The sequence below is a fragment of the Pseudomonas sp. YNh genome (assembly GCF_037993085.1).
In the GTDB taxonomy this organism is placed as follows: domain Bacteria; phylum Pseudomonadota; class Gammaproteobacteria; order Pseudomonadales; family Pseudomonadaceae; genus Aquipseudomonas; species Aquipseudomonas putida.
This window is the reverse complement of sequence record NZ_JBBMRJ010000014.1, coordinates 1-57,671: the sequence shown is the minus strand read 5'-3', so window position 1 is coordinate 57,671 and position 57,671 is coordinate 1. Positions and strand designations below refer to the sequence as shown.

Here is a 57,671-nt window from a genome sequence, read left to right as displayed (position 1 = left end):
CCGCAAGCTGCGCGACATCGGCGTGCGCGTGCTGCGCGCCGACGACCGCCCCGGCCCGCTTACCCTCGACGAATACTGCGCGCGCCCGCATGTGATGGTGTCGTTCTCCGGCGACATGAGCGGCAACATCGACCTGGACCTGGCGCGCATCGGCCGTTGCCGCAAGGTGGTGCTGGCGGTGCCGCAGTTCGGCAGCCTGCGCGCCCTGCTGCGCAACACCGAGCTGATTGCCACCGTGCCGGACTACGCCGCCTGCGCCCTGGCCGACGACGGTAGCCTGCGCGCCGACCCGGCGCCGTTCGACATCACCGAGGCCGAACTGTCGATGGTCTGGAGCGGCGCCCAGGACAACGACCCGGCCGAGCGCTGGCTACGCGAACGCATCCTGCAGTTCATGGCCCGGTAGCTAATCACTCACTTCTTGCGCTGCATCCACGCCGCGCCCAGCCCACTGAGGCAGATCACCGAAATACCCACCAGGCTCAGGGTATCCGGCACCTGCCTGTAGATAATTACCCCCAGCAGCCCGGCAAACACGATCTGGCAATAGCTGAACGGCGCCAGCAACGCCGGGGCTGCATGGCGGAAAGCCTGGGTCAGCAGCAGGTGTGCAGTCATGCCAAAGCCACCCAGCGCCAGCATCAGCAGCGCATGGTCCCAACGCGGCGTCTCCCAGAAGAACGGCACCAGCGCACTCATCGCCAAGGTGTTGCACAGCCCTGCATAGAAGTTGCTGGTGGTCGGGCTGTCATGGGCTGCGAGGATGCGCGTCAGCAACTGATAGAAGCAGAAGCCCAGCGCAGAGCCGAACGGGTACAGGATTGCCGGGGTGAACATCGCTCCACCCGGGTGCACCACCACCAGCACGCCGATAAAGCCCATCACCACCGCCACCCACTGCCCCACCGTCACCCGTTCTTTCAACAAAGGTGCCGATAACGCGGTGACCAGCACCGGGGCAAGAAAGTTGACCGCAGTGGCCTCGGCCAGCGGCAGGTATTGCAGGCCAGTGGTAAACAGCAGGCTGGTGCTCAGCAGGCTCAAGGCCCGCAGCGTCTGCAACACCGGGCGGCGCGTACGCAGCACGTTAAGGCCTGACTTGGGCAGGAAGATGCCGGCCATCAGCAGCGTATGCACCACGTACCGGGCCCACACCACCATGACGATCGGGTACAGGCCGCCGAGGAATTTGGACAAGGCATCGTGGCTGGCAAACAGCAACGTCGCCACCACCACCAAGGCGATGCCGCGCAGGGGTTGGTTGACGCCGGACAGCGGTGTACTGGAACTCATGGCTCTCTCGATGACGGCGCGCCAGCAGGCAAGCCCAGGGAAGGCCGCACAGGCGTGGCCTGGCGGATGCGACTGCTCGAATTCTAGAAGAGATGCCGCAGCATAAGGAAGTTCATTTGCCGCTTGTCCACGCCGGCTGCAATTACTGTTCGCTGATCGACCACTTTGTGCCTTGAACGCATGGCCCGCGCCTCGCTGATCACCCACCATCGAGTGCGAACCCTGCACACCCTACAAGGAATTTACATGCAAAGGCTCACCACCCGTAGCGGTCTGGACCTGCCAGCAATCGGCCTGGGCACCTGGCCAATGACCGGCACCGAATGTACCCAGGCCGTGCACCAGGCGCTGGACGTGGGTTACCGGCACATCGACACTGCCACCGCCTACGAAAACGAAGCGGCCGTTGGCCAGGCCCTGCGCGACAGCGACGTGCCACGCGAGCAGATCCACCTCACCACCAAGGTGTGGTGGGACCGCCTGGAGCCCAAGGCCATGCGCCAGTCGCTGGAAGACAGCCTGCGCGCCCTGGGCACCGAGCAGGTCGACCTGTTCCACATTCACTGGCCCGGCAAGGACTGGGACCTGGCACGCAGCATCGACACCTTGGTAGCGCTGCGTGACGAGGGCAAGGCGCGCCACATTGGTGTGGCCAACTTCCCGCTGGGCCTGCTGCGCCAGGTGGTGGAAATCCTGGGGGCGCCGTTGTCGGCGATCCAGGTGGAATACCACGTGCTGCTCGGCCAGCAACCGCTGCTGGACTATGCCCGCCACCATGACCTGTTGCTTACCGCCTACACCCCGCTGGCCCGCGGCCAGGCGGCGGCGCAGCCGGTGATCCAGGCGATTGCCCGCAAGCACGGCGTGCTGCCCAGCCAGGTGGCGCTGAAGTGGTTGCTGGACCAGGACGGTGTGGCGGCGATTCCAAAGGCCAGTAGCCGCGAGAACCAGCTGGCCAACCTGGCAGCATTGAACGTGCAACTGGACGACGAGGATCGCGCGGCGATTGCCCAGTTGCCGAAAGATCAGCGGGTGGTGAGCCCGCCGTTTGCGCCAGACTGGAATAGCTGAAATTCGTAAGCGCGACACGGACCTTGTGGGAGCGGGCGTGCCCGCGAAGAAGCCAACTCGGTGGCTGGCACCGGCTGCGCCGGTGTTCGCAGGCATGCCCGCTCCCACAAGGATTGCACAAGCTCTTAAAATTTGAGCAAGACAATTACCCCCACAATGGGCTGCGTGAGCCGTCAGCCTGGCGTAATGACCTGCTTCAACCGCTCACTTGCCGGTGCCGGCCGCCCGTACAGGTAGCCCTGGAAATGCGAGCACCCTTCCGCCGCCAGCCGGCGCATCTGCTCTTCCGACTCCACCCCCTCGGCCGTGGTCTTGATCATCAGGCTGTTGGACAGGTCGGTAATGGCACGGATGATCGACATCGCCTCACGGCTTTCGCACATGTCATGCACGAACGACTTGTCGATCTTGATCCGGTCGAACGGGAACGACCGCAGGTAGCCGAGCGATGAATAGCCGGTGCCGAAATCGTCCAGCGAAATGGACACGCCCAGGTCTTTCAGCGCGCGCAAGGTGCGCACGTTTTCCTCGCTGTTACCCAGCAGCACCGACTCGGTGATTTCCAGTTCCAGGCGCTGCGCCGGCAGGCCCGAGTCGGCCAGGGCCAAGGCCACAACCTGCACCAGGTTGGCATTCTTGAACTGCACCGGCGACAGGTTGACCGACACCGTCTGCTCGCTGTCCCAGCTGGCCGCTTCCTGGCAGGCCAGGTTCAAGGCCCGGGTGCCCAGCTCATGAATCAACCCGGTTTCCTCGGCAATGGGGATGAAGTCCATGGGCATCACCATGCCACGGCTCGGGTGCTCCCAGCGCAGCAAAGCCTCGTAGCCAGTGATGCAATGGGTCTGCTGGTCGACCACCGGTTGGTAGTGCAGTTGCAGCTGGCCCAGGTGCAGCGCAGTACGCAGGTCGGTTTCCACCAGGCGGCGCTGGCGGGCTGCAACGTCCAGTTCCACCTCGAAGCACTCGTAGCGGTTTCGCCCGTTGCGCTTGGCCTCGTACAGCGCCATGTCGGCATAGCCGAGCAACTGCTCGGCCTGGTCATTGTCATCGGGGGCAATGGCAACGCCGATGCTCACCCCCACCGTGAACTGGTGGCCTTCGATCTGGAACGGCGGGCAAATGGCATTGATCAGGCGCTGCGCGGTGTTGCACGCGGCATCGCGGCCATCAAGCCCGGTCAGCACCACGGCAAACTCGTCACCGCCCAGGCGGGCCAGGGTGTCGTGTTCACGCAGCTCACGGCGCAGGCGCTTACCCAACTCACGCAACAACTTGTCGCCGAAGGCATGGCCCAGGGAATCGTTGATGTTCTTGAAGTTGTCCAGGTCCAGGCACAGTGCAGCGGTCAGCTTGGCGTTCTCGCTGCCACGCACCAGCGCTTGGCGCAGGCGTTCGTTGAACAGCGTGCGGTTGGGCAGCCCGGTGAGCGCGTCATGGTGCGCCATGTGGTGGATCTGCGCGTGAGCGGCCAGTTCCTCGGTGGCATCTTCGGCAACAAACAGCACGTAATCAGCCTGGCCTTCGCGGTTCTGGCTGAGCAAGGTACGGCTGCGCAGGGTACGCGGGCCACGGGCGGTGTCGACCCGGGTCTCGGCAGCATGGCCCTTGGTGCTACGGGCACCACGGGCCAGTTGCTGCTCAAGGTAGTCGGCAGCCGCCGGGCTCAGGCACTCGCCAGGCAGTTGGCCGATCATGCTGCGCTCTGGCCCGCCGAACAGGCGCTCGGCCTGCTGGTTGGCCAGCAGGATACGCTGGCTTTCCAGGTCCTGGACGATGACGCTGGCGGGGATATTGGCAATGACCGAATCCAGGAACTGCGAAAGCTTGGCCATTTCCTGGCTGTACTGCTCGGCCAGTTCCTTGGCCTGCAGCAGCTCCAGCTCCTGACGGCGGCGTTCGGAAATGTCGCGGGTAACCTTGGCAAACCCCACCAGTTGGCCGGCATCGTCGTACACGGCGTCGATCACCACATGGGCGTGGAAGGCCGAGCCATCCTTGCGCAGGCGTGAACCGATCTCTTCAAAGCGCCCGGTGCTGCGCGCCTGCTCCAGGTTATGCGCGGGCAACCCGGCGGCGCGCTCGGCATCGGTGTAGAACAGAGAGTAATGCTGGCCGACGATTTCCTCGGCGTGGTACCCCTTGGCACGCTGAGCGCCGGGGTTCCAGTTGGCGACGACACCTTCGGGGGTGAGCATGTAGATGGCATAGTCCACCACACTCTGAATCAATAGCCGGTACATGATGTCGGGGCTTGCGACTAACGACATGAACTTTACCTGAACCTTCGAAGCGCATGAAAAGGGACCCCGGCAAGCAGTGGCCGGGTTTTTGAAAGCGTTGATGGCATTATGCCGCTCATGACGATTTTGTGAAGTAGCTCACAAAAATGTCGCTATTCCTCTTCAAGGACGAACGAAGGCGGGCAAGCCCTCAATGGCGGGCGCCGCTTACCAGGAAACTGAGCAGGTCCGGTTCATCAGCCAGGGCAATGGCCTGCGCCGGGCGCGACAGGTTCGCCAGCACGGCCTTGCAGAACGCCACGGCCGGGGCATCATGTGCGTAGCACCGCAGCAACCAGTCGCCCTCGCCGCCCAGCAGCTGCAACGCCACCGCCTGGCCGATGCCCTGGCGGCGGTACTTTTTCAGGATGAACAGGTCAGCCAGTTCCAGCGCTTCGATGCCCGGCAATTCGCTGCGTTCCACCAGTACGAAGCCGGCGATGAAGCCGTCCGCCAGCACCAGGTAGGCGCCCCAGCCGTCGTCCTGCCAGTAGCGGTGCAGGTGCTCGTCGTGGATATAGAAGCGGCCGTCCACTTCGACGTCCTCCTGCTCCCAGTCGGAGGACTCGTAGGAATAGAACTGGTAGAGGTTGCGGATCAGCGGGGCCTGGTCAGCGGTGGTTGGCAGCAGCGCAATGGGCAGCATGGGGTGGGGCTCAGGCAAAAGGTCGATTCTAGATCACCGGGCCTAACAGCAAAAAGCCCGGGCCCTCCCCGCACGGAAAGGCCCAGGCAAAAACACAGCGAAAAATGGTCAGCATTTTGGGGGCGCTGTGCGCCCCTTTCGCGGCCTTGTGCCGCGAACGGGCTGCACAGCAGCCTCAACGGTTTCAGCCTTCCTGCAACGCACGCGGCCGGTGGCTGCGTGCCTCGGCCTCCACCGCCGTGGCCCCCTGCAGGTGGAAGTCGAACGCCAGTTCGGCAAAACGCGCGCCTTGAACGCCGCGGTCACGCGCCGCCGCAGCATCCTCGACAAAACGCAGCTCGCCGATCAGCCCGTCACGGGTGGCGTAGGCAAAGTCGTCCCACAGGTACTTGTCACCCTCGAAGTTGATCTGCGTGGTCAGATGGCGGTGCCCGGGTGCCGAGATGAAGAAGTGCACATGCGCCGGGCGCTGGCCATGACGCCCGAGCAAGTCCAGGCATTCCTGGGTCGGGCCCTGCGGGTCGCAGCCATACCCCGATGGCACGATGGAGCGCGCACGGTAGCGGCCCTCGGCATCGGTGATGATGCGGCGGCGCAGGTTGTACTCGGACTGGGTCGAGTCGAAGTACGAATAAGTACCTTGGGTGTTGGCGTGCCAGAGGTCGACGGTGGCGCCGGCCAGCGGCTTGCCTTCGGCGTCGAACACCTGGCCTTTCAGGAACATCACCACCCCTGGGTCGGTGCCGTCGTCCATGCGCGCTTCGCCTTGTACCAGCGGCGCCCCGGCGACATACAGCGGGCCTTCGATGGTACGCGGGGTGCCGCCACCCAGGCCGGCTTCGGCATCCTTGGCGTCCTGCAGCAGGTCGAGGAAGTGCTCGATGCCCAGGCCTGCAGCCAGCAGGCCGGCTTCGTTACGGCCACCCAGGCGGTTGAGATAATCAATGGCGTGCCAGAACTCGTCTTCGGTGATTTCCAGGTCTTCGACCAGGCGCGCGGTGTCTTGCAGCACACGCAGGATGATCTGCTTGAAGCGTGGGTTGCCTTCGGCGTGGTCCAGGCCCGCCACTTTATTGAAGAAGGCTTGAATGTCGGCAGTGTGGGAAATTTTCACGGTCATCGGGCGTACCTCATATTGTTCTTGTCAGGTAGACAGGTGCGTATCAGCGGTCGTCGCTGTGGATCGACGAGGGATGCCGGCACAGGCCGTCGACCTCGATGTCCATGTACGGGAACAACGGCAGTTGCATCAGGGTGTCGTGCAACGCCTCGACGCTGGGCACATCGAACACGCTGTAGTTTGCGTAGTGCCCGGCAATGCGCCACAGGTGGCGCCAAGTCCCTTCACGTTGCAGGCGCTGGGCCAGTTCCTTTTCATCGGCCTTGAGCTGGGTAGCCTTGGCCGGGTCCATGTCCACCGGCAGTTTCACGGTCATCTTCACGTGGAACAGCATGATTATCTCCTTGTTTGCTGATCAGCGACGGGCGAAGCGCGCCAGGCGCTGTTCGTCCAGGGTCAGGCCCAGGCCTGGGGTACGGGGAATGTGCAGCTGGAAGTCGCGATATTGCGGCGGCTCGTTGACGATTTCTTCGGTCAGCAGCAGCGGGCCGAACAGCTCGGTGCCCCAGGTCAGTTGGCGCAAGGTAAGGAAGGCGTGGGCCGAGGCCAGGGTGCCGATCGAGCCCTCGAGCATGGTGCCGCCATACAGGCCGATACCGGCGGCCTCGGCGATTTGCGCAGTGCGCAGCACAGCACGCGGGCCGCCGTTCTTGGCGATTTTCAGGGCAAAGATGCTGGCGGCGCCGTCGGCGGCCAGGCTGAAGGCATCCTCGACGCTTTCGATGGACTCATCGGCCATGATCGGTGCAGGGCTGCGCTGGTTCAGGCGCACCTGGCCACCGCGGTTGATACGCGAAATCGGTTGCTCGATCAGGTCGATGCCGTTGTCGCCAAGCACCTGGCAAGCGCGGATGGCCTGGGATTCGTCCCAGTACTGATTCACGTCCACTCGCACACTGGCGCTGTCGCCCAGTTCGCGTTTTATCGTCACCACGTGTTTGAGGTCCTGCTCCACCGGGTTGGCGCCAATCTTCAGCTTGAACACCCGGTGACGGCGAATTTCCAGCATGTGTCGGGCTTCGGCGATATCATGGGCCGTGTCGCCACTGGCCAGGGTCCAGGCCACTTCCAGGCTGTCGCGCACGCGGCCGCCCAGCAGTTCGCTGACCGGCAGGCCCAGGCGTTTGCCCTGGGCGTCGAGCAAGGCGCTTTCGATACCCGACTTGGCAAAAGTGTTGCCCTTGGCCAGCTTGTCAAGCTTGAGCATGGCGGCGTTGATGTTGTCCGCCGCCAGGCCGATCAGTGCCGGGGCCAGGTGGGCGTCGATGTTGGCCTTGATGCCCTCGGGGCTTTCGTAGCCATAGGCCAGGCCACCGATGGTGGTGGCCTCACCGATACCTTCCACGCCATCGCTGCAACGCACACGCAATACCACCAGGGTCTGCTGCTGCATGGTGTGCATTGCCAGCTTGTGCGGGCGAATGGTCGGCAGGTCGACGATAATTGCATCAATACGTTCAATCAGCGCGCTTGTCATTGTTGCCAGGTCCCGTCAGGTCGGGCTGCCAGTTGCAGGCCCGAATGGTGCATTTACTTGATTGTTCAAGGATTGCGCGAGACCCTGATGACCGTCCAATATCAAATGAATCTCCCACCATACCCTGGAGGTCTGATGGAGCTGCGCCACCTGCGTTACTTCAAGGTCTTGGCCGAGACCCTGAACTTCACCCGCGCCGCCGAGCTGCTGCACATTGCCCAACCGCCCCTGAGCCGGCAGATCAGCCAGCTGGAGGACGAGCTCGGCACCTTGCTGATAGCGCGCGAACGCCCTCTGCGGCTGACCGAGGCCGGCCGCTTCTTCTATGAGCAGACCTGCACCGTACTGCAGCAACTGCAGAACATCAGCGACAACACCCGCCGCATTGGCCAGGGCCAGCGCCAGTGGCTGGGCATCGGCTTTGCCCCCTCGACCCTGTACAACGTGCTGCCAGAGCTGATCCGCGAGCTGCGCCAGGACAGCGAGCTGGAACTGGGGCTGAGCGAGATGACCACGCTGCAGCAGGTGGAAGCGCTGAAGAGCGGGCGCATCGACATCGCCTTCGGGCGCATTCGCATCGAGGACGCGGCCATTGCGCAACAGGTCCTGCGTGAAGACCCGCTGGTGGCCGTGCTGCCCAAGGGCCACCCGCTGGCGGGCAGCCCGCTCAGCCTCGCCCAGCTGGCTGGCGAGGCGTTCATCCTCTACCCGGCCAACCCCCGGCCCAGTTATGCCGACCACGTGCTTGCGCTGTTCGCCCAGCACGGCATGAGCATCCGCGTCAGCCAGTGGGCCAACGAACTGCAGACGGCCATCGGCCTGGTGGCCGTCGGCGTGGGGGTAACCCTGGTGCCAGCATCGGTACAACAGCAGCACCGCACCGATATCGAGTATGTCGGCTTGCTTGATAGCAGCGCCGTCAGCCCGATCATACTTAGCCGGCGCAAGGGTGACGTGAGCCCGATCGTGCAGCGGTGCCTGGGGTTGATCGCCCTGCAGATCGGGTGAGTAAAACCAGAAGCCACGCGGGACCTGTGGGAGCGGCTTTAGCCGCGAACACCGGCGCAGCCGGTGCCATGCACCGCGTTGGGGCCTTCGCGGGTGAACCCGCTCCCACAGGGATATGTCATCCGCTCAGGGGTGTGCTGCGCGGCGGCGGTAGGCCAGCAGCAGGAACACGAACCACAACGGCATCACGCACAGCGCCAACCGGGTATCCGGCTGCAGCGCCAGCAGCACCAGCACAAAGCCGAGAAAACCCAGGGTGGTGATGGCCATCGGCACCCCGCCCGGCAACTTGAACGCCGAGGCATCGTGCGCAGACGGGTTGCGTTTGCGATAGGCAAGGTACGCCGCAAGGATCATCGACCAGGTAAAGATCACCAGGATTGCCGAAACGGTGGAAATCAGCGTGAACACCGTCATCACCTCCGGGATGATGAACAGCAGGCTCAACCCGATCAGCATGCATACGCCGGAAAACACCAGGCTATACACCGGCACGCTCAGTGCCGAAAGCCTGGCGAACAGGGCCGGCGCGTTACGCCGCTCGGCCAGCCCGAACAGCATCCGGCAGCCCGAGTAGACACCACTGTTGGCCGAAGAGGCTGCCGAGGTCAGTACCACGAAGTTGATCATGCCGGCCGCCGCGGGGAAGCCGGCCAGCAGGAACAGCTCGACGAAGGGGCTGCGGTTGGCCGGCACCTCGGCCCACGACACCACGCTGATGATGCACACCAGCGCCAGGATGTAGAACAGCAGAATGCGCAAGGGGATGGTGTTTATGGCCTTGGGCAGCGAGCGGTGCGGATTCTTTGCCTCGGCGGCGGTGGTGCCGATCAGTTCGGTGCCGGCAAAGGAAAACACGGCAATCTGGAAGCCCGCAAAGAAACCGCTGATGCCATGGGGCAGCACCGCACCCGGCGCGACCACGTTGGACAGCGAAGCAACCACGCCATTAGGTGAGGTGTATGAGGTCGCGATCATCACCGCCGCCGTGATGATCAACAGCACGATGGCGACGATCTTGATGATGCCGAACCAGAACTCCACCTCGCCAAAAATCCGCACCGCCAGCATGTTCAGCCCCAGCAGCACGAACAGGGTGAAGAACGCGGGTACCCAGGCCGGTGCATCGGGGTACCAGTACTGGAAGAACCCGGCCACCACGACCACGTCGCCGACCACCGCCACGCTCCAGCTCAGCCAGTACGACCAGCTCAGCACAAAGCCGGCGCGCGGCCCCAGGTAATGGGCAACGATGTCGGCGAACGACTTGAAGCGCAGGTCGGACAACAGCAACTCGCCCATGGCGCGCATGACGAAGAACACGAAAAACCCGAGGATGGCGTACACCACCAAAATCGAGGTGCCGGACAGCGCGATCACCTTGCCGGAGCCCATGAACAGGCCGGTGCCGATGGCGCCGCCTATGGAAATCAGCTGAATGTGGCGGTTTTCCAGCGTGCGTTGCAGGTGCCCTTCACGGTCGGGCGTTACCGGTTTGCTTTGCTCAAGGCTTGCGGGCATGTCTTGCATGGCGACCTCTTGTTATTGTTGGCCTGTCACATGTCGCGGTGCCGTGGCAAAGCCCTTTACAGGCTTCGCCACGGCTTGTTACGCGGGTTAGCGCGCGCTTTCGAACCCTTGCAGGGTGTTCACGGCATTGATGCCGATTTCGTCGACCATGTAGCCGCCTTCCATCACGAACAGGGTCGGGATACCCGCACTGGCGATCTCGGCGCCCATGCGCAGGAAGTCTTCGCTGGTGAGCTTGAAGTGGCTGATCGGGTCATCCTCGAAGGTGTCGACCCCCAGCGACACAACCAGAAACTGCGGCCTGTGCGCGACGATGCGCTTGAGTGCATCCTGCAAAGCCGGCTGGTACTGGGCCCAGCGTGTGCCCTTGCCCATCGGGTAGTTGGCGTTGAAACCCTCGCCAGCGCCTGCGCCTTGTTCATGGGCGTAGCCGGAAAAGTACGGGTAGGACACGTGCGGGTCGCCATGCAGGGAGGCGAAGAAGACATCGGGGCGATCGTAAAAGATGTTCTGTGTGCCGTTGCCGTGGTGGAAGTCCACATCCAGCACGGCAACGCGTTTGGCGCCTTGACTGAGGCAGCGCTCGGCTGCGATGGCGGCGTTGTTCAGGTAGCAGTAGCCGCCCATGTATTCCCGTGCTGCATGGTGCCCCGGTGGGCGGCACAGGGCGAAGGCGCTGTCGGCACCGTCGATGATGCGCTGCATGCCGGTCAAGGCAACGTTGGCGCTGCTGCGCACCGCCTCCCAGGTGCCGGCGGTGATCGGGGCCCCCGCGTCCATGGCATAGAAGCCCAGCTTGCCGTCGATGAAGCCGGGCTCACGGTCAATGGCCAGGTCGCGCACTGGCCACACCAGCGGCAGCGCATCATGGGTTTTGCCGGTGTCGGCCCATTCCGACCAGGCGCTTTCCAGGAAGCTTACATAGCGCTCGCTGTGCGCCGCCACGTAGCAGCCACGGTCGAAGGCCTGTTCGGCAATGACATCGCCAAGGCCGGTGCTGTGCACCCGGGCCAGCACGGTGTCGGCACGCTGGGGGTTTTCGAACGATGGCGTAATGGCGCCGTCCTTGAGTTCCGAGCCATGGTGCAAGCGGTGGTTGTTGCTAAATACTGTCAGCACACGAATGTCCTTTTCCAAGGGGTTACCGGATAACCAATTTTCGCGACAGAGCGGTGAAAATGCTTTGCTTTATGCTCAATCAAACCGGATGCTTGAGCAAAGTATTCACAAGGTTGGTTACCTATGAGCAAAGCCTTTGCTATTGAACAACTGGACGACACCGACCGCGAGCTGCTGCGCCTTCTGCAGGAGGACGGCACCCTGTCGAGCGCTGCGCTGGGCGAGCGTTTGTCGATGACCGTGACGCCCTGCTGGCGCAGGCGCAAACGGCTGGAGGAGCTGGGCATCATCAAGGATTACCAGGCCAACCTCGACCGCAGGAAGCTGGGCTACGACGTGATGGCGTTTGCCCAGGTGCGCTTTGGCAACCATTCGGCCAACGCACCGGATGAGTTCGAGCAGGTGATCCTGAAGCTGCCGCAGGTGCTGTCCTGCCACAAGGTGACCGGCGAGGCTGACTATGTGCTGACGGTGTTGGCAAATGACCTGGAAAGTTATGGGCGATTCGTGGAAGAGGTGTTGCGTCGTCAGCCAGGCATTGCCTCGATCCAGTCGAGCCTGGCGCTGCGCGAAGTGAAGGCGGTTTCCCGAATACCCGTGCCCTGAAGGCCTTTACCCAACCTGCTTTTGACTTTTGTGGGAGCGGCCTACTCCGGCAAGCTGTACCGCTCGGCAAAGTACTGGCGGAAAAAGTCCACCGCCACCCGCACCTTGGCCGAGCTGGCCAGCGGCGAGGTGTACACCGCCCAGATGTCCGCCGGCTGGTGATAAGCCTCCAACACCTGCACCAGGCGCCCGTCCTGCAAGCTGTCGTGCACGTCCCACCATGAACGCAGTAGTATCCCGCGCCCGTCCAGGCACCACTGGTGCGCCACTTCGCCATGGTTGGTCGACAGCCCGCCGGTCACCCGCACGCTTTCTTCACCCAGCGGCCCCATCAGTTGCCACACGCCGAACGGGTGGTCGCGCTCCTTGATCACCAGGCAGTCGTGGCTGCCCAGGTCGCCCAGCACCTTGGGCGTGCCGCGCCGCGCCAGGTACGCCGGGGCGGCGCACAGTACCCGGCGGTTGCGGGCCAGCGGCTTGGCGATCAGGTTGGGGGCAATGGCGTTGCCCACGCGGATGTCCAGGTCGACACCTTCGGCAATCAGGTCCACCAGGCGGTCGTGCACATCCAGGCGAATGTCCAGCCGCGGGTAGCGCTCGGCCAACTCCGACAGAGCCGGCGCCACGAAGCGCCGACCCAGCCCCAGGCTGCTGGCAATGCGCAACTGCCCGGTCGGCTCGCGGTGCTGGGCACTGATGTCATCGCCCATGCGCTGCACGGCGTCGAATATCTGCAAGGCCCATTGATACACCCGCTCGCCCTCCTCGCTCACCGTCACCCGCCGGGTGGTGCGGTGCAACAGGCGCACTTCCAGGGTTTGCTCAAGCATGCGAATGCGCTTGCTGATGTATGCCGCCGACATGCCCAGCTCGTCGGCAACGGCCGCGAAGCTGGCGCGCTTGGCCACTTGCAGGAAGATATTGAGGTCGTCGAGGCTGGGCAGATTGTTCACGTATCGTGTTCCAAGAATCAATGATTGGCCAGATTATCTCCAGGCCAAGCCCTTATAGCATGGCCAGCACCTGTTCCCTAGACAACGAGTGCACCCCATGAGCAAGACCTTCAGAATCGCGGCAATCCCAGGCGACGGCATCGGCAACGAAGTACTGCCTGAAGGCATTCGGGTGGTCGAGGCCGCTGCGCGCAAGCATGGCCTGGACATCAGCTTCGAGTTCTTCGAGTGGGCCAGCTGCGACTACTACCTGGCCCACGGCAAGATGATGCCGGACGACTGGTTCGAACAGCTCAAAGGTTTCGACGCCCTGTACTTTGGTGCCGTGGGCTGGCCAGACAAAGTGCCGGACCACATCTCGCTGTGGGGTTCGCTGCTCAAGTTCCGCCGCGACTTCGACCAGTACGTGAACATTCGCCCGGTGCGCCTGTTCCCCGGCGTACCCTGCCCGCTGGCTGGTCGTGAACCCGGCGACATCGACTTCGTGGTCATCCGCGAAAACACCGAAGGCGAGTACTCGTCGCTGGGCGGGCGCATGTTCGAAGGCACCGAGAACGAGTTCGTGCTGCAGGAATCGGTGTTCACCCGCCGTGGCGTCGACCGCATTCTCAAGTACGCTTTCGAAGTGGCCCAGACCCGCGAGCGCAAGCACGTCACCTCGGCCACCAAGTCCAACGGCATGGCCGTGAGCATGCCGTACTGGGACGAACGCACCGCCGCAATGGCAGCCAATTATCCGGAAATCAGCTGGGACAAGCAGCACATTGATATCCTCTGCGCCCGCTTCGTACTGCAACCAGACCGCTTCGATGTGGTCGTGGCCTCGAACCTGTTCGGCGACATCCTGTCCGACCTCGGCCCGGCCTGCGCCGGCACCATCGGCATCGCGCCATCGGCCAACCTGAACCCCGAGCGCAAGTTCCCGTCGCTGTTCGAGCCGGTGCACGGCTCGGCCCCGGACATCTACGGCAAGAACATCGCCAACCCGATCGCGATGATCTGGTCCGGTGCGCTGATGCTCGATTTCCTCGGCAACGAAGGCACAGATCCACGCTACCGCGCTGCCCATGATGACATCCTCAAAGCCATCGAGCAGGTCATCGCCGCCGGTGACGTAACCCGCGACATGGGTGGCCAGCAGTCTACCCAGCAAGTGGGCCAGGCCATCACCGCGCTGATCGAAGCCTGATGTACCCTGGGCCGATTGTCAGAAGTGTCTGACAATCGGCCCTTTGCCTCTTGCGAGCGGCGTGGATTGTATGCAAAATCTGTTAACCATTAGATATTAGTTAACTTATAGTTAACAACCAAGGAAGCAGTGGTACCGCAACACCCCGGATGCCTGCCGGGTATAACAAGTACGCCAACGTCCAGGAGACGATGATGTCGCACAAGAATAAAAAGATTGATGTGTTCCTGATTACCGTGAGCCTGATCGCCGTACTGCTCACCGTGATCGGCCTTGCAGCCTTCCCCGCCCAGGCTGAAAGCGCCGCCAACCAGTTGTTCGAGCTGTCCACCCGCACCTTCGGTACCAGCGTGCAGGTGCTGGTGTTTGGCAGTACCCTGGCCGTGCTGTACCTGGCCTTCAGCAAGTACGGCAACATCCGCCTGGGCAGTGGCAAGCCTGAATACGCCACCGCCACCTGGGTGTTCATGTTCATCTGTGCCGGCATGGGTTCGTCGACCCTCTACTGGGGCGTGATGGAATGGGCCTACTACTACCAGACCCCGGGCCTGAACATCGCCGCGGCCACCCCCAAGGCACTCGAGTACAGCGTGGGCTACTCGTTCTTCCATTGGGGTATCAGCGCCTGGTCGATCTACGCCCTGGCCTCGCTGGCCATGGCCTACCACTTCCATGTACGCAAGAAGAGCGGCCTGAACCTGGCTTCGGTTATCGAAGCGGTGACAGGTTTCAAGGCCACCGGGCCGGTGGGCCGTACCGTCGACCTGATCTTCCTGCTGACCATGATGGGCGCACTGACCGTGTCGCTGGCCCTCACCGCCTCTACCCTGACGCGCGGCCTGCATGACCTGACCGGCACCCCGGATACGTTCACCGTGCAATTGATGGTGATCGGCGGCGTGGCGGTGATGTTCTCGCTCAGCTCCTACATCGGAATCGATGGTGGCCTGCAGCGCCTGAGCAAGATGGTGTGCATCGGCGCGCTGGTGTTTGCCGCGGTTGTGCTGTTGGTGGGCCCGACCCAGTTCACCCTCAACAACACTGCCAACTCGATTGGCCTGATGATCCAGAACTACGTGCACATGAGCCTGTTCACCGACCCGGCGGGCGACGGTGCCTTTACCCGCAACTGGACGGTGTTCTACTGGCTGTGGTGGGTGTCGTACGCCCCGGGCGTGGCCATGTTCGTCACCCGCGTTTCGCGCGGCCGGCAGATCAAGGAAGTGGTCCTGGCCCTGCTGCTGGGGGGCAGCTTCGGTTGCTGGTTCTTCTTCGGCGCGCTGGAAAGCTACAGCATGCACCAGTTCATCACCGGCGCCGTGGATGTGCCGAAAATGCTCGCCGAACAAGGCGGCGAATCGGCCGTGACACACCTGCTGCTGGCCTTGCCGTGGGGCCAGGTGTTCCTCGGTGTGTACCTGTTCATCATGGCCATCTTCTGTGCTTCGCACATGGACGCCGCGGCTTATGCGGTGGCTGCCACCAGCACCCGCAACCTGCGTGAAGGTGACGACCCGACACCCACCCACCGCCTGTTCTGGTGCGTGGTGCTGACCCTGGTGCCACTGGCCATGCTGTTCGCCAAGGCCTCGCTGTCGACCATGAAGACCGCCGTGGTGCTCACCGCAATCCCGTTCATGGTGATTCTGCTGGTGAAGATCTATGGCTTCTTCAAGTGGATGATCGCCGACTACGGCCAGGTACCGGCCCACGTCATCGAAGAAGAGGCTGCACGGATGGCCGGTGAGCAACCTGCCGACCATGCCCCGCGCAGCGCTGCTGCCGTGCATTGATTCAACCAGAGGGGTCGTACTGCGGCCCCTCTGAAAGGCTGCAAATTTTTTTGCCTGACCTGTTAACCAACAGGTACGCGTTAACCAACAACTATAAACCGAGCTTGTGAGAAACCTGTCATGAACGACTTCAAACGCCTGCCCGCCGATTTCTGTGCGAACGCCGACGAGGCCTTCACCATCCCGGCCAATTTCTACACCAAGGCCGCGGTGTTCGAACACGAGAAAGAAGCCATCTTCGCCCGCAGCTGGATCTGCGTGGGCCACCGCAGCGAAGTGGCAGACAACAATGCCTACATCACCCGCGACGTGATTGGCGAAAGCATCATCGTCGTCCGTGGCCGTGACAGCGTGCTGCGTGCGTTCTACAACGTCTGCCCGCACCGTGGCCACCAGCTGCTCAGCGGCAGCGGCAAAGCCAAGAACGTCATCACCTGCCCGTACCACGCCTGGACCTTCAAGCTCGACGGCGAACTGGCCCACGCCCGCAACTGCGACAACGTGGTCAATTTCGATAAAGAGAACTCCACCCTGGTGCAGCTGCGCGTCGAGGAATACGCCGGCTTCATCTTCATCAACATGGACATGGATGCGGGCTCCGTCGAAGACCAGCTGCCAGGCATGCAAGCACGCATGCGCGAAGCCTGCGCGGTAATCGACGACCTGCACCTGGCGGCGCGCTTCGTCAGCGACACCCCGGCCAACTGGAAGTCGATCGTCGACAACTACCTGGAGTGCTACCACTGCGCCCCGGCCCACCCAGGCTTCTCCGACTCGGTCGACGTCGGCCAGTACAGCCACACCATGCACGGTAACTGGACCCTGCAATATGGTCTGGCCAAGCCTTCGGAGCAGTCGTTCAAGTTCGACGAAAACGTGAAAGACCCGTCGTTCGCCGGTTTCTGGGCCTGGCCGTGCACCATGTTCAACGTGCCGCCAGGGGCCAACTTCATGACCGTGATCTACGAGTTCCCGGTCGATGCCGAAACCACCCTGCAGCACTACGACATCTACTTCCTCAACAAGGACATCACCGAGGAGCAGCAGAAGCTGATCGACTGGTACCGCGAAGTGTTCCGCCCAGAAGACCTGCGCCTGGTCGAGAGCGTGCAGAAGGGCCTGAAGTCGCGTGGTTACCGTGGCCAGGGCCGGATCATGGCCGACCGCGAGCGCAGTGGCATGAGCGAACACGGCATTGCCCACTTCCACAACCTGATCGCCGTGGCCCACCTCGACGATTGATGGCAACCGCTCCACGTTTATTTGCACGTAAAGGTGCGCGGCAGGGCCTGCCGTGCACCCAGGCAGTCGAGGTGAACCATGGCCAACACTTATGAAATGTTCAGCGTACGCGTAACCGACGTGGAACACGCTACGCCGCTGATCAAGCGCTTTACCCTGGCCCGCGAAGACGGCGCGGCGATGCCCGCCTTCACCGGCGGCAGCCACGTCATCGTGCAGATGCAAGGCGCTGACGGCAGCCAGTTCAGCAACGCCTATTCGTTGATGAGCGACCCGCGCGACACCCGCAGCTACCAGATCGGCGTACGCCTGGAAGAGCAGTCCAAGGGTGGTTCGGCGTTCATGCACCAGCAGGTGGAAGTCGGCACCCGCCTGACCATCTCCTCGCCCAACAACCTGTTCGCCCTCGACCCTTCGGCTGGCCGCCACGTCCTGATTGCCGGCGGCATCGGCATTACCCCGTTCCTGGCGCAACTGCATGAGCTGGAAGCTGGCAGCGCCGATTACGAGCTGCACTATGCCTTCCGCGCGCCTGAGCACGGCGCGTTCCAGGACCAGTTGGCCAACGGCCCGCACGCCGCCAACACGCGGTTCTACATCGACAGCCTCGACCGCAAGCTTGATCTGGCCGCCCTGTGCGCGGGGCTGGACGAGCAGGCGCACTTGTACGTGTGCGGCCCCAAACCGCTGATCGACGCGGTCATCGCCTGCGCCGCCAAGGCCGGCATTGCCGAGCAGCGCGTGCATTGGGAACAGTTTGCCGCCACCCCGGTCACCGGCAGTGCTTTTACCGTAGTGCTGGCGCAATCGGGCGTGGAACTGCAGGTGGAAGAAGGCATGACCATTCTGCAGGCCATCGAGAAGTCCAAGGCTGCCAAGGTCGAGTGCCTGTGCCGAGAAGGCGTGTGCGGTACGTGCGAGACGGCCATCCTTGAGGGTGAAGCCGAGCATTACGACCAGTACCTGAGCGATGAAGAGAAAGCGGCGCAGCAGAGCATCATGCTGTGCGTTTCCCGCGCCCGTACGGCGCGGCTGGTGCTGGACCTTTAACAACCGCCCGGCTGATGTTGCCTGTACTGGCCTCATCGCCGGCAAGCCAGCTCCCACATGGACCGCATCGTCCTGTACCTGTGGGAGCTGGCTTGCCGGCGATGAGGCCAGTGCAGGCAAGACAACGTCATTCCCCCAGAAGAGGCAGCGTGAGGACCCGTCAACCAAAAGTTGACAGCTTGGGTATACTGGCAGGCTCTTGGCCCAGATCAGGACACCCTGCCGATGTTGGAAAACAGCTTCGCCTTCCGCCTCAAGGAACTGCTCGAGCATCACAAGCTGACCCTGCAAGCCGTGGGCACGGCGTTGGGCATTTCGCGCACCGCCGTGCACAAGTGGACCCGCGGCGGCGAGATCGACTACGACAACCTGCGCAAGCTGGCCGACTTTCTCAAGGTCAACTGGATCTGGCTGCGCTATGGCGACGAAGCACTGCAGAACATCCAGCAACCGCAGGTGGTCGAGCTGCCGATGACCGACGTGCGCCGGCGCCTGACCGCGGAGATCATGGAAAGCGAAACGCGCATGAAGCTGGCCCAGGAAGGCGCGCGCATCGTCACCTGGGAATGGAACCTGATCAGCGACGAAGTCACCTACTCGCCCAACGTCGAGCAGGTCTATGGCTGGCCGGTCCACCACAACGAAGACTTCTGGAAGCACCTGCCCAACGAAGACGTGCAGCGCATGCAGGTGATGTACGCCGACGCGGTGGCCGACGGCAGTGGCTGTGAATGCGACTTCCGCATCACCCGCCCGGACGGTGAAGTCCGCTGGATTTCTTCCCGCGCCACAGTGGTGCGCGACAGCGCCGGGCGCTCGGTAAAGATGGTTGGCATCAGCATGGACAACACCGAACGCCAGGTGGCCCAGCAGGCCCTTAGCCAGAGCGAGGAGCGCTTCCGGGCGATCTTCGAGCTGGCCTGGGGTGCCCTGGCCTACATCGACCCGGACGGCACCTGGCAGCGGGTGAACAACAGCCTGTGCGAGTTGCTGGGCTACAGCGCCGATGAACTCTACGGCATGACCTTCCAGCAGATCACCCACGCCGACGACCTGGCGCAGAACCTGCAGCTGCTGCAACGCATGCTGGCCGGCGAAACCGAGCGCTACGAAGTGGAAAAACGCGTGCGCCACAAGAACGGCGAGTACATCTGGGTACGCGCCCGCACCTCGCTGCAGCGCCGGGACAACGGCGAACCGGAACACCTGATCAGCGTGTTCGAAGACATCAGCGCCGAGCGCCAGGAGCATGAACGGCTACAGGCGCACATTGCCGCCCTGGAAGCCCGCCTGGCGGCTTCGTGAACTACCCGAAATTTCAAAACTGACGCGATTGCTGTGGGAGCGGGCATGCCCGCTCCCACAGGGACCGCAAAAACTTCTAGATTTTCAGCTGATCGCCGCGCAGCCAGTCGATAAACCGTGCAAACAACTCGGACTGCGAGTTGATCTCCAGCTTCAGGTACAGGTTCTTGCGGTGCATGCGCACCGTCTCCGGTGAGATGCCCAGCTCCAGCGCGGTCGACTTCACCGAGTGCCCGCGCAGGATCATGTGTGCCACCTCCCGCTCACGGTCGGTCAGCACCTGGCAACCAAAGCTGTCGAACGCTGCCTGCAGGCTGCCGTGTTCGGCCGATGCTGCGCCGGGCTCCAGGTTATGCCGGGCATAACGCCCCAACAGTTCCCGCACCATGGGCTCCAGCGCCCGCAGCAGGTCGACCTGCCCGGCACTCAGAGGCGTGCCGCTGCAACCCTGGAACAGGCTCAGCGACAACTTGCGGCCAGCGCTGAGGTCGACGATGTAATAGCTGTCTTCGCTGCAACCGGTGCCCAGGTAATAGGCCTTGTAGTAGTCGCTGTCGAAGAAGTTGTCGGGGGCGATTTCCTGCAGGTGGTAAAAGCCTTCGGCCAAGCCGCTTTGCACGGCCAGGCAGAATGGGTCGAGCAGGTAGCCAGCACTGAAATAACGCTCAAGCACCGCAGCACGGTGCAGCTCGGGAATGCCTTGCTGGTACAGCAGCTGCGGCGCCCGCCCCTGGCACTCAAGGCTGATCATCATCGATTCAACCTGCACCAGTTGGCCGATGGCAGCGGCCACATACTCCAGCGCCTCGGGCGTATCGCTATTGGCCAGCGCACGCTGCAGCGCCGCATGCCATTGCTGCAGCGCGCCCATTGTCAGGGTAAGCGGGGTGTCGGGAGTGGCCTGGGTCATGCCCGGCAGTCTAGCCTGCCAGGCACGCCCCCGCACAGCCCTTTGCGCCAGGTTCATCGGCCTTGGTACAGGCCAAGCGCAGTCAGTTCGCGCGCGGTTTCGAGGATGCACTGGCGCAAGGTCTCGACGATCTCGTCCACCTGCGCATGGGTGACGATCAGCGGTGGCGACATCACGTTCAGGTGCATGATCGGGCGCACCAGCAATCCGCGGGCCTGGGCCTTGCTGTGGATGCGCTCACCGATGTTCACCTCATCCGGGAACAGCGCCTTGCTGGCCTTGTCGGCCACGAACTCAACGCAGGCCATCAGCTTCATGCAACGCACATCACCCACCAGCGGCAACTCGCGCAGGCTTTGCAGGCGCTGCTCCAGGTAGCCACCCACTTCCTTGACGTGATCGAGCAGTTGCTCGCGCTCGATGATTTCGATGTTCTTCAGCGCCGCTGTACAGCACACCGGGTGACCACTGTAGGTAAAGCCATGGGTGAAGCAGCGGCCCTTGCCCGGCTCGGCAATCACTTCCCAGATACGCTCGGAGAAGATACACGCGCCCAGCGGCAGGTAGGCCGAGGTCAGGCCCTTGGCGGTGGTGATGATGTCGGGGGTAACGCCAAACAGTTCTTCGCTGGCGAAGAAGGTGCCCAGGCGCCCGAACGAGGTCACCACTTCGTCGGCGACGAACAGGATGTCGTAGGTCTGGCACAGCTGCCACATGCGCTGGAAGTAGCCCTCGGGCGGAATGATCACCCCGCCCGAGCCCATGATCGGCTCGGCGAAGAACGCCGCCACATTGTCGGCCCCCAGCGACAGGATCTTGTCCTCGAACTCGGCCACCAGATAGTCGAGGAATTCGGCCTCGTCCATGTCGTGCGGGGCACGGTACGGGTTGGGGTTGGAGACGTGGTGGATCAGGTCGTGGTGATAGTCGAACTCCGGCACCCGGTCGGCGGCCTTATTGCCGATCGACATGGTCAGGGTGGTAGAGCCGTGGTAGGCGTTGTAGCGGGCAATGATGTGCTTCTTGTGTGGCTTGCCGCGGCAGTTCTGGTAGTACTGGATCAGCCGGTAGGCGGTGTCGACAGCGGTCGAGCCGCCGGTGGTGAGGAGCACATGGTTCAGGTCGCCCGGCGCCAGCTGCGCAAGCTTCTGGCACAGTTCGATGGCCACGTCGTTGGCCATGTCGGAGAACGGGTTGGAATACGCCAGCTGGCGCACCTGGTCGGCGATGGCCAGAGCCATTTCCTCGCGGCCCAGGCCGATGTTGGTGCACCACATGCCGCCGACGGCATCGAGGAAGCGGTTGCCGTGGGTGTCACGAATGTAGGCGCCCTCGCCGGCCACGATGTTCAGCGCGCCTTGCTCGCGGTGCTCGTCGAACACATGGTAGCCGTGCATGTAGTGGGCCTTGTCGGCCTCCACCAGCGGGTCGTGGGCGATAGCGAATGCTTTGCTTGGGGTGGCCATGGGCAGCTCCTTGGCGAGAATTTTGGGCAGTGTTCAGAAACCGGTCTTGACGGTGCTCCAGACCCGGGTGATGGCGCGCATGTCCTTGGGGCTCTGGGTTTTCTGCGCGAACAGGCGCTCACGGGTTTGTGCGTCGGGGTAGATGGCCGGGTCCTGGCGGATATCGTCACGCACCAGCGCGGTGGCGGCGGCGTTGCTGTTGGCGTAGTGGATGTAGTCAGTGACCTTGGCCATGGTCTGCGGCTGCAGCAGAAACTCGATGAAGCGGTGGGCGTTGGCCGCGTGCGGCGCATCCTTGGGGATGTACAGGTTGTCGAACCAGATCAGCGAACCTTCCTGGGGGATGAAGAACGACAGCTTGATGTCCTTCTTCGCTTCCACCGCACGGGCCTGGGCGGTGGCGTAGTCACCGGACCAGGTCAGCGCCAGGCAGACATCGCCGTTGGGCAGGCTGGTGAGGTAGTTGACCGAGTCGAACTTGCGAATGTAGGGGCGGATGCCCAGCAGCAGTTGTTCGGCTGCCTTGAGGTCGGCGGCCGACGCGCTGCGCGGGTCCTTGCCCAGGTACTGCAGGGCCAGCGGGATGACCTCGGTGGGCGCGTCCATCAGGGTGACGCCGCAGTCGGCGAAGCGCGAGACGATCTTGGGGTCGAACAGCATGGCCAGCGAACCGATCGGCGCGTCGGGCATGCGCGCGGTGATCTTGTCGACGTTGTAGGTGACCCCCGAGCTGCCCCAGGTATAGGGCGCCGAGTACTTCAGGCCAGGGTCGTAGCCCTGCAGGTTGTTGACCACCTGCTGATCGAGGTTTTGCCAGCTGGGCAGTTGCTGCTTGTCCAGTGCCTGGAACACGCCGGCGCTGATCAGCGGGGGGACCAGCGAGGCGTTGAGCATGACCAGGTCGTAGCCGGAACGGCCGGTGAGCAGTTTGGTCTGCACGGTTTCGTAGCCATCAAAGGTGTCGTAGATGACCTTGATACCGGTGGCCTTCTCGAAGTCGGCCAGGGTGGTTTCACCGATGTAGTCGGTCCAGTTGTACAGCCGTAGCGTGTTGGCGCTGTCCACCTCTGCCGCCTGGGCCAGGCTGGCACCAGACGCCAGCAGCAGACCACCAATCACCTTCAGTACCTTGCGCATGGCAACTCCATCGTGTGAGTGCTCCGAGATCGAGCCGATGGGTTCACTATCGAGGGATTTGCCGAGGGGCAACATACCCCGAATGTGTGGGTGGTCGTTTTTGAGCAGGTAAGTCTTGTAACAAAGTAACTGGCCTCATCGCCGGCAAGCCAGCTCCCACAGGGAAACCACAGTCCTGAGGCCTCGTGGTTTTCCTGTGGGAGCTGGCCTGCCGGCGATAAGGCCAGTGCGGGCGATCACACCAGTGGGTACAACGCCTCATCGAACTGGGTCAGGCGGGGGAACACCAATGGCTGGTCGTCCGCAAGCTGCTCCAGGCGCTGCCGGTATTGCTGCAAAAAATCTTGCCGCGCCTCGGCGCTGATGTAAGGCACATGCCAGGCCACAAACGGCGGCAGCACCTCGAAACCGACATAGGCGAGCGTACCCCGCAGTATCGGCCGCAGCATGTCTTCCAGCGGGCCATGAATCGCCCCCTCGCCAAACATGTGCTCACGCCCGCCCAAGGTCACGGTCACCAGCGCCTTCTTGCCCGCCAACCCGCCCTGGTCGTAGAAACGCTTGCCGCCATAGCACACCCCCGACACCAGCACCCGGTCGATCCAGCCCTTGAGCATGGCCGGGGCCGAGAACCAGAAGATCGGGAAGTTCAACACCAGCAGATCGGCCCACAACAGCTTGTCCAGCTCCTGCTGGATGTCCGCGGCAATGGCACCACGCTTGACCCCCTGGCGTTGCTCCAGGGCATACACCAGGTACTCGGGGTTCTCCCGCTGGGTAAAATCATCGGCGCTGGCCACCGGGTTCCAGCCCATGGCGTACAGGTCGCTGACCTGCACCTGGTGGCCCTGGGCGCGGAAGGTTTCCACGGCCTGGTCCCGCAGGGCAGCGGTGAACGATTGCGGCTCGGGGTGAGCGTGGACGATCAGTACATTCACAAACATTCTCCTTACACAAAACAGGTTGTCTTGCAGCGGTGGCTCAGCACTGTACGGCTTTCACCTCGACGAACTCCGCCAGGCCCTCTTCGCCCCACTCGCGGCCGTTGCCCGACTGCTTGTAGCCACCGAACGGCGCCTGGTAGTTGAACCCGCCACCGTTGATGAAGCACTGTCCGGCCCGTATCTGCCGCGCCAGCGCAAGGCCATGCTCGCGGCTGCCCGCCCACACTGCGCTGGACAGGCCGAACGGCGAGTCATTGGCCAGCGCCAGCGCCTGGGCCTCGTCGGCGTAGGGGATCAGGCACAGCACCGGGCCGAAGATTTCTTCCTGGGCAATGCGCATGCGGTTGTCGACGTCGGCGAACAACGTGGGCGCCACGTAGAACCCGCGCTCCAAGCCGCCGTGATCGCCACCGCACAACAAGCGTGCGCCCTCCTCCTGGCCCTGGCGAATGTAGTCGAGCACCGTGCGCCGCTGGCCTGCCGAACACATCGGCCCGAGGAAACTGGCCGGGTCACGCGGGTCGCCCATGACCAGCGCGCGGGTTTCGGCCTCGGCGATTTCCAGCGCCTCGGCGTAGCGGCTGGCCGGCAACAGCATGCGGGTCAGTGCCGTGCAGGTCTGCCCCGAGTTGATCATCACGTCCTGCACGCCGTGGCGCACCGCAGCGTGCAGGTCGGCATCGGCGGTAATCAGCAACGGTGATTTGCCACCCAGCTCCAGGCACACCCGCTTCACCGTCGGCGCGGCCGCTTGTGCCACCCGCACCCCGGCACCGGTTGAGCCGGTGAACGACACCATGTCCACCTGCGGGTGCCGGGCGAGGGCTTCACCGACTTTGGCACCTGGGCCGCTGACCAGATTGAACACCCCTGCCGGCAGGCCGATGGCGTCGATCATCTCGGCCAGCATAAAAGCGTGCAGCGGCGTTTCCTGGCTGGGTTTGACCACCACCGTGCACCCGGCAGCCAGGGCCGGCGCCAGCTTGCCGATCATCTGGTGCAGCGGGTAGTTCCACGGGTTGATGAATGCGCACACGCCAACGGCCTCGCGGTACACCAGCGAATTGCCGATTTCGCGCACCTCATCCATCAGCCCGGCCAGTTCGGCGTACTGCGCAAGGCCCACAATCGGGCCTTCGACCTGCACCGCCTGGCACCACTGCACCGGCATGCCCAGCTCGTCGGTAATAACCTCGGCCATTTGCGCCGCACGGTTTTTCAGCTGTGCGGCCAATGCCCGGATGTACCCGGCGCGCACGCTGGACGGCGTGCGCGACCAGCCATCGAAGGACCGCCGCGCCGCCATCACCGCCCGCTCGACATCGGCCTCGGCGCCCAAAGGTACCCGGCCAGTGGCCTGTTCGGTGGCCGGGTCGATCACTTCAGCCATGCCCTGCCCGCTCGGCACCTGCCAGGCGCCATCGATGTACAGCCGCGCATACTCACGCATGGCCGTACTCCCGTTTCAGCTCGTCGGCACAGCGGGCAATGCGCTGGCAGGCATCGACCAGCGCCGCATCGCCCAGCACCAGGCCCAGGCGGATATGCCCGGCAGCGCTGGGGCCGAACGCTTCGCCGGCGAGCACCGACACGCCCTGGCGGTCCAGCAGGCGGTCGGCAAAGGCCTGGGCACTTACGCCGGTCTCACGGATATCAACCATCACGAACATGCCACCATCGGGCTTCAGTGCCTTCAGGCCCGGGCAGCCGGCCAGCTGTTCGCACACCAGGTCACGGCGCTGGCGGTAGGCCTCGCGCATGGCGGCCAGCTCGGGCAACGGCTGCTCCAGCGCCACCACGGCGGCGTCCTGAATGAAATCGGGCGAGCCATACAACATGCACAGGGCGAGGTTTTCCAGGTGGGCGGCCAGCTCGGCCGAACCCACTACCCAGCCCACCCGCCAGCCGGTCATGGCATGGGACTTCGACAAGCTGTTGAGGGTGGCGGTGCGTTCGGCCATGCCCGGCAGGCTGGCAGGGCTGACATGCTCGCCCTCGTACAGCAATTCGCTGTACACCTCGTCAGAGATCAGCCACAGGTCGTGGGCGATGCACAGTTCGGCCAGTGCTTCCCAGGTAGTACGGGGCAGGCTTGCCCCCGACGGGTTATGCGGGCTGTTCAAGGCCAGCGCGCGGGTGCGCGGGGTGATGCGCTCGGCCACGTCTTGCGGGCATACCCGAAAGCCGTTTTCCGGCTTGACCGGCACCGGCACCACCTTGGCACCACAGGCACCGAACACCGCCTCATAGGTCACATACATCGGTTCGGCTACAAGCACCTCGTCGCCTGGGTCCAGTACGCACTGGGCCACGCAGTACAGCGCGCACTGGGCCCCTGCCAGCACCGTCACCTGGTCGGCGTCGACGGCCTGGCCGCTACGCAGCTGGTGGCGCCTGGCGATGGCCTGGCGCAGGGCCAGCTTGCCGCGTACATCGGCGTAATGGGTGTGACCCGCCCGCAGGCTGTCGATGGCCGCCTCGACAATCGGCGCGGGGGTGTCGAAGTCCGGGTCCCCCACCGACAGCAGCAGGATGTCCTTGCCCTCGGCCTGCAGCGCCAGGGCGCGGTAGTGGATGTCCCAGGCCGCAGCACCGTCGCCGGCAATGCGTTGGGTAAGCTTGGCGTAACGCATGGCAATCTCCCTTCTTTGGCGGTTTCAGTCGACGAGGATCTTCGGGTTGGAACTGCCCCACACGGTGTACAGGTCGGCCAGCAGCGCGCCGTTGATTTCTTCCATCTCGGCCTGGGTGATTTCGCCCCCGGCCTGCTTGCCGAACAGCACCACTTCGTTGCCACCCTTCACGTCCGGGAAATCGGTGACATCGACCATCAGCGTGTTCATCGACACCTTGCCCACCACCGGTATGCGGTGGCCGTTGATCAGCACATGGCCCTTGTTGGTGAACACCCGGCGATAGCCATCGGAATAGCCGACGGTGATGTTGGCCAGGCGCGAATCACGGGCCAGGGTGAAGGTGCGGTCGTAGCCGACGGTGTTGCCGGCCGGGTAACTGTGCACCGCCGCCACGTGGGACTTGAACTGCATGGCGCGTTGGTACTCGGTGCGCGCCGGTACGGTGTCACCGAACAGCGCGCCACCGGTGCGTACCATGTCCAGGCGCGCCTCCGGCACCTCCAGCGTAGCGAACGAGTTGGCGGCGTGCAGCGTGAGCTTGCTGCGGTCGAGCTTCGCGTGCTTGATCAACCAGTCGGTCTGCTCGTTGAAGGCCGCCAGGCCCTTGCGCACATCGTCCTTGTCTTCCACGGCGAAGTGGGTCATCAGCGCGACCAGTTTGAGGTGCTTCTGGTCGGTGATCTGCAGCGCTTCGCCACGGCCGGACCAGGTGGCCATCTCCACCCCGTTGCGGCTCATGCCGCTGGAGTTGAGCGCCATGTGAATGCGCAAGGTCTTGCCATGGCGCGCGGCGACGGCATCGACCTGGCGGGCAAATTCGGCGCTGCCCACCAGCTCTTCCATGTCGTACTGCAAGGCATCTTCCAGCTCGCTGAGGCTGGCCAGGCGTACCCGCACCAGTTGCCCGGTGAAGCCACTGGCGCGGACCACGCGGGCCTCCTCGTTGCTGGCCACCGCCACGCAGGGTACGCCCTGGGCGATGATCGATGGCATTACCAGGCCGATACCGTGGCCATAGGCATCGGCCTTGAGCACGGCGCACAGCTTGGACTTGCCGGCCAGCTCGGCCTGCAGGGTGCGGATGTTGTGCTGCAGGGCGCTGGCGCTGACTTCGACCCAGGCGTTGCTGTTTTGCACGGTCAGGGCGTTTGTACCGTTGTCCATCGACAGCGGGGGGGCGGCATACAGTGGGGCTTGGCCGGTGATCAGCAGGGCCAGGGATGCGGCCAGAAGTGTACGGCGAAATGGCATGTAGGTTTCTCTTGTTCTTTTGGTTTGTGCGCGCCTTAACAGACGCAGGTGTGTTTGAGTTCGATGAAGGTCACGCCGGGTGTGGCGAAACCGCTGGCCAGGTCGGCCTGCAGCGCGTCCAGGTCACGCGGCTGGCGCACCGCGCAACCAAAGGCACGGGCCAGGCCGATGAAGTCCGGGTTACGCGGCAGCACGCCGACGGGCTCGATGTTCAGGCCGAGCATGTCATCGCGGATCTGCCCGAGGGCATCGTTGTTCCACAGCAGCACCACCAACGGCCGGTCCAGTTCCTCTACAGCCGTGGCCAGCTCCTGGGCGGTATAAAGGAAACCGCCGTCGCCTACCAGCACCAGGCCTGGGCGATGGTCGGTGGCAAGCATGCCGCCGATACCGGCCGGCAGGCCGTAGCCGAGTGTGCCGTAGCCGGTAGGATGCAGCCAGCTGCGCGGCGCCCGGCTGGCGAAGGCGTAGTTGCCGGTGTAGGCCAGTTGGGTCATGTCGCTGCTGATGAACGCATTGTCGGGCAGCACGGCGGCAATGCGGTCCAGAATCGCCTGATGGGTGGCCTGCAACGGTGCATGCCCATTACGAATGGCCTGGCGCAGGTTGCTCACCGCTTCGCTGGCCTGGGCCGGGTCTCGATCGAGTGCTGGCAGGTGTTCGAGCAAGCCGGCCAGGGTTTGCCGGGCATCACCTTGCAAGGCAATGGCACAGGGGTAGAAGTCGTTGAACTTGCGCGAGTCGATGTCCACGCGCAGCAGCTCGCCAGTGATCGGCAGGCGCTCGCGCCAGAAGTCGGTATCGGCCATTTCGGTGCCCACGGCAAGCACCACATCAGCCTCGCTGATCAGCCGCCAGCCAGGTTCCACGCACAGGCTGGAACCGGCATTCAGGGGCGCCTGCGGCGGCAGCAGGCCCTTGCCGGCCACGCTGGTGAATACCGGTGCCGCCAGCCGGGTGCTCAACTGCGCCAGTTGCTCGGCCGCGTGCAGCGCACCGCCACCCGCGATGATCATCGGCCGCTTGGCCGCTGCCAGCTTCAGGGCAGCCTGGTCGAGGGTTTCGCGGCACGGCTGGCCACGCTCGGGGCGGCGCGCCACCTCATCGCTCCAGTCACGGCTGACGGGTGCGGCCAGCACGTCCAGCGGTACCGAAATGTGCACCGGGCGCGGCCGTTCACTGTCGAACACGGCCCAGGCACGGGCGATCAGCTCGGGCAGGTCATCGCCGCGCAACGCCACGGCCGAAAACGCGGTGATCGGCGCAGTCATGGCGCGCTGGTCCTGGGTTTCATGCAGGCAGCCCCAGCCTTTGCCCAGGCTGGCGGTATGGTTGACGCTGGAAATCACCAGCATCGGGATGGAGTCAGCATAGGCCTGGCCGATGGCGGTGGCGGCGTTTGTCACCCCCGGGCCGGTGATGACAAAGCACACCCCCGGCTTGCCGCTCACCCGCGCATAGCCGTCAGCCATGAAGCCTGCGCCCTGCTCGTGGCGGGTCAGCACATGGCGGATACCACTCCCCGGCAGGCCGCGGTACAGCTCCAGGGTGTGCACCCCGGGGATGCCGAACACGGTTTGCACGCCGTAGTTGGCCAACAGGCGCACCAGCGCCTGGCCGGCAGTCAGGGTAAGGTCATTCATGTCGTTCTCCTTGCGCCTGGCCGAGGCGGATCAGCGCGTCGACCGCGGTGGTGCCGTGGGCACCGACCATCAATGGGTTCACATCCAGCTCCAACAGCTGCCCGGCGTTTTCGCAGGCGTAATCGGCCACCGCACGGATAGCTGCGACCAGTGCGTCGAGGTCGGCGGCCGGGCGGCCACGGAAGCCTTGCAGCAGGCTGGCACTGCGCAGGTTCAGCAGTGCGGCGCGGATGGCGCTGTCGGTGGTGGGCAACAACAGGCTGACACTGTCCTTGAGCAGTTCGACCAGCACGCCGCCGGCACCGATCACCAAGGCCAGGGCAAAGTCGTGTTCACGTTTGATGCCCACTATCAGCTCGGCCAGCGGGGGCTCGGCCATGGGTTCGAGCAGTACCTGATCGAACGCGACGTGCGGGGCGTAGGCAGCGATGCGCTGGCGCATCTGCACCAGTGCGGCTTCCAGGGCGGCGGCATCACGCAGGTTCAACGCCACCGCACCGGCCTCGGTCTTGTGCGGCAGCTGTTCGCTGACCGCCTTCAGTACCAGCGGGTAACCCACGCAGGCGGCGTCTGCCACGGCGCGCTCGGGCGTACTCAGCACGCCCGCTGGCACCGGCAAACCGAAGGCGCGCAGGGCGTGCTTGGCTTGCCATTCGTCCAGCAACCGGCTTTCGCCCGTGAGGGCTTGGGGGCACAGCGGTACCCGTGCGGCCTCGCCTTGCTCCAGCAACCGCCGGCGGTTGCGCTGGTAGGCGACAATGCGGCCCCAGGCCGCCAGGCCGTCTTCCACGCCCTGCAGCGCAGCAATGCCCCGGGCATGCAGGCGCTCACGCGCACTGGCGGGCAGAAGCTCCGGAAAAGCGGAGGTGACAAAACCGATCTTGCCGTGACGCTCCAGCGCGTCGCAGTACAGCGCCAGCAGCAGGTCGCACTCCTTGCGTTCGCCAGTGAAGGCCGCCGGGTAGTCCAGCACCAGCATGGCGGCATCAGCTGCCCCGCTCAGGGTGCTGTCAAGCATGCGTTGCAGGGCCGCTTCATCGCCCCAGATGGCAGTAGTGAAATCCAGCGGGTTGACCAGGTTGGCATAGGCCGGCAGCACTTCGGCCAACTGCGCCACCTGCCCTTGTCCCAGTTTCGGCAGACTCAACTGGTTGCGTTCGGCATAGTCGGCGATCAGGCCAGCATCGCCGCCTGAGCAGGCCAGCGCGATCAGTTCCCCATTTGCCGGCAAGCGCCCGCAAGCGGCGGCCTTGAGCGTTTCGACAAAGCTCACCGGGCCGCTGACGCGGATCACGCCCAGGCGCTGGAACAGGCTGTCGTACAAGGCATCGGAGCCGGACAACGAGCTGGTGTGGCTCAGCGCCAGTTCAGCGCCGATCTGCGACACGCCCGTCTTCAGGGCAATGACCGGTGTACCCTGCTGCAATGCCTTGTAGGCTGCGCGTGCAAAGCCCGGCACGTTCTTCAAGCCTTCCAGGTGCAGCCCGATGGCCGTTACCCGTGGGTCGTCGAGCAGCACGTCCATCAGCTCGGCCACGCCCAATTGCGCCTGGTTGCCGACCGAGGCCATATAGGCCACCGGCAGCGAGCGGTCGCTCATGGACAGGTTGTAGGCGAAGTTGCCGCTCTGGGTCAGGATCGCCACGCCCTTCTCCACCCGCTTGCCGCCATGGGCCACCGGCCACAGGGCGGCACCGTGCAGGTAATCGAGCAGGCCATAGCAGTTGGGGCCGAGCAGGGCCATGTTGCCGGCCGCAGCGAGCAGGCGCTGCTGCAACTGGCGGCCCTCTTCGCCGCTTTCGGCAAAGCCGGAGGCATAGCAGATGGCACCACCGGCGCCACGCGCGGCCAGCTCGGCAACGCACTGCAAGGTCAGCTCACGGTGGGTGGCGATGAACACCGCGTCCGGGGGGTAAGGCAAGTCGGCCACGCGGGCAACGCAAGGGATACCTTCCAGGCTTTCATGCTGCGGGTTGACCAGCCACAGCTCGCCGCCGTAGCCACCTTCGGCGCAGCGCTTGAGCGCCCGCGCCATGCTGCGCCCACCAACGAAGGCCAGGTGCCGGGGCGCCAGCAGGCGCTTGAGGTTGTCACGAATCGATTGCGACATGGGTGTTCTCCTGGCGCTCAGCGCAGCAGCGGGCGCAGCAGTTCGCGGGCGATGATGTGCCGCTGGATTTCCGAGGTGCCCTCCCAGATACGCTCGATACGCGCGTTGCGCCAGATGCGCTCGACCGGCCCTTCGTCCATCAGGCCCATGCCGCCGAAGATCTGCACGGCTTCGTCGGCCACCTTGCCCAGCACTTCGCTGGCAAACAGCTTGGCCATGCCGGCTTCACCGTCGGTCATGCTGCCCTGGTCCATCTTCCAGGCCGTGTGCAGCGTGAGCATTTCGGCGGCGCGAATCTGTGTGGCCATGTCGGCCAGCTTGAACGACACGCCCTGGTAGCTGCCGATGGCCTGGCCGAACTGCTTGCGGTCGGCGGCCCACTGCAGCGACAGGTCGAGGGCGCGCTGGGCTTGGCCCACGCAGTTGGCCGCGACCATCACCCGGCCGGCGGTAAGCCAGGCGTTGGCCACTTCCCAGCCCTTGCCGACTTCGCCCAGCACCTTGCTGGCCGGCACCCGGCAGTCGTCGAAGAACAGCTCGTAGGTGTGGTAGCCACGGTTGCTCACGCACTTGGGGCCGCGGCGGATGGTCATGCCCGGTGTGCCGCGGTCCACCAGCAGCGCCGTGACCGCATTGCGCTTGCGCCCGTTGTGCTCGTAAGTGTCGGTGACCGCGAAGACAATCGCGAAATCGGCGTGGCCGGCGTGGCTGATGAAGTGCTTGCTGCCGTTGATGACAAAGTCATCGCCCTGGCGCACGGCGCGAGTCTTGATGGCGTTGGCATCGGAACCGGCACCCGGTTCGGTGAGGGCGAAGCAGTCGGTTTTCTCGCCCTGCACACAAGGCAGCAGGTAGTCGTTGATCTGCTCGTCCTTGCAGGCCATGAGGATTTTCGACGGGCGTGCGACAAACACGTGCAGCGCCCAGGACACCTTGGACAGCTCACGTTCGATCAGCGCCTGGGACAGGTAGTCCAGGCCACCGCCGCCGACTTCCTCAGGCATGTTGAAGGCATAGAACCCGGCGGCGATGGCCTTGCCACGGATGTGCGCAGCCAGCTCTGGCGACACGGCATCGGCGCGGTCCACCGCTTCCTCATGGGGCAGCAACTCTTTGGCAACAAAGCTGCGTACCGCTTCCACCAACATTTCTTGTTCTTGGGTCAGTTGGAAATTCATCTGCGAAGGTCCTGGTCAGGGTCGGTATCGGGTTACTGGCCGGTGAAACGGGGGGCGCGGCGTTCAACCGAGGCTTGCAGCGCCTCGGCGCCATCCTGGCTGCGGCCGCACAGCAGGCCGGCGTGGCGCTCGGCCTCCAGCTGCTCGGCCAAGGTGCGGCGGGCGCCGTCGCGGATCAGCTGCTTGGTCTGCGCATAGGCGAACGTCGGGCCATTGGCCAGGCGCCAGGCCAGCTCGGCCGCCACGGCGGGCAGTTGCTCGTCGGCGCAGACTTCGCTGACCAGCCCGGCCGCCAAGGCACGCTCGGCGCCCCACAGTTCATCGAGGAACAACAAGCGCTTGGCCTGCTCGCTGCCGATCAGCCGTGGCAAGTGCCAGCTGGCGCCGGCATCGGGGCTGTAGCCCATGCTGGTGTAACCAGCCTTGAAGCGCGCAGAAGCGGCGGCGATACGCAGGTCGCAGCACAGGCTGAGGTCCATGCCCCCGCCCACGGCGGTGCCGTTGATGGCGGCGAGGGTGGGCTTGTCGAGGCTGTGCAGCCGCAACATCAGGGCGTGGGCGGTTTCGGTCCAGCCGTAGCTTTCCAGGGTGCCCGCGGCTTCGGCGGCAGCCCATTCGGCCAGGTCGGCGCCTGCGCAGAAGCTGCGGCCGCTGCCGGTAAGCACCACCACGCGTACGGCCGGGTCGCTGTTGTGGCTTTCGAGCAAGGCGTGCAGTTGCTTAAGGGTGGGAATGTCCAGCGCGTTGCGTTGCTCGGGGCGGTTGAGGGTGATCCAGGCAACGCCGGCTTCGACTTTGCTCAACAGTGACGACGACGGGGTGGTCATGGGGGGCCTCGGTGTTGTTGTGATGGTTTTGGGAGGGCTTGATGAGGGAGATACTAAACGAGTGTTCAACAAGGCGGGATGGGCTGTTACAACTTCGCACAACTCGGTTTTTGCTGTTACGCGGGTTTCTTTTGGCATTGCATTTTCGTTGCCTGTGAGATCGAGCGCCGCGCGGGCGGCGCTCGATCTCACAGACAATAAAAATGCTTCGCCGAACACTTACAACCAACGACCCACGGCATCAAACGCCAGGCGCGCTCGGCTCAAAGGCACCCTGCCGGCGGCGATTGACGAAGAAGTACGCCGCGTAGCACAGGGCAATAAAGCCAAAGCCCCAGTACAGCGACGGCCGCTGGGTTTCATCCAGTGCCAGGAACACAAACAGCGAGCTGCACAGGGTGATGCACAGCAGCGGCACCAGTGGGTACAGCGGCGCCCTGTACTTCAGGTCCTGCAGTTGCCCACCTTCACGCAGGTAGGCCTTGCGGAAGCGGTACTGCGCCAGGGCGATGACGATCCAGGTCACGGTGCCGGACATGCCGCTCACCGCCATCAGCACCATGAACAGGGTGTCGGCGGCAATGAAGCTGGTCATAAGCGACACCAAGGCAAAGCACAGGGTGATGCTCAGCGCCCGCAGCGGTACGCCGCGCTTGCTCAGCGGCGCCAGGCTTTTCGGCGCCATGCCGCTCTTGGACATCGCCCACAGAATGCGCGTAGACGCATACAGCCCAGAGTTGCCCACCGACAGGATGGCGGTGAGGATGACGAAGTTCATCACGTCGGCAGCAAAGGGAATGCCGACCATGTCGAACACCTGCACGAAGGGGCTTTCCATCAGGCCGGCCTGCTCGAACGGCACAATGGCCGACAGCACGGCAATCGCCAGCACGTAGAAAATCAGCACACGGAACACCACATTGCGCACCGCCCGCGGGATGCTCTTTTCCGGGTGCTCGGTTTCACCGGCCGCCACGCCCATGATTTCACAGCCCTGGAACGCATAGACCACGGTCATCATTACCGCGAACACCGCCGACAGGCCATGGGGGAACAGCGACTCGCCCACCAGGTTGTCCAGCATCGGCGCCGGTGCCCCGCTGCTCAGCGGGATGGCGCCAAAAATCACCAGCAGGCCAATGATGATAAAACCAAGGATGGTCGCCACCTTGATGCCCGAGAACCAGTACTCGGCCTCGCCAAAAGCGCGAGTGGCCAGGGCGTTGAGGCCGAACAGCACGACCACGAACAGTGCCGACCAGTACCAGATCGGCACCTCGGGGAACCAGCGGGTCATCAGCATGCCGGCAGCGGTGAACTCCAGGCCCACGGTAGTGGCCCAGCTCATCCAGTACACCCAGCCGATCATGAAGCCGGTGGCCGGGCCGATGAACTTCGTGGCGTGGGCCTGGAACGAGCCGGACACCGGCATCTGCACCGACAGTTCACCCAGGCAGACCATCACCAGGTACATCAGCAAGCCGGCCACCAGGTACGCCAGGATCGCGCCCACCGGCCCGCCCTGGTTGATGGTCACGCCCGAACCCATGAACAGGCCGGTGCCGATCACCCCGCCCAGCGACAGCATGAAGATGTGCCGGCTTTTCAGGGCGCGGGTGAGCTGGATTTTTTCGTGGTTGTCAGTCATGGCGCACCTCGCCATTGCGGCAGGTGCGGGGGGCGGTACGAAAGAGGGGCTGAGCGCTACGGCATGTCATTATTCTTGTCTCCAATAAGCCTCATGGACCGCGTGCAACACGGTTGCCATGGATTATTGGAAACGGATGTAAGGTGCCGTTGTACGAACGGATCGAAGATGTAAAAAGTCGTAAGTTTTTTGTACGTCAGCTCTGGATCAACTGTTCCAGGGTCGCACGGGCCTGGCCGAGCTGGTTTGCCAGTGGCTCGGCAAGTGCGTTCAGCGCCTGCCCGTCATGCTGGCGGGCTGCGTCTTCCAGGCGTCGCAACAGCGCAGCAAGGCCAGAAAAACCCAGGGAATCGCAACTGCCGGCCAGGCGATGGGCCAGGTGCAGCACTTCGGTAAAGTCCTGGGCCGGCAGCGCCTCGGCCAACCCCGTGGCGTGCTGCTCCAGTGACTGGTGCAACACCTTCAGCAGGCCTTGCAGCTTCTGCTCGCCCAGCAGCGAGCGGTGGGTGGCCAGCAGCGACCAGTCCATGTTCGCGTCAATACCGGCCTCTTCAGTCGGCTTCGCGTCGGCCAGCGCCTGGCGCAGGTTGGCCAGCCGCAGAGGCTTGGCCAGCACACCTTGCATGCCGGCTTCCAGGTAACCCGACACTTGCCCCGGTTGCACGCCAGCAGTCAGCGCCACTATCCGGCTGTAGTGGTTTGGCCCGGGGGTGGCCCGAAGCTGCCGGCAAAGTTCCACCCCGCTCATGCCGGGCAGGTGAACGTCGAGCAGGATCAGGTCGAAGCGCCGCTGAGCGCACAGCTGCAGGGCCTGCCCGGCATCCTCGGCAAAGCTCACCCGGTGGCCATCGCGCACCAGCAGGCTGCCCGCCACCTCACGGTTCAGCGCGACGTCCTCGACCACCAGGATATCCAGGCTGGCGCTGACCGAGTGGGCCGGGGTATTGGCCGCAACGGGCTGCCCAAGGGCGATGTCGAGTTCGAACCAGAAGCAGCTGCCCTGCCCTTGCACACTGTCCAGGCCAATGCAGCCCCCCAGCTTTTCCACCAGGTGCTTGCAGATCGCCAGGCCCAGACCGGTGCCGCCGTAGCGGCGGGCCACGGCTTCGCTGGCCTGGACGAAGCGGTCGAAGATTTTTGCCTGTACAGCCGGCTCGATGCCGATGCCATTGTCACTGACAGACAGCCGCAGGCGCTGCGTGGTCGCATCGCTGGCCAGCACCTGTACCTTGAGCCGCACCTGGCCGTGCTCGGTGAATTTGATGGCATTGGCCAGCAGGTTGCTGAGCACCTGACGCAGGTACTGCTCGGCGCCGTGCTGGTAACCGGCCAACTGCTCATCAACCTCCAGATGCAGTGTGTCGCCGTTGTCCGCAGCCATGGGTTCGAGCAGCGCCAGCACTTCCTGGCACAATTGGCGCAGCGAAAAGCCGACCAGCTCGGCGCGGCTCTCCCCTTCTTCGAGCCGGGCGAAGTACAGCACTTCGTTGAGAATTGCCAACAGCCCCTCGCCGGCCTTGTACAAGGCTTCCAGGCGCTGACGGTCGGCTGCATCCAGCCGGCCACCGCGTAGCAGCTCGGCCATGCCCAGGATACCGTTGAGCGGGGTGCGCAGCTCGTGGCTCATGGTTGCCAGAAAGCGCGACTTGGCCAGGTTGGCGGCCTCGGCGTCATCCTTGGCCCGGGCCAGGCTGGCGGTACGTCGCTCGACCATGGCCTGCAGTTCGTCGCGCTTGTCTTGCAACGCCAGGCGGTCGCGCTCGCGGCGTTCAATGTCGCTGAGAATGGCGCGGCGCATATCGTCCAGGGCATTGGCCACCGTGTCGATTTCGTCAGGGCGCGATGAACGGCGGCGCCCCAGGCGCAACGGTTCCTGCCATTGGCCGGCGCCAATACGCCGGGCGAACTCGGCCATCACTTGCAGATGGCGGGTGACCAGGCGATAGAACAGCCCCGACAGCGCCACTGCAAGGCCGCACAGGAACACCCCCATCCACAGCAGGCTGGCAAGGCCGGTGGCATACAACCGATGGTGCACCGCCCCCAGGTCGATACTCACTTCCAGCTCACCCAGGTGCCTGGCGGGGCCCGAGGGGGGCTGATAATCCAGGGGGAAGCGCTCGATGCGCAGCGGCCCCTTGGGTTCGGCCTCCCCTCGCAGCAGTTGAAAATCGTCGCTAACCAAGCGCACCCGGGCCACGTCGGAAAAATCCACCAGGCCGCGCAATTGCGTATCGAGCTGCGCCTCGTCGAGGTCCCACAGGCTGCGCTCCAGGCTGGCGAGGTAGCCGGCGCGGATCAACGCCATGCGTGCCTCGATGTCGCGCATCTCGCGGCGGTATTCGAAATACAGCTGCACGCTACTGGCCAGAACGGTAAAGCACAGGCTGAACAACAGGATGAACCGAAGCAGGCGGCGCAGCAGGCCATCGGTGTGCAGGCGAATCATCGGGCATCCGCCGGCAGGTTGATCATGTCGCGGTAGGTGACCTCGCTCTGCTCCAGCCAGCGCGTGATCTCGCCAGCCTGGTTCATGCGCCGCAACTGCGCGTCGATTTCATCCATGTGCTGGCTCAGGGGTGATTGCCGCGACACGGCAACGCGCAGGTAGTCCACGCTCAGCGCGCTGGGCAATACGCGGATGTCCTGCGCGCCTGGCAGGTGCTCGATGAACAGTTGACCGGTGCGCCGCTCCTGGATCACATAGTCGATGCGCCCGCGGATCAGCTTGCCGAAGTTCTGCTGGCTGGAAGACACCCGCTCGATGTTCTGATGCCGGGCGACGAAGCGGTCGAATTCGGCGCCGTAGCTTTCGCCGTACAACAGGCCGCCGCGGTAACCGGCCAGGTCCTCCAGCTGCTGAAACTGCACTGGCCGTTTGCGGTTGTAGAACACAGCCACTTCCTCGCGCACTACCGGCTCCGTGGAAAAATGCATGCGCTGGTCACGTTGGTCGCTGTTGTAGGCCAGCACCACGTCTACCCGCCCGGCGGCAGCGTCCATCAGGCAGCGCTTCCAGTTGCCCAGCACCACGGTCTGCACGTCGTAGCCCATGCGTGCGAACAGTTCGCGCACCACGGTTGGCGCCAGGCCACGCACCTGGTGGCCGTCGCTCCAGGACATCGGCGGGTACACCGGGTAATCGCAATAGCGCACCGTCTGTGCCGCACCGGCCGGCACACTGAGCAACGCCAGCGCCATCCCCCAGGCACGGCGGGCGCGGTGGGTCATGCGGCCACGCTGGCAGTGAACAGGTAGCCGGTGCCGTGAATGGTGATGATCAGTTGCGGCTCGGCCGGGTCATCGTGCAGCTTGCGCCGCAGGCGACCGACCAGCACGTCGATGGAGCGGTCGTTGGGCACCCACTCGCGGTTGCGAATCTGGTCCATCAGCTGGTCGCGGCTCAGGGTATGGCCGCTGTTGCGCAGGAACACGCTGAGCAACTGGAACTCACCGTGGGTCAGCAGGGTTTGCCCGCCCCGTGGGTCGATCAGGCGACGGCGGTCGGTGTCCAGCGCCCAGTCGGCAAACTGCTTCAGCGACTGCGCGCAGGCCGGTGCCGGGTGCACTTCGCGGGCATGGCGCACGCGGCGGATCAGGTTTTTGGCGCGTGATACCAGCTCGCGGGGGTTGAGCGGTTTGATCACGTAGTCGTCGGCGCCGCATTCCAGGCCGACAATGCGGTCGATGTCGTCGTTGCGGCCGGTGATGAGGATGATGCCCACCTCCGAGCGCACCCGCAGCTCGCGGGTCAGGGTGAGGCCGTCCTTGCCGGGCAAGCGGATGTCCAGCAGCACCAGGTCGACATCCTGGCTGCCAAGCAGGGCTTCGGCCTTTTCTGCCGTGTCGGCACAGTGCACGTCGTAGCCTTCCTGGGACAGATAGGCCTGCAGCAAGTCACGAATAAGCGGATCGTCATCGACGATCAATACCCGAGGCGTCATTGCGTGTTGTCTCTTTTTATTGGTGTTGTTCTACACACTCGCGCCAGCAGCGTACTCGTTACTGAACAGACGATCAACAGCCCTCGGGCAGGCTGAAGCGCCGCCGACCACCGGCCTGCAGGCCATCGACCCAGGCCTCGCAGATAATCACGCCCTGCTCGGGGGTGAAGGTGCCGGGGTTGAGCCCCGACTCCAGCCACAGGCCATCGAGCAGGGCACTGAGGCTGATGGCCGCGAGGTCGGCATCGAAGCCCTGCCAGCCCTCCTGCGTGGCCAACTCGGCCAGCAACCGGCTCAGCTCCTTGCGGTACTCGCCATAGGAATGATCATGCACCTGGTTGATCGCATCGGCCGTCTTGACCGCGCCCCAGAAAGCCAGCCAGGCGTCGAGCAGCTGCGGGTCGAGCAACTCTGCGCAAAACGAGGCGCGGAAAAACGCCGACAGCCGCTCCCGGGCATTGGGCGCGGCCTGCGCCATGGCTTCACGCAGCAGCCCCATCACCCGCCCGGTGACGGCCAGGTAGGCTTCGGCAACCAGCTCGTCCTTGCCGGCGTAGTGGTGGCTGATCAGCCCGACCGAGACCCCGGCCTCGGCCGAAATCTTGCGGATCGAAGCCCCTTGGAATCCGTGGCGTTTGAGGCACACCAGGGTCGCTTCGACCAGGTTGGCCTTGCGCAATTCCGGCAGCATGCGGTGGTAGCGGGCTTCCTGGCTCATCAAGGGTTCTCGGTTCAGGGGCTGGACTGAACGACTGTACAACAAGCCGGACTGCGTGATAAACCCTTGGCAGACGTACCCACAACAACAAAAGCGGCTGCCATGAACGACCTGATCACACGCGAGCTGGACCAAGGCCTGCTGACCCTGGCCTTCAACCGCCCGGACAAGCTCAACGCCCTGAACACCGCCATGTACCTGCAACTGGGCGACCTGCTGCTGGCAGCGGGTGAAGACCCTGGCGTCGATGCCATTATCATCACCGGTGGCGCCCACTGCTTCACCGCTGGCAACGACCTGCGCGACTTCCTCGACAACCCGCCCACTGACCTGGACAGCCCGGTGTTCCGCCTGATGCGGGTGGTCATGGGGCTGGACAAGCCGCTGATCGCGGCAGTCAGTGGCGCAGCAATCGGCATCGGCGCCACCTTGCTCCTGCATTGTGACCAGGTGCTGGTCAGCCGCTCGACCAAACTGCGCATGCCTTTCGCACCGTTGGGGGTGTGCCCGGAGTTTGGCTCCAGTCTGTTGCTGCCACGCTTGCTTGGCCAGGCCCGCGCCGCCGGCCTGCTGCTGGGTAACGCGTTGCTGGATGGCGAACAGGCGGTGGCCTGGGGGCTGGCCAATGAGCTGCATGAAGATGGCGAAGAGTGCCTGGCCGCAGCGCGCAAGCTGGCACGGCAGCTGCAAACTTACCCGCAGGCGGCGCTGCGCATCAGCAAGCGGCTGATGAAGGACAGCCAGCGGGCGGAGCTGGAGGCCACGGTGGTGCGGGAAAGCCAGTTGTTCATCGAGTGCTTGCGCACCGGAGAAGCACGCGCCGTGTTACGGCGGCTGATCAAAGATTGAAACGATGACGCGCCCCTTGTGGGCGCGACTGTGTTGCTCAAACTTTTCAAGTTTGCGCGGTACCTGTGGGAGCGGGCATGCCCGCGAACACGGGCATAGCCCGTGCCATCCACCGAGCAGACTGCTTCGCGGGCTTGCCCGCTCCCACAAGTACCGCGCAGGTTTGGGCCATGCTGTATGTGTGGGTGCATGATCGCGGGAATGTGTTGCACTAGTACCCGGTCATCTCCAGATACCCGCGCCCACCGGCATTCCCGCTCAACCGCACCGGCCCTTCCCAGTACGGGAACCGTGTGTCCATCCAGGCCTGTGGTTCCACCGCCTCGACCTGCACATCCACCCCATGCGCCGGCACCTGCACCCGCCAGCGCGTCGGTACCTGTTTGCCATTCTTCTGCTCGGCCCAGGCCAGGGCCTGCAACTGAACCTGCGCGCCTTGCAGCGCTACCACTTCACCTTGCGGGCCAACCCACGTGCCGGCGCGGTAGGCATCGCCCTCGGCCTGACGCACCTGGAACAACATCAGCCTGGCACCACTGTCCAGGTGCAGGGAAAACCAGTCCCACCCCGTTTGCCCGGCCGCCAGCGGCTGGCTGCTCCATTCCCGGTCCAGCCAGGCCTGGCCGGTGACCGCGATGCACATGCCTCCACGCTCTACCTCCCCGTGCACACGGTAAAACGGCTGGCTGTAATAGTAAGAGGCCTGCCCCTTGCCGGATTTCTCGCTGTAACCCTGGTCGCCGTGCAGCACCAGGGGGCGATCACTGCGCAAACGCAAGTCGTAGCGAAAACCTTCGCCACCGGCAGCCATTTGCAGGCTTTCGATGCCCGCCCTGCCCTGCAACGACCAATCATTGATCCAGGCACGGAACGGCTGGGCCTGCACGCCGGCCTGGCCGATACCGCCGCGCGCCAGGGTTTCGCCAGACTGGTGACCACCCGGCCCGGTCAGGGCCGCGTGCCCCATCCACAGGTTGGGGCTGTTCCAGTCGGTGGTTTCAGGGCCGGGGCGCAGGGCCGAGCGGAACAGGGTCCACTGGGCGCCCCAGTCACGCCCCTGGGCGTCCTTGAGGTTGGCAGTGACGTACCACCATTCGATGCGAAAGCCATCGTGTGCGCCATGGTCACGCGGGAATTCCAGGCGATGCGCGCGGGCCACCTGGTTGAAACCGTCCGCCTGCTGCCCCAACCCGGCATAGCTTGGTGGCGCCGGCGGGTCACAAGCGCATAGCAGGCCGCATAGCAACAGCAAGGCGTTACGCTTCATCGGTAAACGGCCTCAACAGTTCGCGGGGCTGGCGGCGCGCCAGTTGCCACAACGGCCAGGCGCTGGCCAACAGGCTGGTGAACAACCCCAAGGCGGCCAGTTGCAGCAGCTGCACGGGGAATACGTAAAGCGGCAGGCGCCAGCCGAACGCCTGCACGTTGACCACCGCCACCAGGCACCATGCCAGCAACACCCCCAACGGGATTGCCAGCAGTACCGTGAAACTGCTCAGCATCAGTGTCTGCCCCAAGCTCAGCCACACCAGTTGGCTGCGCTGCACACCCAACGCCCACAGGGGCGCCAGCTGGCTCAGCCGCGTCTGGCCCAGCGTCAGCAGGTTGATGAACAGCGCCACCCCGGCCACGCCAAGCGTGAGGCTGTTGAGCGCGGCAGTGGCGGCAAAGGTGCGGTTGAACACCTCGGTAGACCAGCGTTTCAGGCGCGCCTGCTCCACTACGCGGCTGTCGTCCAAGGCGAAGTGCTGCTGCAACGCTGCCTTGATGACGGGCAATTGTTCAGCGGGCAGATCAACGCTCAACCCGGTCAGCGTGGCCTGCGGCCATTGCTTGCGCAACCAGCTGGCATTGACCAGCACGTGCCCCTTGGGGTTACCGTAATCGGCATAGATCCCCACCACTGTCATCGCCTCTGAAGGCAGCGCCAGGCGGTCGCCCAGTTGCACCCTCAGGCGCCTGGCCAGCTGTTCGCTGAGCATCACCGCATGCCCGCCGGCCAACGCTTCCCAGGCGTGAGGCTTCTCCTGCAGCAACGGCCAACGCTTCAGGTATCCCGGGTGATCGACGATGCCCTGAAGCTGCACCGGCCAGCCCTGCAACTGCGTTTCTACGCGCCAGCCGGGCAGCACCACACTGGCTGCCGATTGCTGCCCTAGCCATTGCGCAATTTCCAGACCTTGGGCTGTATCCCGAGGGCTGACGTACAGGTCGGCAGACAGGCGCAGGTCCAGCCAGCCGACAAAGGTCTTGCGAAAGCCTTCGGTCATGCTGCCCACGCCGACACTGGCAGCCAGCGCCAGCAACAGTGCCATCAGCGCCAAACTCAGTGCCGGCAGTTGCTGGCGGCTATCGGCGACGAACCATTGCGCCAAAGGCCGCCGGCAATACCGCGTCAGCAAGGCCAGAGCCCGGTCGAGCAAGGCCGGCAACAACAGCGCCGCCGCCAGCAACAGCCCAGCAAGCATGGCAAACGCGCTGGCCAGGCGGTTACCCAGCACGCCACAGCCCAAGGCCAGCAGCAACAGGACGCCCGCTATGCAAGCCTGGCGCCTCAACCATGGCCCCTGCGCCAGCCGCCAAGCCTGAGGCTGCGCCAACGCCAGCAATGGCAACCGGGCTGCACGTAACACACTGCCCAGCCCTGCCAGCAATGCCCCCAGCACACTCACAAGCAGCCCCACCAGCCACCACCACGCGGGCAGGCTCAGGGTACCGGCAACCTGGGCGCCGTACAGGCCGCGCAAACTGGCTGCCACATCGGGCAACAACCACGCGGCCAGCACATACCCGCTGGCCACACCGGCCAGCCCGCCCAGGACGGCGAACAGACCCAGCTCCAGCATCAAGGCGCACAGCAGGGTGTTCAAGCTGACGCCACAGGCGCGCAGATTGCGGATCAACCCACGCCGCTGTTCTAGCGCCAGACCGATGGCGGCATGGGCGATAAACAGGCCTACGACGAACGCCAGCAGGCCGAGAGCAGTCAGGTTGAGGTGAAAGCTGTCAGTCAGCCGCTGCAACCCGCCGTCGTCCTGTTGCGGTTGCAGTTCGAGGTAAACCGCAATATCAGCAGGCAGCGGCCCTGGCTTGCCGGCCACCAGCAATCGCGACAACTGCCCAGGCGCGTGCAGCAACCGCTGGGCATGGCCGATATCGACCACGATCACCCCAGGCGCCAATGCAGGCTGCAGGATCATGGGGGGTAGCAATTGCCCTTCGCTGTCGCGCACCGCTGCCCCACGCTCTGCGCCCAGTTGCCGCAAGGTGTCTGGCCCGGCCCACGCTTGCCCGGGCGTGCCGATGAACGCTTGCACATCGAATGCTTGCGGCTGCACACCGGCAATGCTGCTGGCCGGCGGCAGGCTCAAAGGTTCGATGCCCAACAGGCGCACACTGCGCGCGGGCCCCCCAGGCAAACGCAAGCGCCCTTCCAGCACGGGCGTTACTGGCCAACCCTGCTTGCGCAATTGCACGTAAAGCCCTTGGTCGAAGCGCTCACCGTTGCGCGGCACCAGCTGCGCCTGCAGCGGCCCGGCCAGCACGGCACTGGCGCGGGCGTAGTCGCTGCGTGCCTGGCTGTTCAGCGCCTGCACGCCCGTCCACAGCGCCGTGGCCAGCCACAGCCCGGTGAAGATGCTGAAAAACTGCACACGATGGCGCCGCCAATGGCTGAAAAACGCCAACAGGGCCAGCGACAAAAGCCTCATCACCCCGACTCTGGCTGAACGTGACCGGCCTGCAGCTGGCAACGCCGCTGCAAGCGTGCCGCCAGCCGGGGGCTGTGGGTCACCATCAGCACACCGCTGCCGGCCTCGGCGACCAGTTGCAGCAACAGGCTCAGCACCTCATCGCTGCTGGCTTCGTCAAGGCTGCCGGTGGGTTCGTCGGCCAGCAGCCAGGCCGGGCGCCCAGCCAGGGCGCGGCCGATGGCGACCCGTTGCTGCTGGCCACCGGACAACTGCTCAGGGTAGCGCGCCAGCAAACCTGCCAGGCCCAACTGCTCTGACAGGTAACCCACCCATTGTGGGTCATGCCTGCCAGCCAGCCTGGCCTGAAAGGCGAGGTTCGCCGCCACGTCCAGGCTACTGATCAGGTTGTATTGCTGGAACACCAGGCCAATCCCCTCCCGCCGCCACTGCGCCAGCGACGCCTCGGAACGGCCGTCGAGCGGGACGTCGTCGATCAGGATGCGGCCGCTGTCGGCACGGTCCAGGCCGGCAATCAAGTGCAGCAACGTGCTCTTGCCGCTGCCCGACTCCCCCATCAGCGCCAGGCTGCTACCGCGTGGCAGGCGCAGGTCCACCCCCTGCAGGACAGGGAGCGGGCCTTGGGGGGTGGGGAATGATTTGTGGAGCTGTTCGATGGCGAGCATCGACGGGCCTTGGTGGGTTGGGTGTCCTTTCAGGAATAGCAGGTTCGGGGAAATACACCCGAAAACTCGTCCGGTTTTCACGACATACAACCCGCTGCCTTGACAGGTGGCGCTCGAATCAAAAGCCCCAACAAAATGCTACCAACACCAAACTCATCGAAGCCGGCAACAAACAAACTCTTTAATCGCCAATAAACAAAAAAGGAAACTTCCTACAGAAGATTCATTGATTTATAAACATTAACTTTTTGACATGAAATCAATGACCTGAAGCAAAAACATTGGTCTACGATCAGCCTTTACTTCGTTGTTCCGGCAAGAGGCTCAGCCATGGAAGACCCAGACAAGCCGCACACGACGGGCAAGGTCGATAGTGTTTTGAAGGGCGCCCACCAGTACAACTATTTTCAACTGCTTGAATTACTTTACCAACTGCATGGTGATGACCTGGAGCAGCGGCCGCCTTCTCGCGAGACGCGTCGCCGATTGCGCCTGGAAGTATCCCCCCGGCTGTCTTTCCCTGCTGCCGACGTGCTGCGTGCCGATAGCCTGGGAAGTGACCGTTACCGTATCGAGGCCAGCTTCCTCGGCCTGCATGGCACCGACTCGCCGCTGCCCACCTACTACCTCGACGAAATCGCCTACGAAAATGCCCATGGCATCGGCTTGCGCCCGGCGTACTTCAACTTCTTCAACCATCGCCTGCATACCCTGCTGCACCAGGGCTGGCGCAAGTACCGCTATTACCGGCGCTTTCAGCCAGGCGCGACAGACGGCTTCTCCCGCTACATCTTTGCCTTGATCGGCCTGGATGATGCGCAGTTGCGCGGGGCCACCCCGCTCCCCTGGAGCCGGCTGCTCAGCTTCGTAGGCATGATTGCCAGCCGCAGCCGCTCGCCCGGCATGGTGGCGGGCACGATCGCGCACTGTTTCGACCTCGAACAGGTTGCCATTCGCGAATTCGAAAAGCGTAGCGTGCAAATCCCGCCACCCCAGCGCAATCGCCTGGGCGGCTGCAACAGCCAGGTGGGCTGCAACTTTCTGCTCGGCGGCCGCACCGAGTCACGCAGCAGCAAGTTCACCATCGTGCTCGCAGGCCTGAGCCAGCAGCAGTTCCGCGAATTCCTGCCCAGCGGTGGCAACTTTCAAAAATTGAGCCGACTGCTCGACTTCCTGCTCCGAGACGTTGGGGCGTATGACCTGGAGTTGCGCCTGAACCCCACAGAAGCTCCGCCCTTCAGCCTGCGACCAGAGCACGGCACCCACCTCGGCTGGACCAGCTTCATCGCTGATCGCAATGACCCTACCCCACCCCCTGTTCGCATCACGGTACGCACATGAGTAAAAATATTCTTCAACCCGGCATCACACTGGCCGTTCTCAATCCGGAAAAACTGTTGCACGGCAGCGAGCCCCACCATCGCTTCGACAAGGCTGGCGGCACCGTTGGCAGCCAAGGCACCTGGCGATTGCATGATTGCAAGGCGCGCATCCTGCCGGTGCATTGCGAAGTCAGCTGGCATGAGGGCCATTTCTGCGTCATCGACCACAGCGGCGAGAGCTTCATGAATGGCAGTGACGCCCCACTGTTGTCAGGCACTCACATCCGCCTCAGGCATAACGACAGGCTGCAGATCGGTGAATATCAGGTTGTGATTCGCCTGTGTCACGCAAGCGAAGACCACCCGCAACAGCATGCAGCCAATGACCCGCTTTCGCAGCTACGGCTCAAGCAGCAGATATGCCCGTTGCAGGCACTGGGTTCGCCCGCGACCGCCCTGTTGAGTTTCCTTGGGGCACCACAAGCTGCACCGGCGGATGAACGAGATCCTCTGGCCTATCTGGAAAAGGCCGCAGCTGCCCGGGTTGACCCCGCCATTGCTGAAATCTTCGGTGAGGAGGCGAGATGAACAAGCGTATTGGGTTGTTGTTTGCGTGCCTGGCGTTCGGTGGCTGCACCTCGATCAGCAGGATGTACCAGGTAACAATGGACCCATCCCTGCCAATCGGTGGCCCCAACAACGACATCAGCCACGTGGCCCTGAGCCTTTATTCAGTCGCCCCACCGGCGATCATCAGCTCGGCGCAAGTTGATGCGCAGGGTCGCTCGGCGCTACCTGAGCACACGAAGAGGATGGCGGCCAACCTGGGCGCCAAGAATGCAGAAGAACTGCATGACAAGCTGAGTGCGCTGGCCGAACAGTTACATCGGAACGACCCCGCGACAGCCGAACATCAACAAGCTATCAACGGTGCAACAGCACCTGCTGCACTGGCCAGTTATGCAACGATGCAAACCAACGTGCCCACTGACGCCACCCCGCTACCGCAGCCGCAGCCTCCGTCTTCCATTGCCTTCAAGGTCCTTCAACTGAGGGACAACTCGCTGCTGCTCGATGCCACCTATGAGCAAATCGAAGAGGATTTGGACAAGGCACTGGGCACCACGCTGATCCGTGTCGATGACTATCGCCTGGTCCCAGGCCAGTTCAAGTTCAAGTTCATCGAGCATGAAGAGATCAACGAACGTACACGCTACATCGCCGTCGTGGCTCGCCTTGGTGACAACCCGCAGGGCAGTTGGAAAGATGCAGTGCGCATCCAGGCGCACGGTTACAACCACACTGTAAACGTGCACTTCGAGAATAACGGCGTGGAGCTCAGGCACGACAGTGAATACCGCCGTGACAAGTGACTTTGCACTTACAAAAAATCCCGATCCAGATTTCTGGTATCGGGATTTTCATGGCGCCTGTGGCCCCCTATCTTTCGGCCACCGCGTTGCCACTTACATCTCGCAATAGCCGCTGTGGCAAGGCGAACCCTGCGAAGAGCTGATGGGTAAAGGGGTTGTTGGCATCCGCCGCATGAAACTTGTAGCGCGCTGTATCGCCGGCAATGTTGAAGCTCAGATCGACGCTGCTTCCAGTGCGGGCATTCAGCCCGCCGCGACTGAGCAGCCTGTAGAACGACCATGGGCCGTGATACCCCAGGCTCACGGTAGTCCCTGCCGCCTGCACCAGGGACACCCGACTGTACCCGCTCTCCCCGGCAGGGCCTGGCCACGTCATGCCCAGCGGCTCCTTCCCCCTGTCGGCAAACGCATGCAGTTGCCCATCAAGCCCGAACACACTGCCACGCAATCCCTTGCTGAGGGCCACCGGTTCAAGGCCAAAGCTCACCTTCAGTTCGCCCCGGTTGTCGAAGAACGCGTTGCGGATGACATCCGCCTGCTTGAGTTGAGCCATGACCTCGGGGCGGACCAGGTAGCTTTCAGCGGCACTGGAATACAGCGCATTGAGGTTGTCCTTGAGGAACAGCGTAAGGTATTGGTCCTGAAAACGCCTGAGCTGGCCCTGCGGGCCGAAGAACGCCTCGAAGTCCTTGAGCGAAACATCCTCCCCGCCCGGGTTGATAGGGTAGCGTGAAGCCAGTCGCTGCTGATAGACGCTGTATACCTCTACATCCCAACGCTGCTCCAGCTCTCGCAACGCCATGACCATCAGCACCTGAGAGGTTTGCTCTGCGAGCTGGCGAACATGCCGGTTCAAGGGCTCGGGCAAACCGGTGGCAATGCGCTGCAGGTTGCGAATGGGGTCGGGATCTTTTTCCGAAAAGCGATTCAGGGCCACTGCAAGCGCAGCCTTGCCGCGATTGGGGTTGTCCTGGACTGCCTTGGCATAGTCATGAACGGCGCTGATCGCCTGTAGCGTTTCGTCATAGTAGGACGGTTTGTCACCCTGCCCATCGAGCATGCCGGACAAGCCGGCAAATGAGCGGTAGATGCCCATGGCCTGTGCGCGGCCGCGTTGCTCTGCCGAAGCTTGCTCGCCCTCCTGGAAGGCTTGCGGATAGATGAGCGTATTACTGCGTACGGTTTCCAGCAGGCGGCGAATCGGCGCGGCGGGCCCGGTTACCTGTTCCAGCACACTCAAGGCGTGGGCCAGATCGGTGAATTCGGTAACCGAGAACTGGTTCAGCACGCGCCGCCAACTGTCGATGTAGTCGGCGCTGTACAGGGCTCGCAGACGCTCCGTCAAGGCTTGGCGGTCTACCTCGGAGTAGTCCAGGTTACGTCGCTCGCCCAAAACCCACTGGTCGACCAAGGCATGGTCTGCCACGTTCTGGCTGTGATGCTCGAAGTAGTCCCGGAAGCCGTTTGCCGTCAGCAATGGCGCCAGCGCCAGGTTGGCATCGACCCCCGACTGGTGACCGCGCGTATTCAGCGGCACATAGACGATATCGAACGCGGGGCCGATCTCGTTGCGCAGGTCCAGCTCGCCATGCAATTGTTCCCGGGCCTGCTGTCGCAGGCTGATATAGACACGTTGGGCCAGTGGCAAGCTGCGCAACTGTTGCTGGGCTTCAGCCACGACTTTCTGGTACTCCGGCAACTCGACATCGGCATAAGCCAAGGCGTACTGCAGATGGCGCATCAATGCGGCTTGCAGTTGGCCTTGACCGGGATAGGCCTTTTGCCATTCCCGGGCCATCCACTGTTCAACCAGCTCCGGCCGGCGATTGGCGCGCTCCTCGATCATGCGCAATACACGCAGTGCCGCCAATTGCGCGTCGCTACCGGGGGCGGATTGCTTGATGGTCGCCGCCACACCGCCCGCCAGCGCCGGTAAAAAGTGTTTGGCCAGCGCATTCAGGTACGCTCGGTCCACCTGCGGGCCGATGGCCTTGCCCTGGTATAAGCCCATGTCGGTGACGCCGGTCCAGCCTGAGCGATAGTCGCCATACAGGCTCACGGCATCACGGATTTCATCCAGCGACGTCAACAGGCTGCGCCCGGTCAGGTCACTTCTGGCATCCGTACGAGTGCTGGCAAATGCCTGGCTCTTTTCCAGTACGTGCTCAGCCTTGTCACGGTTGGCGCTGTAGAAGTACAACCAACCGCCGGCAATGGCCAGCCCGCATACGCCAGCAGCTACGGCGCTGCTTTTCAGCAGCCGGGCCTTGTGCCGGGTGACCTTGTGGTTATCGCCCGCCAATCCGGCCTCGGGGTACACCACCCGTTGCAGCAGTTGCTGCGCGAAGTACACCACCGATGTGCCTTGGGGTTTGATCGATAACGCAGGGGGATCGAAGGCAAAAGCACGCGCGCTGGCATCCGCGAGCAGATTACGGACCTCACCTCGCTGGTAAACCGACGAAAAGTACAAGCCACGCACCAGCGCCGGCGTAGAGTACCGGTCGCTGCCCAGCACATCCCCCAGAAAGCCCTGCAACATCTCGTTCGCGCCGCTCAGTTCTCGCAGTAGCGAGTAGGCGCGCTTGCGCGCCGAGCGAGGTGCTGCGTCAGTAGCCTTCATCAAGTGGATACCGAGGCGCTCGACGAAGGCCTGGTAGGCCTTGCCAAGCTCTTCCTGCCAGGCATCAAAAGCCGTAACCGAACCCAGTGTAAAGGTGAAGCCCTGCACTTCTTCCCGCTCACGGGCCGCAAGCCTGGCGAACAGCGCTTCGAAGCCATCCAGCAAATCGAATTTGCTCATCACCACGTAGAGCGGCAAGCGCGTCCCCAACTCGCCACCCAGCTCCGTCAGGCGCGCACGCAGTACAACCGCCAGGTCACGTCGCTGCTGCTCGGTGCTGCTAAACAGGTTGGCCATGTCGACCAGCAGGATCACGCCATTGAGGGGGCGCCGGCTACGGTTATGGGCGAGCCAGCCGATCATGTGCTGCCACAAGCGACGCTCGATGCCGGCTGGCAGCCCGGCAGGCTCGGCCGGGTTGGCTGAGCTCGCTGACACCTCCTGCGTTGCTGGCAGTGCCTTGCCATCGCCCTCGTCATCGTGGCCTGCCGGTAGCTGGACACTTTCCGGCGCCGGCCGCTCGGGCTGGCTGATGAGTTCACCCGGCGGATCTATCAGCACCGCGTCGTCACCGATCCACCAGTCAATGGCAAAAACCAATGCAGGGTCGGTAGTCACTCGCTGGGCTGCGCTGCGCTCGGTGCGTGTGAGTGCAAAACGTTGATCAGAACGGCTGACGAAGCTCGACTTGCCCGCATTCTCCTCACCGAGGATGAGGTACCACGGCACATCATAGCGATGCCCTCGCCCGCCCTGGCTGTTGCGCAATCGGGCCAGGCTGGCGTCGAGCGAACGCTGTTGGGCCTGGAGGTACACCAGGCACGGGTCATCGGCCTGGCGCTGCTGCCGGTGCTGCTCACGCACGATTGCCCCGTTGCGTCGGTACACCTGTGCGCTCCATGCCAGCAACGGCATGACCACCAGCAGCACAGTAGCTGCAACCCGCACAGGCAGGTCGGCCAGCGGTTGCCACTCGCGCCAACGCCAGTCGGGGCCCGACCACCATAACCAGACCAGCGCCACGGCAAGACCAAGCAGCACCGCGCAAACAATTACCGGCATTGCCTGGCGTTGAACCAACGCCAAACCCTGCAGCAGATACTCCCTTTTCACTTTCATGGCGGCAAACCCTACCGACTGCATATTGATCGAGCATCAAACTTGCTCACAGCCAGAGACAGTAGCAGCACCTCAAAACAACATCCAATGCTATCAACCAAGAAATAAGATCTAACACTTTCAAGGCAGACAACCGCTGGTGCTTTGCACTATCAAAATAGGGCACTGGAGAATCTAAGACATCTTTCCCGGCAACTTGTAGGACCGTTCCTACAAATAACAAAAGTCGACACCACTCAACTTTTACGAAAGACGCAAGATAGAGCAGCGGCAGAACACACATGAAATTTAAAGATTGGTTCATGCAGGAAAAACAGTATCTTCAGCAGCTCGGCGACGACTTTGTCGAGGACGAGCCGCGGCTGGCGCCTTTTCTCGGCAGCACAGCCTCGGCACCGCATGCCGCGCACGTGCTGGAGCACTTCGCCTTTCTGACCGCACGCGTGGCCATGAAGATCAACGACCACCTGCCCGAATTGACTCACCCGCTGCTGCAACTGGTCTATCCCAACTACCTGCGCCCGTTGCCAAGCATGACGCTGATGCAGTTCCAGCCCGTCGATAACGCGCTGAGCGAAACACAGGTGCTGCCCAAGGGCACACAGGTGTTCTCCCGCCCCGTTGCGGGCGTGAGCTGCGAGTTCCGCACCTGCGCGGAGCTGGCCATCGCGCCACTGGAAATCCGCACTGTCAGGTTGCAGCCCGGCGCCGAATCGGCGGTCATGTTGATCGAGCTGGGCGCCTTGTCTGAGCAACCGTTGCAGCGCATGAAGTGCGACCACCTGCGCTTTCACCTGACTGGCGGCAGCCGCAATGCCCTGACCCTCTATCAGTGGCTGGCGCAACACCTGGACAAGCTCTACATCAACATCGGCCAGCAGTGCTTTGCCTTACCCGCTTCAGTGACCTTCGTCGGCTTCGCGGCCGATGAAGCCCTGCTGCCCAGCCCCGGCGAGCAGCTGGATGGCTACCGCATCCTGCAGGAGTTCTTCTGCTTCCCCGAGCGCTTTCATGGTTTTCGCGTTGCAGGGCTGGAGAGCTACTGGCCCGATCAGGCGGCCACACCCATCCAGCTGGAATTCCACTTCAATGCGCCGTTTCCGCCAGATGTACAGATCGACAGGACGACTGTGCTGCTCAACTGCACCCCCGCCATCAACCTGTTCAGCCGCCGGGCCGAGCCCATCCCCCTGAATGGACAACCCACCCATGAAACCGTGCAAATGGGGCGAAAGGGCCGCGAAGGGGATGAGATTTTCAGCATTGACCGTGTCTGCAGCCAGCGCCAGAAATCCAGGCATCACGTCCAGGACTTCCAAGCCTTCGATTCGCTGAGCCGTGGCTACCCACTGGACGAACCCACCCCCACCCGCTACTACAAGCTGGACATCGAGCATGAGCCGATCAACGACAAGGTTCGACACCGCATACGACTGGTGCAACACGACCTTGCGCCCTACCTGGGCGTGCATGAGGAACTGAACATTGACCTGACCTGCAGCAGCGGTAGCCGTGCACACCAGCTGAAGGTTGGCGAAATTGATGCGACGACACAGGACACGCCGTCGTTCGTCAACTATCGCAACCTGACCCGCCCCACCCCAAGCTATCCGCCCGTGCTGCAAAGCGGTGCGCAAGGTGAATGCCACTGGGCGCTGATCTCCAATCTGGCCCTGAACCGCCTGTCGCTCTCCTCGCCTGCCGCCCTGGCGTCGGTGCTGCGGGTGTACGACTTTGTCGGGGCTCATGACCTGCAGCAGAAGCGCAGGACCACCCAGCGCCTCGACGCCATCAGGCAGGTGGACAGCGAACCCTATGACTGGCTGATCAAAGGCCGCCCCGTACGCGGCTTGCGTACCACCCTGCACATCGACCCTGCAGGCTTCGAGTGCGAGGGCGAGTTGCAGCTGTTTGGCAACGTGCTTTCACATTTCATGGCGTTGTACGCCAGCAGCAACGCCTTTCATCAACTGCAGATCATCAACACCGCCAACGCAACCCACCAGCTTTGGCCCGCCCGTACCGGGCGACAGCCGGTGATGTGACCAGGAGGTCCACGCATGCAAAGCGCACCTGAACGTGATTACCAAAAAATCCTGGCAGATAGCCACGATTCGCCGCCACCCAGCGAACTGTTTCCGCATATCGACGCACTGGCCTTCGACACCCGATCAAACACCCTTAACCCTATTCTTGATATCGCTTCGCCCTTGCTGGGTCTGGTCATTCGCCTGGAGGGCACCGAACGCTATGCACATGTCGAGCAGCTGCACGCGCACGTCAAGACCATGATCTACGGCATGGTCGAGGAGGTGCGCCAGCTGGAGCACTGCGATGAAGGTGACCGCGTGGTGTTCTCGTACTGCCTGTGCTGCGTGGTGGACGAAGCTGTAATGGCCACGCCCTGGGGCAGCGACTCACCGTGGAAGGCGGAGTCCCTGCTCAGTGCCATCCACCAGGAAACGTGGGGCGGCGAGAAGTTCTTCAGCGTGCTGGAGCGCCTGTTGGCGGCCCCCGAAGGCCGCTATGACCTGTTCGTGTTTCTGTATTGGTGCCTGGCTCTGGGCTATCGCGGCAAGTACGCCAACCAGACCAATGGCGACGCGGAGCTAGAGGTTTGGCTCACCCGCATCCGAAACCGGGTCAATGAACTGCGTGGCGCAAAGGCCAGCGCCGAACCGCTCACCGAGCCGCTGAAAAACGTCGCGCCCCGGCATTACCGCATGCAACGGCAACTGCCCTGGTGGACGCCATGGGTTGTCATGGTGGTGTTCTGCACAGGCGTGTATCTGTACTTCGCCAGCAAACTGGACAGCATTACTCAGCAAGTACTGATTTCACTGCAATCAATGCTGCAGCAATAAACTCGGCACTTCCGATTTGATTTGACTCAACAGTCACTGCGCTTATGAGCGCAGTAAGTACGGCTTTGCCATGTGAAATCCAAAAGCCGCACTTTCAGAAACTTCCTACAAATTTTTAGGAAGCACTTATGACGACCCGGAATGGATTCCTCGCTATGGTCCCGAGTGCACTTGTACCACACGCGTTATAACGCGCCCGGTTTCATGAACCTGCCCGATGGGATGACCCGCAGGAGTTCGCATGAGCAACTTGAACGATGTGCGCTTTACCTTCAGCACCCCCGCCGATGAGGCGATTGCGTTTGACGTGGTGTCATTCGAACTGACCGAAGGGGTCAGCCAGCTGTATCGACTGGAAGTCCAACTGGTCAGCTTCGCCGACAACGCCGACTTCGCCAACCTGCTCGACCAGCCCGCCGTGCTGACCCTCTGGCAGCAACAACAGCCGGTGCGCCATGTGCACGGTCTGATCAGCCGCTTCGAACAGGGCAAGACCGGCCACCGCCGTACCCGCTACCGCGCCGTGATCGAACCACAGCTGGCACGCGCCGGCCTGCAATCGGACTGGCGCATCTTTCAGCACCGCACGGTGCCGAAGCTGCTGGAAGAGCAGTTCCGCGCGCGTCGGTGGGGCACGCTGACCCAGCATCTGGACGATTCGCACCAAAACCGCGAGTTCTGCGTGCAGGCCGGTGAAACGGACCTGGATTTCTTCTGGCGCCTGTGCGCCGAAGAAGGCCTGATCTCGATATTCGAACACAGCGAAGGCAGCCATGGCCTTATCCAGGTGGACCAGATCAGCCAGTTGGGCATGCTCGAGGGCGAACCGGTGCTGTACGTCGCCAACCGCGGTGGCACGGACCCGCAGCCCTGCCTGCACCAGTTCACCTACCGCGAGCAGGTAAGCACCAGTGTGCAGGTACAGCGCGACTACACCTTCACCCACCCGCGCTACAACCTGGAACACACCCTGTACCCCAAGGACATGGGCAACCAGGGCAACGACTACGAGCGTTATAACTACCCCGGCCGCTATAAGCACGACAACGCCGGCAAGCCGTTCACCCAAACCCGGGCTGACGCGCTGTTTGGTAACGCCCGTGTGGCCGAGGTCGTAGGTGACGATGCGCGCGTGCAACCGGGTATTGCCTTTCAGCTGGAGGGGCATGCCCGTGAAGACATGAACATCCTCTGGCGGCCCATGCACATCACGCACAAGGGCCACCAGTTCACGGCGCTGGAAGAAGATGCCGCCGAGGCAGAAATCGGGGCTTCGTACACGCTTACCGCCAGCCTCATTCCGGCCACCGTCCAGTGGCACGGGCCTGCCCGCCCCAAACCCGTGATCGAAGGCCCGCAGATGGCCAAGGTGGTCGGCCCACCCGGCGAGGAAATCTACTGCGATGAGCACGGCCGCGTACGCGTGCAGTTTCCATGGGACCGCCTGGGGCAGGACGATGAGAAGAGTTCGTGCTGGGTGCGGGTGACCCAGGCGTGGGCGGGGGCCACCTGGGGCCACATGGCGATACCCCGTGTCGGCCAGGAAGTGGTGGTCAGCTTTCTCAACGGCGACCCCGACCAGCCGATGATCACCGGGCGCAGCTACCACATCGTCAACCGCGCACCGTATCGCCTGCCCGAGTTCAAGGCACTCAGCCCGATCCGCAGCAAGGAGCATCACGGCCAGCGGCATAATGAACTGCGCCTGGACGACACCACCGGGCAGATCAGCGCAGCGCTGATGAGTGACCACGATCACACAGCGCTGTATCTCGGATACCTCACGCATCCGCGTCATTTCGGCGGGCAGCCCCGCGGGCAGGGCTTCGAATTGCGCACCGACACCCACGGCGTGATTCGCGCTGGCGGTGGCTTGCTGCTGACCACCGAACTGCGCGCCCGCGGCGTCCAGCATCACACCGACCTGGCCGAAACCGCCGAGCGCTTGCAGACCGCCCAGCAGTACCACACCACCTTCGCCAGGGTAGCCCGCGATCACCAGGCCCAGGACAGCGGCGATCAGGATGAAGTGGGCGAAGCCCTGAAGGCACAGCATGACGCCATCTGCGGCTATGGCGGCAACCCGCAGGCCAACCGCTTTCCGGAACTGGTCGACCCACAATTGGTGCTTGCCAGCCCAACCGGTATCGCGACCACAACCCCGGAATCGACCCACATCGCCAGCGGCGAGCACCTGGGCCTGAGTACGGGTGGCCACACCAGCATGGCCATCGGCAAACGGCTGCTGATCAGTGCCAGCCGAGGGGTACGGCAGTTCGTGCAGAGCATGGGCTGGCGACTGGTCGCTGCCTCCGGCGACATCGACCTGAAAGCACTCAAGGACAACATCAACCTGCTGGCCAAGCTGAAGATCACCGCCACGGCCGAACGCATCACCCTTACGGCCAAAGAGGAGCTGGTCATTCAGGGCGGCGGTAGCAGTACTACCTACAATGCAGGCGGCATTCTGCATGCGACGGCAGGTACTTACACCGGGCACGCAACCGACTTCATCTACAAGAGTGCGCAAAGCCAGACAGCCACCTTCTCAGAAGCCCCAAAAGCGGCCAAAGGCAATCTTGACCTGTTCCGCGACTACGCCAACAACCACCCATTGAAAGGCGCCTCCTATCAAGTGGAGGATGCTCTGGGCCAGGTGCTCACGGGCAAGCTGGGCGAAACAGGGTCTGCGGCGGTCGCAGCGGTCAGCCCTGGCCCCACTGCAGTTGATTTCGAGAAAGACCCTGCCGCCCCGTGGGACGCCGGCAGCTACTTCGACAACCTGACAAAAAACTTCTCAGGCCCGGGTACAGCGCTGCCCCCCCCTATCTCACTCCAGAACAGCGAAGGGCTCGCCAAGCATGGCGCACAAATGCTCACAGCCACCCTGGACGCCATTGCCCCTTCCTTAACCCCTACCAACCAGACCAGCACTGCTGCGCGCCTGGCCAGCGCACTCACCCAAGAGGGGGGCTGAAGCAATGAATGCACAAGCCAAGCAAGAAATCGAAGCGCGCGAAGTCGCCCTCGTCCCGTTGAACAATCTGGTC

45 protein-coding genes (1 of these 45 running past the window's edge) are annotated in these 57,671 nt (G+C 63.5%); 16 read left to right on the top strand and 29 right to left on the bottom strand.

Features of this window, described 5'->3' with window-relative positions; translation table 11 throughout:
- Nucleotides 1-406, top strand: partial view of a LysR family transcriptional regulator gene (locus tag WF331_RS15990; RefSeq protein ID WP_028613150.1) — the 3' end only. 497 nt of this gene lie to the left of the window's left edge; only the last 406 of its 903 coding nucleotides appear in the window; its start codon lies beyond the left edge, outside the window; it ends in the stop codon at nt 404-406.
- Nucleotides 407-414: 8 nt separating this feature from the next.
- On the opposite strand, the gene WF331_RS15985 is transcribed toward WF331_RS15990, so the two are convergent.
- Entirely contained in the window at nt 415-1,293 is an 879-nt protein-coding gene (locus WF331_RS15985; RefSeq protein WP_016499209.1) for a DMT family transporter, read from the bottom strand.
- A 246-nt stretch (nt 1,294-1,539) separates the two neighbouring features.
- Here WF331_RS15985 and WF331_RS15980 point away from each other — a divergent pair, with 246 nt between their 5' ends.
- Nucleotides 1,540-2,364 (top strand): aldo/keto reductase, encoded by an 825-nt coding sequence (locus WF331_RS15980; protein ID WP_340623087.1) that lies wholly within the window; start codon nt 1,540-1,542, stop codon nt 2,362-2,364.
- Nucleotides 2,365-2,537: 173 nt separating this feature from the next.
- Here the strand turns inward: WF331_RS15980 and WF331_RS15975 are convergent, their stop codons facing one another.
- The 5 genes from WF331_RS15975 to WF331_RS15955 all read right to left on the bottom strand — a co-directional run bounded on the left by WF331_RS15975 (nt 2,538) and on the right by WF331_RS15955 (nt 7,889).
- Complete coding sequence (locus WF331_RS15975) at nt 2,538-4,634, bottom strand: putative bifunctional diguanylate cyclase/phosphodiesterase (protein ID WP_016499207.1); 2,097 nt, start codon at nt 4,632-4,634, stop codon at nt 2,538-2,540.
- 163 nt (nt 4,635-4,797) lie between these two features.
- The gene (locus tag WF331_RS15970; protein WP_016499206.1) at nt 4,798-5,292 is read right to left on the bottom strand and encodes a GNAT family N-acetyltransferase; all 495 of its coding nucleotides are present in this window, start codon (nt 5,290-5,292) and stop codon (nt 4,798-4,800) included.
- Between the two features lie 184 nt (nt 5,293-5,476).
- Nucleotides 5,477-6,412 (bottom strand): catechol 1,2-dioxygenase, encoded by a 936-nt coding sequence (gene catA, locus WF331_RS15965; RefSeq protein WP_016499205.1) that lies wholly within the window; start codon nt 6,410-6,412, stop codon nt 5,477-5,479.
- Nucleotides 6,413-6,455: 43 nt separating this feature from the next.
- Nucleotides 6,456-6,746, bottom strand: a complete 291-nt coding sequence (gene catC, locus WF331_RS15960; RefSeq protein WP_016487549.1) for a muconolactone Delta-isomerase — start codon at nt 6,744-6,746, stop codon at nt 6,456-6,458.
- 21 nt (nt 6,747-6,767) lie between these two features.
- Nucleotides 6,768-7,889: a muconate cycloisomerase family protein gene (locus WF331_RS15955; RefSeq protein WP_340623086.1), complete on the bottom strand. Its 1,122-nt coding sequence runs from the start codon at nt 7,887-7,889 to the stop codon at nt 6,768-6,770.
- A gap of 135 nt (nt 7,890-8,024) precedes the next feature.
- Here WF331_RS15955 and WF331_RS15950 point away from each other — a divergent pair, with 135 nt between their 5' ends.
- Entirely contained in the window at nt 8,025-8,897 is an 873-nt protein-coding gene (locus tag WF331_RS15950) for a LysR family transcriptional regulator (protein WP_016499203.1), read from the top strand.
- Nucleotides 8,898-9,023: 126 nt separating this feature from the next.
- Here the strand turns inward: WF331_RS15950 and WF331_RS15945 are convergent, their stop codons facing one another.
- On the bottom strand, nt 9,024-10,427 hold the full coding sequence (locus tag WF331_RS15945) for an amino acid permease (protein WP_340623085.1): 1,404 nt from the start codon (nt 10,425-10,427) through the stop codon (nt 9,024-9,026).
- A gap of 87 nt (nt 10,428-10,514) precedes the next feature.
- Nucleotides 10,515-11,546, bottom strand: coding sequence for a histone deacetylase family protein (locus WF331_RS15940; protein ID WP_041167684.1), 1,032 nt, complete (start codon nt 11,544-11,546; stop codon nt 10,515-10,517).
- A 123-nt stretch (nt 11,547-11,669) separates the two neighbouring features.
- Between WF331_RS15940 and WF331_RS15935 the strand changes: the two genes are divergently transcribed.
- On the top strand, nt 11,670-12,152 hold the full coding sequence (locus tag WF331_RS15935) for an Lrp/AsnC family transcriptional regulator (RefSeq protein WP_016499200.1): 483 nt from the start codon (nt 11,670-11,672) through the stop codon (nt 12,150-12,152).
- 41 nt (nt 12,153-12,193) lie between these two features.
- Here the strand turns inward: WF331_RS15935 and WF331_RS15930 are convergent, their stop codons facing one another.
- Nucleotides 12,194-13,105 (bottom strand): LysR substrate-binding domain-containing protein, encoded by a 912-nt coding sequence (locus WF331_RS15930; protein WP_340623084.1) that lies wholly within the window; start codon nt 13,103-13,105, stop codon nt 12,194-12,196.
- Between the two features lie 97 nt (nt 13,106-13,202).
- On the opposite strand from WF331_RS15930, the gene WF331_RS15925 reads away from it, so the two are divergent.
- The 5 genes from WF331_RS15925 (at nt 13,203) to WF331_RS15905 (ending at nt 19,684) form a co-directional block, all read left to right on the top strand.
- Nucleotides 13,203-14,294, top strand: coding sequence for a tartrate dehydrogenase (locus WF331_RS15925; protein WP_016499198.1), 1,092 nt, complete (start codon nt 13,203-13,205; stop codon nt 14,292-14,294).
- 194 nt (nt 14,295-14,488) lie between these two features.
- Nucleotides 14,489-16,087, top strand: coding sequence for a BCCT family transporter (locus WF331_RS15920; RefSeq protein WP_049274213.1), 1,599 nt, complete (start codon nt 14,489-14,491; stop codon nt 16,085-16,087).
- 120 nt (nt 16,088-16,207) lie between these two features.
- A complete protein-coding gene (locus tag WF331_RS15915; RefSeq protein ID WP_016499196.1) occupies nt 16,208-17,329 on the top strand; it encodes an aromatic ring-hydroxylating oxygenase subunit alpha in 1,122 nt (373 codons plus the stop codon).
- A 78-nt stretch (nt 17,330-17,407) separates the two neighbouring features.
- Nucleotides 17,408-18,379, top strand: a complete 972-nt coding sequence (locus tag WF331_RS15910) for a PDR/VanB family oxidoreductase (protein ID WP_016499195.1) — start codon at nt 17,408-17,410, stop codon at nt 18,377-18,379.
- 225 nt (nt 18,380-18,604) lie between these two features.
- On the top strand, nt 18,605-19,684 hold the full coding sequence (locus WF331_RS15905; protein ID WP_049274204.1) for a helix-turn-helix domain-containing protein: 1,080 nt from the start codon (nt 18,605-18,607) through the stop codon (nt 19,682-19,684).
- Nucleotides 19,685-19,760: 76 nt separating this feature from the next.
- On the opposite strand, the gene WF331_RS15900 is transcribed toward WF331_RS15905, so the two are convergent.
- From WF331_RS15900 to WF331_RS15825, 16 genes are all read right to left on the bottom strand, one after another.
- Entirely contained in the window at nt 19,761-20,594 is an 834-nt protein-coding gene (locus WF331_RS15900; protein ID WP_172439629.1) for a helix-turn-helix transcriptional regulator, read from the bottom strand.
- 53 nt (nt 20,595-20,647) lie between these two features.
- Nucleotides 20,648-22,060, bottom strand: coding sequence for an aminotransferase (locus WF331_RS15895; RefSeq protein ID WP_340623083.1), 1,413 nt, complete (start codon nt 22,058-22,060; stop codon nt 20,648-20,650).
- A 33-nt stretch (nt 22,061-22,093) separates the two neighbouring features.
- Complete coding sequence (locus WF331_RS15890) at nt 22,094-23,197, bottom strand: polyamine ABC transporter substrate-binding protein (protein WP_229608678.1); 1,104 nt, start codon at nt 23,195-23,197, stop codon at nt 22,094-22,096.
- Nucleotides 23,198-23,433: 236 nt separating this feature from the next.
- The gene (locus WF331_RS15885; RefSeq protein ID WP_174369875.1) at nt 23,434-24,135 is read right to left on the bottom strand and encodes an NAD(P)H-dependent oxidoreductase; all 702 of its coding nucleotides are present in this window, start codon (nt 24,133-24,135) and stop codon (nt 23,434-23,436) included.
- A gap of 43 nt (nt 24,136-24,178) precedes the next feature.
- A complete protein-coding gene (locus WF331_RS15880) occupies nt 24,179-25,591 on the bottom strand; it encodes an aldehyde dehydrogenase family protein (protein ID WP_284362932.1) in 1,413 nt (470 codons plus the stop codon).
- Entirely contained in the window at nt 25,584-26,774 is a 1,191-nt protein-coding gene (locus WF331_RS15875; RefSeq protein WP_229608681.1) for a pyridoxal phosphate-dependent aminotransferase, read from the bottom strand. The genes WF331_RS15880 and WF331_RS15875 overlap by 8 nt, the downstream gene beginning before the upstream one ends.
- A gap of 24 nt (nt 26,775-26,798) precedes the next feature.
- Nucleotides 26,799-28,028: an alanine racemase gene (gene alr / locus WF331_RS15870; RefSeq protein WP_059396285.1), complete on the bottom strand. Its 1,230-nt coding sequence runs from the start codon at nt 28,026-28,028 to the stop codon at nt 26,799-26,801.
- 35 nt (nt 28,029-28,063) lie between these two features.
- Nucleotides 28,064-29,671, bottom strand: a complete 1,608-nt coding sequence (locus WF331_RS15865; RefSeq protein WP_241800411.1) for a 5-guanidino-2-oxopentanoate decarboxylase — start codon at nt 29,669-29,671, stop codon at nt 28,064-28,066.
- Complete coding sequence (locus WF331_RS15860; RefSeq protein WP_016499185.1) at nt 29,664-31,781, bottom strand: acetate--CoA ligase family protein; 2,118 nt, start codon at nt 31,779-31,781, stop codon at nt 29,664-29,666. The genes WF331_RS15865 and WF331_RS15860 overlap by 8 nt, the downstream gene beginning before the upstream one ends.
- A 17-nt stretch (nt 31,782-31,798) precedes the next feature.
- Nucleotides 31,799-32,959: an acyl-CoA dehydrogenase family protein gene (locus WF331_RS15855; protein ID WP_028613171.1), complete on the bottom strand. Its 1,161-nt coding sequence runs from the start codon at nt 32,957-32,959 to the stop codon at nt 31,799-31,801.
- Between the two features lie 32 nt (nt 32,960-32,991).
- Entirely contained in the window at nt 32,992-33,786 is a 795-nt protein-coding gene (locus tag WF331_RS15850; protein WP_284362925.1) for an enoyl-CoA hydratase/isomerase family protein, read from the bottom strand.
- 241 nt (nt 33,787-34,027) lie between these two features.
- Nucleotides 34,028-35,434 carry an amino acid permease gene (locus tag WF331_RS15845; RefSeq protein WP_016499182.1) on the bottom strand — a complete coding sequence of 469 codons (1,407 nt, stop codon included), beginning with the start codon at nt 35,432-35,434 and terminating at the stop codon, nt 34,028-34,030.
- 196 nt (nt 35,435-35,630) lie between these two features.
- On the bottom strand, nt 35,631-37,883 hold the full coding sequence (locus tag WF331_RS15840) for an ATP-binding protein (protein WP_016499181.1): 2,253 nt from the start codon (nt 37,881-37,883) through the stop codon (nt 35,631-35,633).
- Complete coding sequence (locus tag WF331_RS15835) at nt 37,880-38,665, bottom strand: substrate-binding periplasmic protein (RefSeq protein ID WP_049273046.1); 786 nt, start codon at nt 38,663-38,665, stop codon at nt 37,880-37,882. The genes WF331_RS15840 and WF331_RS15835 overlap by 4 nt, the downstream gene beginning before the upstream one ends.
- Nucleotides 38,662-39,378: a response regulator gene (locus tag WF331_RS15830; protein ID WP_016499179.1), complete on the bottom strand. Its 717-nt coding sequence runs from the start codon at nt 39,376-39,378 to the stop codon at nt 38,662-38,664. The genes WF331_RS15835 and WF331_RS15830 overlap by 4 nt, the downstream gene beginning before the upstream one ends.
- Before the next feature lie 73 nt (nt 39,379-39,451).
- On the bottom strand, nt 39,452-40,096 hold the full coding sequence (locus WF331_RS15825; protein WP_016499178.1) for a TetR family transcriptional regulator C-terminal domain-containing protein: 645 nt from the start codon (nt 40,094-40,096) through the stop codon (nt 39,452-39,454).
- Nucleotides 40,097-40,198: 102 nt separating this feature from the next.
- On the opposite strand from WF331_RS15825, the gene WF331_RS15820 reads away from it, so the two are divergent.
- A complete protein-coding gene (locus tag WF331_RS15820) occupies nt 40,199-40,945 on the top strand; it encodes an enoyl-CoA hydratase-related protein (RefSeq protein ID WP_340623082.1) in 747 nt (248 codons plus the stop codon).
- A 211-nt stretch (nt 40,946-41,156) separates the two neighbouring features.
- On the opposite strand, the gene WF331_RS15815 is transcribed toward WF331_RS15820, so the two are convergent.
- Genes WF331_RS15815 through WF331_RS15805 form a run of 3 tightly spaced genes read right to left on the bottom strand, consistent with a single transcriptional unit; the run spans nt 41,157 to nt 45,320 of the window.
- On the bottom strand, nt 41,157-42,212 hold the full coding sequence (locus WF331_RS15815) for a lipocalin-like domain-containing protein (protein ID WP_016499176.1): 1,056 nt from the start codon (nt 42,210-42,212) through the stop codon (nt 41,157-41,159).
- Nucleotides 42,202-44,655, bottom strand: coding sequence for an ABC transporter permease (locus tag WF331_RS15810; protein WP_340623081.1), 2,454 nt, complete (start codon nt 44,653-44,655; stop codon nt 42,202-42,204). Before WF331_RS15810 ends, WF331_RS15815 begins: the two co-directional genes overlap by 11 nt.
- Nucleotides 44,655-45,320 carry an ABC transporter ATP-binding protein gene (locus WF331_RS15805; protein WP_016499174.1) on the bottom strand — a complete coding sequence of 222 codons (666 nt, stop codon included), beginning with the start codon at nt 45,318-45,320 and terminating at the stop codon, nt 44,655-44,657. Before WF331_RS15805 ends, WF331_RS15810 begins: the two co-directional genes overlap by 1 nt.
- A gap of 330 nt (nt 45,321-45,650) precedes the next feature.
- On the opposite strand from WF331_RS15805, the gene tssG reads away from it, so the two are divergent.
- Genes tssG through tssJ form a run of 3 tightly spaced genes read left to right on the top strand, consistent with a single transcriptional unit; the run spans nt 45,651 to nt 48,015 of the window.
- Nucleotides 45,651-46,661 (top strand): type VI secretion system baseplate subunit TssG, encoded by a 1,011-nt coding sequence (gene tssG, locus WF331_RS15800; RefSeq protein ID WP_340623080.1) that lies wholly within the window; start codon nt 45,651-45,653, stop codon nt 46,659-46,661.
- A complete protein-coding gene (locus tag WF331_RS15795; protein WP_340623079.1) occupies nt 46,658-47,230 on the top strand; it encodes an FHA domain-containing protein in 573 nt (190 codons plus the stop codon). Before tssG ends, WF331_RS15795 begins: the two co-directional genes overlap by 4 nt.
- Nucleotides 47,227-48,015 (top strand): type VI secretion system lipoprotein TssJ, encoded by a 789-nt coding sequence (gene tssJ / locus WF331_RS15790; RefSeq protein ID WP_340623078.1) that lies wholly within the window; start codon nt 47,227-47,229, stop codon nt 48,013-48,015. The genes WF331_RS15795 and tssJ overlap by 4 nt, the downstream gene beginning before the upstream one ends.
- Before the next feature lie 67 nt (nt 48,016-48,082).
- Here tssJ and tssM read toward each other — a convergent pair whose 3' ends face one another.
- Nucleotides 48,083-51,757, bottom strand: a complete 3,675-nt coding sequence (gene tssM, locus WF331_RS15785) for a type VI secretion system membrane subunit TssM (RefSeq protein ID WP_340623077.1) — start codon at nt 51,755-51,757, stop codon at nt 48,083-48,085.
- Nucleotides 51,758-52,038: 281 nt separating this feature from the next.
- On the opposite strand from tssM, the gene tssF reads away from it, so the two are divergent.
- The 3 genes from tssF (at nt 52,039) to WF331_RS15770 (ending at nt 57,598) form a co-directional block, all read left to right on the top strand.
- Nucleotides 52,039-53,802 (top strand): type VI secretion system baseplate subunit TssF, encoded by a 1,764-nt coding sequence (tssF, locus tag WF331_RS15780; protein WP_340623076.1) that lies wholly within the window; start codon nt 52,039-52,041, stop codon nt 53,800-53,802.
- Between the two features lie 15 nt (nt 53,803-53,817).
- Entirely contained in the window at nt 53,818-54,621 is an 804-nt protein-coding gene (gene icmH / locus WF331_RS15775) for a type IVB secretion system protein IcmH/DotU (RefSeq protein ID WP_284397817.1), read from the top strand.
- Nucleotides 54,622-54,862: 241 nt separating this feature from the next.
- Nucleotides 54,863-57,598 (top strand): type VI secretion system Vgr family protein, encoded by a 2,736-nt coding sequence (locus WF331_RS15770; protein WP_284397814.1) that lies wholly within the window; start codon nt 54,863-54,865, stop codon nt 57,596-57,598.
- The last annotated feature ends 73 nt before the right edge of the window (nt 57,599-57,671 follow it).

Bases quoted from the DNA above. Each gene is read 5' to 3' on its own strand.
- icmH (WP_284397817.1), top strand. From the start codon at position 53,818: ATGCAAAGCGCACCTGAACGTGATTACCAAAAAATCCTGGCAGATAGC.
- tssJ (WP_340623078.1), top strand. From the start codon at position 47,227: ATGAACAAGCGTATTGGGTTGTTGTTTGCGTGCCTGGCGTTCGGTGGC.
- WF331_RS15840 (WP_016499181.1), bottom strand. From the start codon at position 37,883: ATGATTCGCCTGCACACCGATGGCCTGCTGCGCCGCCTGCTTCGGTTC.
- WF331_RS15845 (WP_016499182.1), bottom strand. From the start codon at position 35,434: ATGACTGACAACCACGAAAAAATCCAGCTCACCCGCGCCCTGAAAAGC.
- WF331_RS15820 (WP_340623082.1), top strand. From the start codon at position 40,199: ATGAACGACCTGATCACACGCGAGCTGGACCAAGGCCTGCTGACCCTG.
- WF331_RS15815 (WP_016499176.1), bottom strand. From the start codon at position 42,212: ATGAAGCGTAACGCCTTGCTGTTGCTATGCGGCCTGCTATGCGCTTGT.
- WF331_RS15945 (WP_340623085.1), bottom strand. From the start codon at position 10,427: ATGCAAGACATGCCCGCAAGCCTTGAGCAAAGCAAACCGGTAACGCCC.
- WF331_RS15955 (WP_340623086.1), bottom strand. From the start codon at position 7,889: ATGACAAGCGCGCTGATTGAACGTATTGATGCAATTATCGTCGACCTG.
- WF331_RS15975 (WP_016499207.1), bottom strand. From the start codon at position 4,634: ATGTCGTTAGTCGCAAGCCCCGACATCATGTACCGGCTATTGATTCAG.
- WF331_RS15935 (WP_016499200.1), top strand. From the start codon at position 11,670: ATGAGCAAAGCCTTTGCTATTGAACAACTGGACGACACCGACCGCGAG.
- WF331_RS15910 (WP_016499195.1), top strand. From the start codon at position 17,408: ATGGCCAACACTTATGAAATGTTCAGCGTACGCGTAACCGACGTGGAA.
- WF331_RS15970 (WP_016499206.1), bottom strand. From the start codon at position 5,292: ATGCTGCCCATTGCGCTGCTGCCAACCACCGCTGACCAGGCCCCGCTG.
- WF331_RS15905 (WP_049274204.1), top strand. From the start codon at position 18,605: ATGTTGGAAAACAGCTTCGCCTTCCGCCTCAAGGAACTGCTCGAGCAT.
- WF331_RS15855 (WP_028613171.1), bottom strand. From the start codon at position 32,959: ATGAATTTCCAACTGACCCAAGAACAAGAAATGTTGGTGGAAGCGGTA.
- WF331_RS15865 (WP_241800411.1), bottom strand. From the start codon at position 29,671: ATGAATGACCTTACCCTGACTGCCGGCCAGGCGCTGGTGCGCCTGTTG.
- WF331_RS15875 (WP_229608681.1), bottom strand. From the start codon at position 26,774: ATGCGTTACGCCAAGCTTACCCAACGCATTGCCGGCGACGGTGCTGCG.
- tssF (WP_340623076.1), top strand. From the start codon at position 52,039: ATGAAATTTAAAGATTGGTTCATGCAGGAAAAACAGTATCTTCAGCAG.
- tssG (WP_340623080.1), top strand. From the start codon at position 45,651: ATGGAAGACCCAGACAAGCCGCACACGACGGGCAAGGTCGATAGTGTT.
- WF331_RS15895 (WP_340623083.1), bottom strand. From the start codon at position 22,060: ATGGCCACCCCAAGCAAAGCATTCGCTATCGCCCACGACCCGCTGGTG.
- WF331_RS15830 (WP_016499179.1), bottom strand. From the start codon at position 39,378: ATGACGCCTCGGGTATTGATCGTCGATGACGATCCGCTTATTCGTGAC.
- catC (WP_016487549.1), bottom strand. From the start codon at position 6,746: ATGCTGTTCCACGTGAAGATGACCGTGAAACTGCCGGTGGACATGGAC.
- WF331_RS15850 (WP_284362925.1), bottom strand. From the start codon at position 33,786: ATGACCACCCCGTCGTCGTCACTGTTGAGCAAAGTCGAAGCCGGCGTT.
- WF331_RS15980 (WP_340623087.1), top strand. From the start codon at position 1,540: ATGCAAAGGCTCACCACCCGTAGCGGTCTGGACCTGCCAGCAATCGGC.
- alr (WP_059396285.1), bottom strand. From the start codon at position 28,028: ATGCCATTTCGCCGTACACTTCTGGCCGCATCCCTGGCCCTGCTGATC.
- WF331_RS15920 (WP_049274213.1), top strand. From the start codon at position 14,489: ATGTCGCACAAGAATAAAAAGATTGATGTGTTCCTGATTACCGTGAGC.
- WF331_RS15950 (WP_016499203.1), top strand. From the start codon at position 8,025: ATGGAGCTGCGCCACCTGCGTTACTTCAAGGTCTTGGCCGAGACCCTG.
- WF331_RS15795 (WP_340623079.1), top strand. From the start codon at position 46,658: ATGAGTAAAAATATTCTTCAACCCGGCATCACACTGGCCGTTCTCAAT.
- WF331_RS15900 (WP_172439629.1), bottom strand. From the start codon at position 20,594: ATGACCCAGGCCACTCCCGACACCCCGCTTACCCTGACAATGGGCGCG.
- WF331_RS15810 (WP_340623081.1), bottom strand. From the start codon at position 44,655: ATGAGGCTTTTGTCGCTGGCCCTGTTGGCGTTTTTCAGCCATTGGCGG.
- WF331_RS15890 (WP_229608678.1), bottom strand. From the start codon at position 23,197: ATGCGCAAGGTACTGAAGGTGATTGGTGGTCTGCTGCTGGCGTCTGGT.
- WF331_RS15825 (WP_016499178.1), bottom strand. From the start codon at position 40,096: ATGAGCCAGGAAGCCCGCTACCACCGCATGCTGCCGGAATTGCGCAAG.
- WF331_RS15770 (WP_284397814.1), top strand. From the start codon at position 54,863: ATGAGCAACTTGAACGATGTGCGCTTTACCTTCAGCACCCCCGCCGAT.
- catA (WP_016499205.1), bottom strand. From the start codon at position 6,412: ATGACCGTGAAAATTTCCCACACTGCCGACATTCAAGCCTTCTTCAAT.
- WF331_RS15880 (WP_284362932.1), bottom strand. From the start codon at position 25,591: ATGCGTGAGTATGCGCGGCTGTACATCGATGGCGCCTGGCAGGTGCCG.
- tssM (WP_340623077.1), bottom strand. From the start codon at position 51,757: ATGAAAGTGAAAAGGGAGTATCTGCTGCAGGGTTTGGCGTTGGTTCAA.
- WF331_RS15860 (WP_016499185.1), bottom strand. From the start codon at position 31,781: ATGTCGCAATCGATTCGTGACAACCTCAAGCGCCTGCTGGCGCCCCGG.
- WF331_RS15925 (WP_016499198.1), top strand. From the start codon at position 13,203: ATGAGCAAGACCTTCAGAATCGCGGCAATCCCAGGCGACGGCATCGGC.
- WF331_RS15835 (WP_049273046.1), bottom strand. From the start codon at position 38,665: ATGACCCACCGCGCCCGCCGTGCCTGGGGGATGGCGCTGGCGTTGCTC.
- WF331_RS15985 (WP_016499209.1), bottom strand. From the start codon at position 1,293: ATGAGTTCCAGTACACCGCTGTCCGGCGTCAACCAACCCCTGCGCGGC.
- WF331_RS15915 (WP_016499196.1), top strand. From the start codon at position 16,208: ATGAACGACTTCAAACGCCTGCCCGCCGATTTCTGTGCGAACGCCGAC.
- WF331_RS15805 (WP_016499174.1), bottom strand. From the start codon at position 45,320: ATGCTCGCCATCGAACAGCTCCACAAATCATTCCCCACCCCCCAAGGC.